This window comes from Ensifer sp. ENS09, assembly GCF_014852425.1.
Taxonomy (GTDB): domain Bacteria; phylum Pseudomonadota; class Alphaproteobacteria; order Rhizobiales; family Rhizobiaceae; genus Ensifer.
In genome coordinates, this window is sequence record NZ_JACVBP010000004.1 from 630,838 (window position 1) to 684,946 (window position 54,109).

Below are 54,109 nucleotides of genomic sequence, written 5' to 3' on the forward strand. Positions count from 1 at the left end.
TATCGCAAGAGATTTCAACATGGAGGCCACGATAGCGAGAGGGATCGGTCGGGCCGCACTATGGCATGCCGTTATATCTCATGGAATATATTGATTGCGCGAATTGCGATGATCGGGGACGACCCTGATGCATTGAGATACAAATCCGCTCCTGCCAGAAACATCCGCGATACGTCGCGATGGTCCTCTGCCGCACGTGATAAGCGATCTGTGCCTCGGGCATCGATCCCATGCGGAGAGACGATGATGATCCTCTTTGTTGTAGCCTATCTTGCCGGCGTGCTGACGATCGTCAGCCCCTGCATCCTGCCGGTGCTGCCATTCGTGTTTGCCCGCGCTGGCCAACCCTTTTCCACCAGCATTCTTCCGATGCTGCTCGCCAAGATCGTGACCTTTGCGGGTATCGCTTCGCTTGCAGCCCTTGGTGGCAACTGGGCTGTGCAGGCAAACGCCTACGGCCGCTACGCAGCGATCGCGATGCTCGCCGTCTTCGGCGTGACACTGCTCTCGACGCGGGCTGCCGCCTTTGTGACCGGTCCGTTCGTGGAACTCGGCAACCGACTGTCGCGGAAGGCTGCGACCGGGGAGAAGGGCAGCGTCGGCGGCTCGATCCTCCTTGGCGTTGCGACCGGATTGCTCTGGGCGCCGTGTGCCGGGCCGGTGCTTGGCCTGGTGCTGACCGGGGCAGCGCTGAACGGCGCGAATGCGCAGACGACGCTGCTGCTTGTCGCCTATGCGGCCGGTGCTGCGACCTCGCTGGCGCTCGCCGTTCTGGCCGGCGCCCGAGTATTCGCGGCGATGAAGCGCTTTCTCGGCCTTGGCGACCGCATCCGCCAGAGTCTCGGCGTCGCAGTGCTTGCCGGCGTTGGCGCGATCGCGCTGGGGCTCGACACCGGTCTTTTGGCGCAACTTTCCTATGCGAGCACGGCGGGCGTCGAACAGTCGATCCTCGATCGCCTGCGCAGTGGTGCATCGCCCGTAGGCGTCGCAAGCACGCGCATGACCCTTGCCGCAAAGGATACGCGACAGGCGGTCTATCGCAGCGACCTTCCGGTCGAAGGACAGTTTCCGTCGCTCGACGGTGCTGTTCAATGGCTGAATTCCAAGCCTCTGACGTCGGCAGAACTCCGCGGCAAGGTCGTGCTCGTCGATTTCTGGACCTATTCCTGCATCAACTGCATCCGCACCATCCCCTATGTCCGGGCCTGGGCTGAGAAGTATCGGGACCAGGGTCTCGTCGTCATCGGCGTGCACGCTCCGGAATTCGCCTTCGAAAAACAGATCGGCAATGTCGAAAAGGCCGTGCGCGATTTCAAGATCACCTATCCGGTGGCGATCGACAACGATTTCACCATCTGGCGCGCCTTCTCCAACAGCTACTGGCCGGCCCACTATTTCATCGATGCCGAAGGGCAGGTCCGCTACACCCATTTCGGCGAAGGCGACTACGAGGGCTCCGAGCGGGTGATCCAGGAGCTGCTGGCGGAAGCCGCCGGCAAGAAGAAGGCCGAAGGAGATCTGGTGAAGCCGGATGTGAAGGGCGCTGAGGCCTCGCCGGACCTGGCACGCCTCGGCTCCGGCGAGACCTATATCGGCTATGCGCGCGCCGCAAACTTCGTCTCGCCTCAGGGCGTTTCGGCCAACACGTCCGCGCGGTACACGGTCGGCAAACCGGGGCTCAATGAATGGGGGCTGACCGGCAACTGGACGGTCGGCGCCGAAGAGGCGCGCCTCAACGAGGCTGGCGGGGGTATCACCTACCGGTTTCGCGCACGGGACCTGCACCTGGTGCTCGGCGCTGGCGCCGGCGGCAAGCCGGTCCCGTTTCAGATAACCATCGATGGGGTGGCGCCCGGCGCGGACCATGGCGCGGATATCGATGCGGCCGGCAAAGGTACCGTTACGGGGACCCGTCTTTACCAGCTCGTGCGCCAATCGGGCGAAGCCCGGGAGCGGACCTTCGAGATCCGCTTCCTCGCGCCCGGCGCAGAAGCCTTCGTCTTCACCTTTGGATGAGAGCGCGCCGTGGGCGGTAGAGACGAACTGCCAGTGCGCAACTGGTTACGCCCACGATACGTCCAAGAAAATCTCTGGCCGCGAGCACGAGCCCTTGGTGACGAAACGCCGCTGCCGACATCAATAACGGAAGGAGCCACCATGCGTATCTTCGCAACAATTTTTGCCATCGCCGCGCTCGCAACGGCACCGTGCGCCTGGGATAGCGACCCGAGAGAGCCCTCGCTTCTTGCCGCGCTCGTTTCCGGTTCCGGATCCGCAACGGGGGCCGAGCAGGGGGCAGGATTGCCGCAACAGGCGCCGCACGAGGAGCTTGCCGATCCCTTCTTCAACTGATGATAGTATCGCCGTGACGAGCGGCCTGAACCTTTGACACCAATCAACCTGGAGGAAAGTGACATGCTGGAGAAAACGAGAGAGCGCCAGACCACCGGGGCTCGGACGGTATTCGTCAACGAATTGACCAACGGGATCCTCGATCCGGCCGAGCCGATGCTGGGGCCGGTTGCGGATGGCGGTGTCATTATCGCGAACACAGCGCCGGGATGTTGGGGGCCGATGATCACGCCGGAGATCCGCGGCGGACATGAGGTGACGCGCCCTGTTGCGGTCGCGGGCGCGGAGATCGGCGATGCGATTGCCATTCGGATCCGTTCGCTGATCGTCACGTCCGCGGCGACGGCCTCGGGCAACGACGAGGTGGTGGCCGGCCGCTTCAACGGTGATCCCTTCTGCGCGGCCGTTTGCCCGGGCTGCGGCACGGAATGGCCGCGCACGCGCGTGGAAGGCATCGGCCAGACGGCGATCCGCTGCGAGAACTGCGGCGCGGATGCGACGCCCTTCATTTTCACCAACGGCTACACGATCGCTTTCGACGATGAGCGCCAGGTGGGGCTGACCGTCGGCAAGGCGACTGCCGAGACCTTCGCCACGGAGGCGGAACGGCTGCTGGCCCTGCCGGACGGTTCGATCCAGCATCCGATCCTGACCTTCGCGCCGGCGGACCTCGTCGGTGTCGCCACAAGGCTTCGGCCATTCCTCGGCCAATTGGGCACGACGCCTTCGACGGCGATGCCGGACTCGCACAATGCCGGCGACTTCGGCCAGTTTCTGACAGGCGCACCACATGCCTATTCCCTGACCGCGGACGAGCTCGTCCGGCATAAGACCGACGGCCACATGGACGTGAACACCGTTCGGGAGGGCGCGATCCTGATCTGCCCGGTCAAGGTCCCGGGGGGCGGTATCTATATGGGGGACATGCATGCCCTGCAGGGCGACGGCGAAATTGCCGGCCATACCTGCGACGTCGCCGGCACGGTGACGCTGGAGGTCCATGTCATCAAGGGGCTCAAGATCGACGGGCCGATCCTCCTGCCGGTGCTGGATGATGTACCGTTCCTTGCGCGTCCGCTTAACGAGGCGGAACGCACGCGCGTGGCGGCACTTGCTCGCAAGCACGGTGTTCGCGAGGTCGAGGCCGACGCTCCGGTCACCTTCATCGGCACGGGCGCGAACCTCAATGATGCGACCACGAACGGGCTGGAACGGGCGGCGGACCTGCTCGGCCTCAGCGTTCCCGAAGTGATGAACCGGGCGACGATCGCAGGTGCAATCGAGATCGGCCGCCATCCGGGCGTCGCGCGGGTGACGTTCCGCGCGCCGCTCAGCCTGCTCGACGCAAAGGGCATCGGCGCGTTTGTGCGCAGCCTCTACAATCTCTGAGCTACCTGTACTTTCAGGGAGTTGATTTCAGAAGAATGCGGGGCCGGCGTCATGTCGGCCCCGTTTTCGTTTTCTGCAGCTATGGCGCAGCGGCAGAGGCCCCCAGGGCATTTCGTATCGGTTTGCCGCCGTCCGCGGCCGTTCAAACATTGCGATACACAGACGCCGCTTCCGAACACATCGCGGATACACCGCACACGCATGGTCACCGTGAAGTCGGGCTCGAGTCCGCCCAGGGCGGTCAATCGGGTATGGCATAAAAAGACGGAATTACGACATTTGAGACGCTGTCTTTCAGCCGTACCATCGAGGCTCCAACCCAAGGATAGGAGCTTGAAATGAGCAACTCAAAAGGCACTGCACTGATCACCGGTGCTTCATCCGGTATCGGCGCGATCTACGCCGACCGCCTGGCGCATCGCGGATACGACCTCATTCTCGTCGCGCGCAATCGCGGGCGCCTTGACGAACTCGCCCGCCGGCTGGCGGACGAAACCGGTCGCGCCATCGAAGTCGTCGCCGCGGACCTCGGCAAAAAGGATGATGTCAGGCGGGTCGAGAAGGTCCTTCAGGACGATGCGAGCATCACGGTGCTGATCAACAATGCCGGGGTCGGCGCGACCGCGCCGCTGCTTGCCTCCGATGTCGACAAGATGGACGAGATGATTGCGCTCAACGTCAGCGCGCTGACGCGGCTGACCTATGCGGCGGCGCCCGGATTTGCCGCGCGCGGTGCCGGCACGATCATCAACATCGCCTCGATCGTCGGCGTGGCGCCGGAAGTTCTGAACGGCGTCTATGGCGGCACCAAAGCCTTCGTGCTGGCCTTCACCATGTCGCTGCAAAAGGAACTTACCGACAGGAATATCCGCATCCAGGCCGTGTTGCCGGGTGCAACCGCCACCGATTTCTGGGGCATCGCCGGCACGCCGATCGAACACGTGCCGAGCGAGATCGTGATGCGCGCCGAAGACATGGTGGACGCTGCACTTGCCGGCCTCGACCAGGGCGAAGTGATCACTATCCCGGCGCTGCCGGACGCCGCTGACTGGGCAGCCTATGAGGCTGCACGCCAGAAGCTGATGCCGAACCTTTCCAGGAATATGCCGGCCGCTCGCTACCGTATCGGAAGCTAGCGCCCGCTCACCTTCCGGGGACCTCCCAACCCGGACTTTCGAGGCGCTTCCTCGCCTCGCCAATCGAACTAGGAGAATGATGATGTTCAGACGTTCTATGCCCATTGTCCAAAACCGCCAACTGGCCGCATTGGCACTGTCGGGTGCGATCGCGATCCTGCTTCCTCCGCTCGCCGCTCAGGCGGCGGGTGTGTCTGCCGGCGGCGGCGTCCAAATCGCCTCGGCTGCCAAACCGGCCACGGACGAATCCATCCGGCCCTTCCAGTTTCATGCCACTGATGCCGCACTTGCCGACCTCAAGCAGCGCATCGCGGCGACCAAGTGGCCGGACCGGGAGCTTGTGCCCGACGGCGCCCAGGGCGTTCAACTCGCCACCATGCAGAAGCTCGCCGACTATTGGGCGACGAGATACGATTGGCGCCGGGTGGAGAAGACACTCAACGACCTGCCGCAATTCGTGACCAACATCGACGGCGTCGACATCCACTTCATTCACGTGCGCTCCAAGCATAAGAACGCGATGCCGCTCGTCGTCACCCACGGCTGGCCGGGCTCGATCATCGAGCAGTTGAAGATTATCGATCCGCTGACCAATCCGACCGCCCACGGTGGCACGGAAGCCGATGCCTTCGACGTCGTCATCCCCTCGCTCCCCGGCTACGGCTTTTCCGGCAAGCCGACAGAGCGCGGATGGGATCCGGTCCGGATCGCGCGCGCCTGGGCGGTGCTGATGCAGCGCCTCGGATATACCCATTACGTCGCGCAGGGTGGCGACTGGGGTGATGCGGTTACAGAGCAGATGGCTCTGCAGCAGCCGGCGGGCTTGCTCGGGATCCACACCAACATGCCGGCGACCGTGCCTGACGAGATCCAGAAGGGCCTCGACGCCGGCCAGCCGGCGCCGGCGAACCTTTCGGCCGACGAGCGCCGTGCGTATGAGCAGCTCGCCTTCTTCTACGGCAACGGGCTTTCCTATGCGCAGGAGATGAGCAAACGGCCGCAAACACTTTACGGGATTGAGGATTCGCCGATCGGGCTCGCGAGTTGGATGCTCGACCATGACGCCCGCAGCTACGAGCTGATCGCCCGCGTCTTCGATGGCAAGCCGGGAGGGCTGACGCGCGATGACGTGCTCGACAATGTCACGCTCTACTGGCTGACCAACACGGCCGTGTCGTCGGCGCGGCTCTATTGGGAAAACAAGCTTGCCTTCTTCCAGCCGAAGGGCATCCAGATTCCGGTGGCCGTCAGCGCCTTCCCCGACGAGCTTTATCAGGCGCCGAAGTCCTGGGCGGAGAAGGCATTCCCCAAGCTCGTCCATTATAATCGCCTGGCCAAGGGCGGACACTTTGCAGCCTGGGAACAACCGGCGGCCCTGGTCGACGAGTTGAGGGCTTCGTTCAAGTCACTGCGTCAACCGAGCTGACAGGAAGAGGCCTGCGAAAGCGCGCCCCACCGTCGCAACAAAGGAGAAGTGTCATGACAGATGCAGATAGCAACAACAGAGCACCATCGGTCGATCTGAAGTTCGAGGTCGCTGTCATTCCGGTCGCGGATGTCGATCGCGCCAAAAATTTCTACGGTCGCCTCGGTTGGCGGCTCGATGCCGACTTTCCCGTTGGCGATGCGTTTCGCGTCGTGCAGTTCACGCCCCCGGGTTCGCCGGCATCGATCCACTTCGGCACCGAGCTGACTTCGGCCACGCCCGGTTCGGCGAGCGGCCTCTATCTGGTCGTTACGGATATCGAAGCCGCCCGTGCGGAACTCGTCGAACGGGGCGCCAAGGTCAGCGAAATCTTCCATCGCGAAGGCCCCGGCAAGCCGCCGATCAGCGGGCCCGATCCCGCGCGCCGCAGCTACCGCTCCTATGCCACCTTCAGCGACCCCGACGGCAACGGCTGGCTGTTGCAGGAGGTGACCGAACGTCTGCCCGGGCGCGTGGATGGCGACGTTACGGACTTTGCCTCCGTCGGTGACCTCGTGGCGGCCCTGCGCCGCGCGGCTGCCGCCCATGGCGAACACGAGAAGCGCAATGGCGGCGAGCACGACCATAACTGGCCGGATTGGTATGCGGCCTACATGGTGGCCGAACATGCGGGCAAGCCGCTTCCCGAATGAGCCCCGGCCATGACCGTCGCGTTCCCTCTATGGCGCAAATCTGCTATGAGCGGGCATTCCGGACAGGATCGGCAGAGGTGGTGTAAGATGCACAGGATCGGCTACGTGGTCTTTCCGGGATTTCAGCTGATGGGTTTCGCGGCGGTCACCGCCTTCGAGATCGCCAACCTGACGCTTGGCGAACCCGCCTATGCGATCGAGTTGCTGTCGGAGGCGGGCGGCGAGGTCAAGGCGTCCGCCGGCTTCGGCGTGCTCACGAAAGCCTTCGACGATGCGGTCTATGACACCGTCATGTTCGGCGCGGGCACCGTGATCGAGCCGGTAACGCCGGGGCTTGCCGCCTTCGCGCGCCATGCCCTGGAGGTCTCGCGACGGGTGGCCGCCCCTTGCACAGGCGCCTTCATCCTCGCCGAGTCCGGACTGCTCGACGGCCGCCGCGCCACCACCCATTGGGTGTTCGCCCGCCAGCTGCGCGAGCGCTTTCCCGAGGTCAAGGTCGAGGAGGATCGCATCTTCATCGTCGATGGCAGCGTGTGGACCTCGGCCGGCATGACGGCCAGCATCGATCTGGCGCTGGCGATGATCGAAAAGGACCATGGCGAGGATGTCGCCCGTCAGGTGGCGCGCAAGCTCGTCGTCTATCACCGGCGTGCCGGCGGCCAGTCGCAGTTTTCCGCCCTGCTGGAGCTCGATCCGAAGTCGGACCGCATTCAGAAGTCGGTCAATTACGCCAAGGCCAATCTGCGCAACGTCCTTTCAGTCGACGAACTCGCGGACGCCGCGGGCTTGAGTGCGCGCCAGTTCAGTCGTGCCTTCCGTTCCGAGACCGGCCAGTCGCCGGCAAAGGCCGTCGAGCATCTGCGGGTGGAAGCCGCGCGCCTGTTGATGGAGCAGGGGCGCCACTCCATGGATGTGATCGCCGAGCAGACCGGTTTTGCCGATAGCGACCGCATGCGCCGGGCCTTCCTGCGCACGCTCGGGCAACCGCCCCAGACGATCCGCCGCAATGCCCGCGAGGGCGTTGCCTGACGGCAGTGACCTGCCTCGAAAAGCGATTGTATCGCCGTGTATCCGTTCCCTGCCATTTCTACACGTGCTTTCAATAGGGCGCCGCCAGGCACACGCCCCGGATACGTCAGCACTTCATTGCTGATGCCAGTTCAGTTCGCCGGAGGGTAGTCAATGTCGGACGAAATCAACCACCCGCGCCGCCGTTTCATCGGCGCAATCGCACTCTCGCTGGCGGCAACGCAGTTCGCTTCGGCCGGCGCGGTCAGAGCGCAAACGGGAGCCGGCGAAGCGCTGCGCCTGCCGGCCGTCGCGCGGGGCACGAACAAGTCCTTCCCGGTCCTCAAGCAGATCGATGCCGGCGTGCTCAATGTCGGCTATGCCGAACTTGGCGCGAGCGACGCTCCGGTCGTCATTCTACTGCACGGCTGGCCCTATGACATCCATACCTATGTGGACGTGGCGCCGGTGCTCGCCAATGCTGGCTATCGGGTCATCGTTCCCTATCTGCGCGGCTACGGTACGACCCGGTTCCTCTCTGCCGACACTCCGAGGAACGGCCAGCAGGCTGTGATCGCGACGGATATCATTGCCCTGATGGACGCGCTCAAGATCGAAAAGGCGGTCATCGGCGGCTGTGACTGGGGCGCTCGAACCGCCAACATCATCGCGGCCCTGTGGCCCGAGCGCTGCAAGGCGCTGGTCTCCGTCAGCGGCTATCTCATCGGTAGCCAGGAGGTGAACAGGAGGCCACTCTCGCCGCAGGGCGAGCTTGCCTGGTGGTACCAGTTCTACTTCGCCACCGAGCGGGGCTATGAGGGCTACAAGCAGAACCGCAAGGAGTTCGCCCGGCTGATCTGGAAGCTTGCCTCGCCCAAGTGGAACTTCGACGACGCGACTTTCGACAGAAGCGCCGAGGCGCTCGAAAACCCCGATCATGTCGACATCTCGATCCACAATTACCGTTGGCGGCTAAGCCTGGCCGAGGGGGAGGCACAGTACGACGACCTCGAAAAGCGGCTGGCGCAGTTCCCCACCATTGCCGTCCCGACCATCACGCTCGAGGGCGACGCCAATGGCGCGCCGCATCCCGATCCCGCCGCCTACGCCAAGCGCTTCTCGGGCCGATACGAGCATCGGCTGATTACCGGCGGCATCGGCCATAACCTGCCGCAGGAGGCGCCGCTCGCTTTTGCCGAGGCAATTGTCGCCGTCGATCGTTACTAGTTTTTCTCCCGCGGATTGCGTGGAGGCGCGGGGTTCCGGTTCGCCGGCCCCGCGCTTTTTGTGCACGGTGATTAGGAGATGAGGCCTGCCGGATGCGGCGTCCCGCCATGCTGGCGAGACGCGATGGGGCGACAAGCCGCGTCCAGATCGGCTTAGCATCAGCGTGTATCTGCGCCGGCCGCTGGGCAGGTTTCCATACATTTGCGGGCCGCCGGTGAAACATCCGAGACACCTTGAAGGCGCCAGATGCGTCTCGACGGCCGCAGGGCAATCGGGCCCGGACGGCAAACCTGTCGGAAGGAAAAAGACCATGAGCGCAGCTGAAAAGGTACTCTACACCGGCAAGACCCACACGACCGGCGGCCGCGACGGCGCCACCCGCAGCGACGACGGACGCCTGGACATGAAGCTTTCCGGCCCCGGCAGTTCCCGCCCGGGGACGAACCCGGAGCAGCTTTTTGCCGCCGGGTGGTCTGCGTGTTTCATTGGTGCGATCGGTCTGGCGGCCGGCCAGTCTAAGATAGCACTTCCCGCCGACGTGGCCGTCGATGCCGAAGTGGATCTGCTGAACCGCGACGGCGGCTACTTCCTGAAGGCACGGCTGAATGTCAGCCTGCCGGGGATCGACGCCGACGTTGCGCGTCGTCTCGTCGATGCCGCTCACCAGACCTGCCCCTATTCCAAGGCGACGCGCGGGAACATCGACGTGACGATCAATCTCGTCTGACCCGCACTACCTCTCGTCACCTCCGGAGCGGTGACCATCAGCGTCGCCGCTCTTTTTCATCGGCCATCAGCATGCCGGGGCCCGGCAAGCCTGGTCTTGCGATCTCACTAACGACATTAGGAAAATTCGATATACAATTGTTTTATAGCGCATTATATGGCGAGAAACGAAGCTCCCCTTTACTGAGGTCGGATCACTAGCTCGCCCAAGAGGCCGCCGCCGTCGCGATTGCGCAAGGTCAGCGACGCGTTGATGGAGGCTGCCAACTGCTGGGCGATGGCGAGCCCAAGCCCAGTGCCGCCGGTTTCACGATTGCGGGAATCCTCCAACCGGACGAAGGGTTTCAGCACGGCGCCCAGTTGATCTTCCGGGATGCCCGGCCCGCGGTCGAGCACGCTGATGATCACTGTATCGTCGGCAAGCCGCCGCGCCTCGATTTCGGCGCTGCCTGCGAATTTGAGCGCGTTGTCGACGAGGTTGGTGAGAATGCGCCTGAGCGCCTGCGGCCGGGTCGTGATCGTGCCGCCATCGATGTCGCTCGCGCTGACGGACTTGCCGGTGTCCTGATAGTCGTAGACGAGGCTTTCAATGAACGAGGCGAGATCGACGCGCGTCGATTTCTCGACATTGCCGTGAGCGCTGCGAGCATAGGCGACGCCCTCCTTCACCAGGCTCTCGATCTGGCCGAGGTCCTGGATCAGTTTCTCGCGATCGGCGAAATCTTCGGCCATTTCCGCGCGCAGCTTCATGCGGGTGATCGGCGTCTGCAGGTCGTGGGAAATGGCGGCCAGGATCTGGACGCGCTCTTCGAGGTACTGGGCGATGCGGTCGCGCATGGCGTTGAATGCGGTTGCCGCATAGGCGACCTCCGTCGGGCCGGTTTCGCTGAGCCGCGGCGTGTTGCGGTTCGGGTCGAGCGTGTCGGCCGCTGCCGCAAGGTTGACAAGCGGGCGGACGGCCTGGCGCATGGCAAACCAGCTGCAGAAGAGCAGGAGCGCGAGCTGCGCCAGCAGCACGTAAGGCAGCCAGTCGGCAAGCGGCATGATCCCCTTGGGATAGACGTCGATCGTCAGTGGCGAGCCGTCGCTCAATGTCAGATGCGCCTGCACGTGGCGTCGATCGCCGGGGATCGTTTCGACGGTGACCGGATACTTCGGGCCGGTCGCGCGCTGGATGTTGGCGGAGAGTTCCGCGGTGGCCGGATCGACGGACGGGTTGCCGGGCAAGCCCGGTCCGAGAATGAAGCCGTAATTGTCGCGGCTGAGGCGATTGAGCCAGGAGGCACGCTCGTCTGCGGGCAGGCGGTCGAGGATCGCAATCGAGGTGGCAATGTCGTTTTCGAGCGTGTTGAACATGACAGACTTGGCTGACACGTAGCGCTCGAAGAACAGAACTGTGAACGACATCACATGTGCGATGGCGAGGCCGGCCAGCAGAATAACAAAGAGCCGCGCCCTGAGCGTGCGCGGCCATAGTCGAAAGCCTCTTTCAGCAGCGTTCGCGGTCATTCGCGCGCCTCCACGATCTCGATCGGCACCGAGAAGACATAGCCTTCGCTACGCACCGTCTTGATGTAGGCCGGCTCGCGGGCGTCGTCGCCGAGTCGCTGGCGGACCCGGCTGACGAGCAGGTCGATCGAGCGATCGAAGAGATCGGCCTCGCGGCCTTGCGTGAGATTGAGCAGTTGGTCGCGGTTGAGCACGCGCTGGGGGTGGTCGATGAACACCTTCAGCAGCCGATACTCCGCTCCGCTCAGCGCGATCACGGTGCCATCGGCATCGATCAGGTGCCGCGCCGTCGTGTCGAGCTTCCATCGGCCGAAGCGCAGCAACTGGCCGGCCTCCGAAATCTGCAGGTTGGGCGGCAGCATGCGCGCGCGCCGAAGAACGGCCTTGATGCGGGCCAGCAGTTCGCGCGCGGAGAATGGCTTGGAGAGATAATCGTCGGCACCCATTTCGAGCCCGAGAATGCGATCCATCTCGTCCGAGCGGGCGGTCAGCATGATGATCGGGATCGCTTTATGCTTGCCGGCGCGCAGCTCGCGGCTGAGCACCAACCCGTCGTCGCCCGGCATCATCACGTCGAGGACGATCAGATCGACGGTATCGCCTTCGAGGAAGCTGCGCATCTGTCGCCCGTCGGCGACCGCGGTCGCGCGCAGGCCGTTTTTCTTCAGGTAGCTCGACACGAGTTCCCGGATCTCGCGGTCGTCGTCGACAATCAGCACATGGTCGATATGCTCCATCGAGCAAACTCCTCAAGTCGGTTTGGTCTTCGCATGGTGCCGCCGCTTCTGGGTGAGGGGGCTGTGCCACTTGCTCTGTCTGGTTGACGCTCCGGATATGTCGTCGGTGTGTTCGCAACATCCAGACTTGCAAGCAAATGTAATGCAAGCGCCTGCCGATACATTTCGACACAATTTCACAAAGGAAACCCGCCGCTTGGTGTTAAGCGGCGGGTGGCGGGAACTGTGGCTGGCGGCGTCAGGCTTTCGTTTTTGCAGCAAGCCGTGCGCGATACTGGGCGGTGGGCAGGCCGCCCCAGCCCCAATTGTCGAGGTCGACTTCCTCGATGACCACATAGGTGGATTCCAACGGCTTGTTGAGCACGTCGAGCAGCACCTGGCTGACGCCCTTCATGATCTCCGCCTTTTCTTCCGCCGTCACCGCTTGACGCTCCCGCGTGGTGCCCTCGCGGGTCACCTGAACTGTTACGATCGGCATTGCCGTCTCCTTTCTGGAGCTTGATGGCACCCAAGGTGCCGCGTTTGTTGGGAGAGTTGCGGGCCTACCAGCGTCCGGCGTTCTGGCCGCCGTCCACATGCAGGATCTCGCCGGTCACGAAGCCGGCACCCTCCAGGTATAGAACGGCGTCGACGATATCGCGGATCTCGCCCATGCGGCCGACGGGGTGAAGCGTCGAGAGCGCCGCATGCGTTTCCGGCGCGTGCATCGGCGTCTTGATGATGCCGGGCGAAACCGCGTTGACGCGAACGCCCGAAGTCGCGAATTCGATCGCGAGCGCCTGGGTTACCGAATTCAGGCCGCCCTTGGTGATGGAGGCGAGCGCGGCGGGCACGCCGGCGATCGGCTGGTTGACAAGGCTGGTGGTGATGCTGACGATGTGGCCGGAGCCCTGCTTCAGCATCTCGCGGGCGGCGTGCTGGGTAATATGGAAGAAGCCGGCGACATTGACGCTCATGTTCAGGTCGTAGTCTTCCTGGGTGAAGTCCGTGAACGGCTTGGCGGTGAAGACGCCGGCATTGTTGATCAGGGTGTCGATGCGGCCGAACCGTTCGAGGCCCTGGCGCACGACGCGCTCGGCGGTCTCGGGATTTCCGATATCGCCTGCAACGGCGAGGATGCCCGCATCCGCGCTGGCCCTAATCGAGCGCGACGTGGCGATGACACGGTAGTTGCGATCGCGGTAGGCCTGCACCAGGGCGGCGCCGATACCCTGCGATGCACCGGTGATGATGACGACCTTCTGTTCGTTGCTCATGGATGTGATCCTTCTTCGATTGCAACGGGCGCTTCGTTCGGCCCGTCCTCCGCCCTCGGCGTTGGTACAATCAGATTTAGACCCATCCGATATGAGGGAGAATTGACGCCAATTGGCAGTCAATCAACCGAAATTCGGCATAATCAGCGAAGCGTGCCAGCTTCCTTCGCCATGCGTGCGAACTCGGTCCTGAGACGCGGCAAGGCGAAATCCGCGAAGGCTCGGACCTTCGGAACCGCCATGCGGCCCTGCGGCGCCAGAAGATGAACCGGCATCGGCGGATGCTCGGCATCGGCCAGTACGATCTTCAGCTGCCCGTCATGGACATGGCGCGCCACATGGTAGGAATAGAGCCGGGTAAGGCCCGTGCCCGCAACGGCGGAATCGACCGCTGCGCGCACGCTGTTGACGATGTAGCGCGGCGTAAACTGCACCGTGCGCGGGATCAGCGAACCCTCGACCGGCGTAAAGGCCCAGGAATCAAGGCCGAAATTGGTGAAGGCGACGATCTGGTGCTTGGCGAGGTCGGCCGGCTCGTCGATGCGGGGATGACTGGCGAGATAGCGTGGGGAAGCGACGACGACGCGCCTGATATCGCCGCCGATGCGTGTCGAGATCAGCGAAGAATCCGCGAGGTGCCCTATGCGCAGCGCGATATCGACGCCTTCGTCAACAAGGTTCACGAAGCGGTCGAGCAGCAGCAACCTGGCCGAAACCGCCGGGTAGAGATTGAGGAAGTCGTCGAGGATCGGGCGCAGCATCTCTTCACCGAGGATCGGCGGCGAAGAGATCGTGACCGTGCCGCGGGGAGCCGCGCGCTCGCCGCCTGCGAGCATATCGGCCTCTTCGAGATCGACCAGCACCCGCCGGCAGGCGGCTGCATAGCGCTGGCCCGCTTCACTGAGTTTCAGCGAGCGGGTCGTCCGGTGCAGCAGTTCGACACCGACATGGGCTTCGAGCAGGTTCAGCGCGCGGCTGACGGCCGTTGGCGATCGCTTCAGCCGACGGGCCGCACCCGCAAGGCTGCCTTCGTCAATCGCCGTGACGAAGACCTTCATCGCATCGATACGATCCATTGTGCCGACTTTCGCAAGGATGGCTGCCGATGAGCAAGAATTCACCGGCAAAACGGCGGAAGTAAAGAGGAGACGACACTGCGTAGGAGAGGCTCTCGCTTATGGGGTCGCCGGAAAAAGGCGGGCGATCAGATCGGACGCGGAGCCTTGCCAAAGCTCGCCCTTGCCGGTGCCTGACCATAGCGACAGAAAATCCGGCGACCCCTTCGCCGTGGACGCCGCCCTGATGTCGCGCGTGAACTTGTTCTGCGCCGGAAAGGGCATGACGGCGGCGGCGTCCACCTCGTTCATGAAACGGTTTTCGACGCCACGCGCAAAGCGGCCGGAGAAGGCCCGCGTCGTTCGCGTCTTCCGCTCCGAACCCTCCAGCGCTGCGCGATAGGGCGCCGATGTCCCAGCTTCGGCGGTCGCGAGGAAGCCCGTACCCATCTGCACGGCGCTAGCGCCTTTCGCGAGAACGGCTTGGATATCGGAACCCGTCATGATCCCGCCCGCGGCGATGAGTGGTACCTTGATCCTTCCGAGGCTCCGGGCGAGCAGGTCTTCAAGGCCGGTTTCGCTGTCTTCGGCGGACGGATCGAAGATGCCACGATGCCCACCGGCCTCATATCCCTGCAGCGTAATGGCATCGACGCCGCTCTCTTCGAGCGCCAGGGCTTCCTCGGGCGTCGTTGCCGTGCCGATGATCAACATTCCGGCGTCACGAGCGGCGCGCATGTGCTCAGCAGGCAGGACGCCGAAGACGAAACTCAGGACAGCAGGCTTTGCCCGCAGCACCGCCTCGAACTGCCCGTCGAACTCCTCTTCGTAGGGCGCTGCAAGGTCAGGTGTCGGCAGGCCGAGTTCGGCGCGGTATCCCGCCGTCGCACGCACGGCGCGCTCGAGCGCCGCGGCGTCGACCTTCGGCTGCGGATGCTGGATGAAGAGGTTGATGGCGAAGGGACGATCCGTGCGGGCGCGCACGGTCTGGACGAACTCTGCGATCGCCGCCGGGCTCGAATAGGCCGCACCGACGGAGCCCAGCGCGCCGGCGGCCGAAGAGGCTGCCACCAGCGCAGGCGACGAAGGGCCTCCGGCCATCGGCGCGACGATCAGGGGATGTCTCAGGCCGAGTTTCGAAAGGGTGCCCTGCATAGTGATGTCCTCGCTGCATATTGCCTGCCATCCGGCAGCGCTGCAGAGGTAGGGTGAGTGGCTAGAGACGCAAGGGGAGGATCGACACTTCACCCTAATATCTCGTGGGGTCACACGATGCGGGTGGGGCCGGTTGGTTCAGCGGCTGTGTCGCCGGCGTACCGTGGCGACGGTTGCGGTGCGTGCGATTGACTGGCACTCTGCCTGGGTGGAGACGTTCCAGGGGGCTCAGATGTCGCAACGGACGGATAAGCAAGAGATACTTCCGAGCCTTGTCGAGCACTACCGGCCGGTCCAGCTGAGGGCCGTTCTTGCGGTTCGCGCGATAAAGCACCGCGAGCCGCCGCCACCGGAGGAGGAGCGCCACTACGGATCGCAATTGCCGGAGGGGTTTCACCTGCCGCAATCCGTCTACGACGATTGAGCGCCGGCTCCGTCCTCAGTTCGTTGCCAGCGTCCAGGCCATGCCGGCGAGCGCGCAGGCAAGCAGCGTCGTTATCACCGACACATTGAAGCGAAAGATAGCCACGCCTGCCGCGAGCGTGAGCAGCAGCGACGGCAGCACCAGCGACCTTAGAACCGGAATATCGAGCGCCAATGGCCCGAGCGTCCAGGGGGCGACTTCGGCAAACAGCGTGTGCAGGCCGAACCAGACCGCAAGGTTGAGGATGACCCCGACGACGGCGGCGGTGATCGCCGACATGGCGCCGGTCAGCGCGACGTTGTTGCGCAGCCGCTCGATGAAGGGCGCGCCCAGGAAGATCCAGAGAAAACAGGGAACGAAGGTGACCCAGGTCGTTAGAATGGCGCCGAGTGTCGCGGCCGTCATGGGCGAAAGCGTGCCGGGATCGCGATAGGCGCCCATGAAGCCGACGAATTGCACCACCATGATCAGCGGGCCGGGTGTGGTCTCGGCCATGCCGAGCCCGTCGAGCATCTCGCCCGGCTTCAACCAGCCATAGTGCTGCACCGCTTCCTGCGCGACATAGGCGAGTACCGCATAGGCGCCGCCGAAGGTCACCACCGCCATCTGGCTGAAGAAGAGGCCAATCTGGCTGAAGACGTTGCTCGTGCCGAGGACCGCGACCAGCAGCGCCAGCGGCACCAGCCACAGGGCAAGCAGGATGGCGGAGATCCGCAGCGACCAGGCGAAGTTCGGGCGCGCATGCGCGGGAATTTCGTCGCCGAGCGCGGAGTCTTCGTCCTTGAGGACGGGACCCGTGCCGGCCTTGTGGCCGCCACCAATGCGGAAGAACTGTGAGCCGGAACGCGCACCGATATAGCCGAGCACACCGGCCGCAAGAATGATGATCGGGAAGGGGACGCGGAAAAAGAAGATGGCGATGAAGGCGGCTGCGGCAATGCCGATCATCACCTTGTTCTTCAGCGCCCGGCCGCCGATGCGGAAGACGGCCTGAACGACGACCGCGAGCACGGCCGCCTTCAGCCCGAAGAAGAGGCCCTCGACGACGGTGACACTGCCGAAGGCGGCGTAGATGTAGCTCAAGCCGAGGATCGCGAGAAATCCCGGGAGCACGAAAAGGATGCCGGCTACGAGGCCGCCGGCGGTACGGTGCAGGAGCCAGCCGATATAGACGGCAAGCTGTTGCGCCTCGGGTCCCGGCAGAAGCATGCAGTAGTTGAGCGCGTGCAGGAAACGGTGTTCGCCGATCCAGCGCTTTTCATCGACGAGGATGCGGTGCATGACGGCGATCTGTCCGGCCGGCCCGCCGAAGCTCAGTGCGGCAATGCGCGCCCAAACCCGCACCGCTTCGCCAAAGGAGATGCCGTGGCTTTCCCGTTGCCGCGCCGGTCCCGTCGCGGCTTTGTCTGCGATGTCGGTCATCTCAGGCGTCCTTCTTGGCCGAAGGCCAGTTGTGGGTCTCGTTGGTAGCATCGCGGCACCAGCGATAGAAGGCGTCGTAGAGCAACATACCGGCGTCCAGCTGTTCCAGATCGTCCGCATACATGCGCGAGAGCCCGAGCGAGGCTGCAAGTAGACCCGAAGCCTCCGGCGCGAGTTCGAGGCGCGCGGTATCGGCCGCACGCACGATCGTGGCGAGCCGCAACAGCGGGGCGGTGGCAAGCCCGAATTCCTCGATCATGACGTCGAAGGTGCAGCGTTCGCCGCGATGGCTCCAGCGCACGGGCGCGTCGATGTCGAACGGTGTCGCCCCGAAGCGCTCGCCGACCATCTCCACTTCCGACGGCGCCACATAAAGGAAAACGGCATGCGGATCGACGAAGCGTCGGATCAGCCAGGGGCAGGCGATGCGGTCGATCTTTGGCCGCGCCCGGGTGACCCAGACCGTCTGCCCTTGGGCATTCCGTTCCGGTATTGCCGAAGATGGCACGGCGGGGTTGCCGCCTGCGACCCAGGCCTCGAACCCTCCTTCGAGCACATCGGCGGAGATGCTGGCATTGCGGAGCCAGGCGGCAACGCCGTGGCTGAGCTTCTTGCCCTGCTGGCAGATGATAATCGCCGATGCTTTGTCGACATCGTCCGCCCAGTCCCGCACGCTGCGATAGTCGCGCCGGACGGATCCGGGGACGAGACGTGGATCGGCGTCGAAGTCCTCGTCGACGCGAACGTCGAACAGTGCGGGACAGTTCGGCGTTCCGATAAGGCGAGCGAATTTTTCCGATGAGATTTCGAGATATGACGACATGACGCGTCCTCCGGATGAGCGGTTCTGTGGACGCGATGCTTCGGCTGGCGCCTCATGGGGTGATCGCAACCCCATGAGCGAAGTTTGCAGCCGTTGGCCGCAAGCTGTCAAGCCACGCTTCGGCGGCGAGTTTACGGGACATGGCGAGAGCGCTTCGCGCTGAGGCGTGATCCCAGGCAAACTACCGAAGGATTGTTACAGGTCTTTGGCGCCAGATGTAGGTTACCGTCAAGGGAAGCGACCTGAGTGCCGAAGGTTACATTCAGGTCGCGGAGGACGGGATTCGGGCTACTTGCCGGCCTCCCTGGCTGCGGCCTCGATGATGCCCGCAACCTTCTCCGGTTGCGAGGCAAAGACAGAGTGGCTCGCCTTGATTTCGGTCACCTCACTGCCGGCGCGCCTGGCCATGCTTCTCTCCAGGTCCGGGTTGATGGCGCGGTCATCGGTCGCGACGATCGACCAGCTTTTCTTGGTGCGCCAGGCGGGGTCGCCGACCTTGGCGGCGAAGACCTCCTTGGCGACAAGGACCTGCGATTTTGCCGCAAAGGCCGCCTCCGCCGCAGGCAAATCGGCGGCGAAGTCGGCCGGAAACGCCTTTGGGTCGAGATAGAGATACTTGCCGTCCGGGGTTTCGCGCACGCTCATGGCGGCCGCAGGTTTCGATCCGGCGAGCGTTGCAAGGTTTTCGCCCTTGTCGGGCTGAAAGGCGGCCACATAGACCAGGCCTTCGACCTTGCTACGGTGTCCGGCCTCGGTGATGACCATGCCGCCATAGCTGTGGCCGACGAGCAGGGTCGGGCCGTCCTGCAGATCGAGGATGCGGTTCGTCGCCTCGATGTCGGCGGCGAGCGACGTCAGCGGCTCCTGGACAACGGTCACGTTGAAGCCGCGGCGCCCGAGGATTTCGGAGGCCTGTCGCCAGCCGGAACCGTCGGCGAAGGCGCCGTGAACGATGACGATGTTCTTGATCTCGGCTGCTTGCGCTGCGAAGGCGACGACGCTTGTCGCCAAGGCAAACGCGATGGTCGGGAGGATGCGGTGGCTCATGCGATCGTTCCTTCTTCTGTTCGTGAGGCAACGATCGCAATCTGTTCAGGCGAGGTATCCCGGGTGTGTCGGTCTTCGCCGCAATATGTACCGCATTGTAGCGGCTCAATCTCGACGCCATGGCGAGAGGCCGAAGCGCGGTCTTTCACCCTACATGGCAAGGTACGGAGGCACGCCGCGCGAAGGGGCGCTACGATTCGACCAGGATCACAAGCGACGACGGTACAACTCCGTCATGGGCCATGGCGTCCGCCGCGGCCTGGCTTTGCATCGCCTGTGAGAGGGCGCCGATATCGGGAACATCCATCATGACGGCCACACGCGTCGGATCCTTCGGGTCGACGAAGGTCCGGATGTTGGTGATGCCGAGCGCGCCGAAGAGTTCCTTGCGTCTCGGCGATTTCAGCCAGTGATCGGCGCCTTTGGTAATGTTGTGATGGGCGATGATGGTCGGCATCGGATCCTCCCTTTTATGACGCGAGCCCCGACGTTGTTGCAACTTTCCCGGCGCATCCGCGTTCTCTCAACGGAACGGCCTGAAGGACCGGCTGTCAATTAGCCCGTCAGAGCTAGGCGCGTTTCTTCTCTGGCGACTTGAAGGAAGAGGCTCATGCCGAAATTCATCACCATCGGATACGGCGATCGCGCCGGCTACGATCGCACGGCGGCAGTGGTGCGCGATGCGGCGCACGCGCATGACGCGCGGCTTCAGGCCGATGGCGTATTGATGGGAATTGCCGGCGCGCCGGTGCAGGTGCGCAATGCGGATGCGGCGCGGGTCGAAACCAAGGATGGGCCGTTCCTGTCATCCCCCTTGCCGGTGGCCGGTTTCGCGGTGATCGAAGCGGCCGATCTCGACGAAGCCATCGCCCTGGTGTCGCAGACGCCCTGCGCCGTTGCCCACGGCGTGGTCGAAGTCTGGCCGCTTGAACTACCTTAAGGGGCCGCCCAGGAGACCTGCGCGGCGAGCATGGATTCCGCCTCGTCTGCCGTCTGGCGCTGGGGTTCCGTGGCGCCGGCAGGTGCGACCTTCGCTTCCGGTCGGCCTTCCCTGAACAGCTTCCACTTTGTCGGTCGGAAAGCGATGCGGGTGTGGTCGCCGGCGGCGGCGCGTTCGGGGGAGAGTTCGATCTCGACATGCGGATGGTTGCGGCCAAGGTCGAGTTCGAGATGGCGGGTGCCGGCAACGCGGCGGCTGGCGGCAACCAGACCGGCAAGGCAGCCGCCACAGCCGTCGATCAGCTCGATGTCGTGCGGGCGGAAGTGCAGTTTTCCCGGGCCGTCGGCTTCGGACGGCGCGCGCAAGCCGATCGGCCGGTCCTCGAACCAGATCTCGCCGTTCTGGAGTGTCACCGACAGGCAGTTCGACTGGCCGATGAAGCCGTAGACGAAGGGCGAGACCGGATGGTCGTAGATCTCGTCGGGCGTGCCGACCTGTTCAATCACGCCCTTGCTCATGACGACGACGCGGTCGGCCAGCTCCAGCGCCTCGTCCTGGTCGTGGGTGACGAAGATGGTGGTGTGGCCGGTGCGGTCATGGATGTCTCTGAGCCACTTGCGTAGCTCTTTTCTCACCTGCGCATCGAGCGCGCCAAAGGGTTCGTCGAGCAGAAGCACGTTGGGTTCCACCGCCATGGCGCGGGCAAGCGCCACGCGCTGGCGCTGGCCGCCCGACAGCTGCGCCGGATAGCGCTTGTCGAGACCGGAGAGCTGCACGAGGTCGAGCAGGTCGAGGGCGCGCTTGCGGATTTCGGCCGCCGGCGGACGGCGGTTGGCCGGACGCACCTTCAGGCCGAAGGCGACGTTGTCGAGCACGGTCATGTGGCGGAACAGGGCATAGTGCTGGAAGACGAAACCGATGTTGCGCTCCTGCACGGTCTTTTGCGAGGCATCCTCGTCGCCGAAGAAGATCGTGCCTTCGGTCGGGCTTTCGAGACCGGCGACGAGACGCAGAAGTGTCGTCTTGCCGGAGCCGGAGGGGCCGAGCAGCGCGATCAGCTCGCCGGAGCGGATATTAAGCGAGACGTCGTCGAGCGCCGGGAAGCGGCCGAATTCCTTGCGGATGTTGTGAACGCGCACGTCCATGGCGATACCTTTCGAATGCTGGTCAGTGTCTGCGGCTGGCGGCGATCTCGGCGCTGTAGCGGATCTCCAGCGCCGTCTTCAAAATCAGGGTGATCAGCGCCAGCAGCGCCAGCAACGCCGCCACCGCGAAGGCGGCGACGAAGTTGTATTCATTATAGAGGATTTCCACCTGCAACGGCATGGTGTTGGTCTCGCCGCGGATATGGCCCGACACGACCGAGACGGCGCCGAACTCGCCCATGGCGCGGGCGTTGCATAAGAGCACGCCGTAAAGCAGCCCCCATTTGATGTTGGGCAGCGTCACATGCCAGAAGGTCTGCCAGCCGGATGCTCCCAAGGAAAGCGCTGCTTCCTCGTCGCTCGATCCCTGTTCCTGCATCAGCGGGATCAGCTCGCGGGCGACGAAGGGGAAGGTGACGAAGACGGTGGCGAGCACCAGGCCGGGCACGGCAAACAGGATCTGGATGCCGTGGCTCTGCAGCCAGGGGCCAAGCAGGCTGTGCGAGCCGAACAGAAGCACGAAGACGAGGCCGGAGATCACCGGCGAGACCGAGAACGGCAGGTCGATCAGCGTCGTCAGGAACGCCTTGCCCTTGAACTCGAACTTGGCGATCGCCCAGGCGGCGGCGACGCCGAAGACGAGGTTGAGCGGCACGGCGATGGCGGCAACGATCAGCGTCAGGCGGATGGCGGAAAACGTCTCGGCATCGCCGAGCGCCAGCACGAATTCGGTCACGCCCTTGCGCAGCGCTTCGGTAAAGACGGCGGCGAGCGGCAGAAGCAGAAACAGCGCGACGAAGGCAAGGGCTGCGATCGTCAGCGTCAGCCTTGCAAATCGGCTTTCGGAGGTGGCGGCGGCCAGTTCCGGCAGCGCCGGCTTCGGACCGGAGGCCGGACTGAGACCGGGACTGGCGGTGAGGCCGGCTGCGGTCAGATCATGCGACATAGACATATCTCCGCCGGCTCCAGGCCTGGATCGAGTTGATGAGGAGCAGCATGGCGAACGAGATCGCCAGCATCACAGCGGCAATCGCAGTCGCGGCCGCATAGTTGAATTCTTCCAGCCTTATGACGATCAGGAGGGGCGCGATCTCGGAGACGTAAGGCAGGTTGCCGGCGATGAAGATCACCGAGCCGTATTCGCCAACGCCGCGGGCAAAGGCGAGCGCAAAGCCGGTGAGGCCCGCCGGTAGCAACCCCGGCAGAAGCACCCGGCTGATCGTCTGGAAGCGGCTGGCGCCAAGGGTGGCTGCCGCTTCCTCCACCTCCTTGTCGATCTCTTCCATGATCGGCTGCACGGTCCTGACGACGAAAGGCAGGCCGACGAAGATCAGCGCGATGACGATGCCGGCGGGGGTGAAGGCGATCTTCAGCCCAAGCGGTTCCAGGAACTGGCCGATCCAGCCGTTCGGGGCATAGAGCGTCGTCAGCGCAATGCCGGCAACCGCGGTCGGCAGGGCAAAGGGCAGGTCGACCATGGCGTCGATCACCCGCTTGCCGGGAAAGCGATAACGCACCAGCACCCAGGCGAGGATGACACCGAAGACGAGGTTGATGATCGCCGCGATGAAGGCCGTGCCGAAGGAGATCTTCAAGGCGTTCAGCGTGCGCGGATCGAGCGCCAGCTCGAAGAACTTGGACCAGCCGAGCCCGCTGGCGCGAAACACCAGGCCCGACAACGGGATCAACACGATCAGAACCAGCCAGATCAGCGTGATCCCGAGCGACAATCCAAATCCAGGCAAAACACTCGGCTGGCGAAATCGCCACCGGTTCCCATTGCGTCGCTCCGTCACCTCTCGGTCACCTCTTGGCCCCGCAGCCGCGAGCGGCTGCGCTATCCCCTCATCCAAACCGATCTTCAAACCGCCGGTTGGCCGGCTTGTTTGAGCGCCGGTATATTTCGGCGCCAAACTACCAATTTCATGGGCTCCAACAACGCAATTTTTTGACGCTTCGGCGGCCGTAAGAGAAACTGATTTCGCTTCTGACCGCGTCTGAAGAAACACTCTGCTCTCAAGATTGTTCCATGCCTGACATCTAAAATGATGGTGCGTGAACGATGCGGCTGAAAAGTTATGCTATAGAATTTATAGATATTGAATGTTCCTTGCTTACGCGCTGCATTTCGCTCTTCCATAATTGAGCCATGAACCGGGCGCGGCAGAATGCGCGGCCGTCACTTTGAAACATTCTCGTAAGCGGTTGATGTCATGGCAACAACGCTCATCATTCCCGGGTTGTTCGGATCAAACAGCGGCCATTGGCAGCGCCATTGGCTGAATGACAATCCGCACGCCGTCCTCGTCGAACAGGACGACTGGGACCGACCAAGGCTCGATCTCTGGCGCGACAGGCTCGAACACGAGATCTTCCGGCATGGTACCGTCGATCTGGTGGCCCACAGCCTCGGTTGCCTTCTGGCCGCCAATCTGGTGCGGCGTCCGCTCGCCCGGCAAGTGCGCAGCGCCTTGCTCGTCGCACCGTGCGATCTCGTTCCGACCGATCGGCTTCATCCGGGCGCCATCGACTTCGGGTCGATGCCGGATCTGCCTCTGCCTTTTTCGAGCCTTGTCGTCGGGAGCCTGAACGACCCCTATATGCCCTTCGACCGCCTGCGCCATTTTTCGACCCGCTGGGGCAGTCGCCTCATCGATCTCGGCCATGCCGGGCATATCAACATCGCCAGTGGCTATGGCCGCTGGTCGCATGGTTATGACCTGCTGAGGGTGTTGAACGGCATTTCGCGCCGGGAGACTGCACGTGGCCAGCCGGGGGAGTTTTCGGAGCGGTTGCCCTTGCCAAACGGCGTGGCCTGACCGCCCCAGAGTGCAACGCCGAAGACCGCTTCGGGCGGCCATTGCCACACGGCCCTTGATGTCGGCGCCGTTTCACGCTCTAATAGCGCATAAAGTTTATAGAGTATACCGTCTAGGGATGCGCATGCGCCAAGGTGCCAAGCCAGCCGGGATAGGACATACAGGCTCGACCGGCGATGCGGCGGACGATATCTTCACGCAACCCTGCGGGTGGTTGCCGATAGCCTTACAATTCGGTCGGTGTCTGCGTTGAGGACCGAAACAGCCATGCATTTCAAACTTTGCCGGCGAGGCCGGCCATAGGAGAGTGCACATGACTGTCCATGGATTGTTTGCCAAGATGTCTCCGACGGAAGGGGCCCCCAAGGGCAAGCCGCATATCGCCATCGTCGGCCGCGGTTTTTCCGGTGTAATGATGGCTATCGCCCTGATGAAGTCCGTGCGGGCCGCCTTTCACGTCCATCTCTTCGACCCGCAACCGACGATCAGCGGCGGCCAGGTGCTGGCCACCGCCCAGAGCGGCGAAATCCTCAACAGCCGCGTTCGTGATCTTTCAGTGGCCGCCGGTCAGCCCGAGGATTTCAATGATTGGCTCTCGGCCAATGCCGAGTTTCGCGCCGCCGTCCCGGCGGCCATTCCCGGCTTTCAGCAGATCTTCGTGCCGAAGAGCATCTTCAGCGACTATGTCTACCAGCGTTTCTCCGAGGCGCTGACGCGTCGTCCCGATATTTCGATGCAGCTCTCCTGTCAGGCGGTGCTTGGTCTACGCAAGCAGGCCAATGGGCGCTTTCTGGTGGTGCAGGAGAACGCGACGGTGGAATGCGACGCCGTTGTGCTGGCGACCGGATTTGGTTTGCGTCGCGGTGAGATGGAAGTTGCTGAAGAGGAAAAGCCGCTGGTGCGCGCGCGCCGTCTCGTCGTGCCGCGCCACACGGTGCTGCTCGGAAGTGGTGTTCGGGTGGTCGACCGCCTGCTGCAGCTTCGCGACAACGGCTTTGCCGGCGAGGTCACCATCCTCTCCCGTCACGGCTTCCTGCCGCAGCCGCATACGCGTCTTTCGGCAGCGCCGACCTTTCCGGTCGAGCCGATGCCGACACGGCTCGGCGAGATCGTTCGCTTCGTCCGGCAGGCCTGTGCCGAGGCTGAAGCGGCGGGGCTCGGCTGGCAGGCGGCCATGAACGGCCTGCGCCGCCGGGCGCGGTCGCTGTGGCAGGCGCTGCCCGAGGAAGAGAAACACCGCTTCAACAGGCACCTTCGCTCGATCTACGACAGCCACCGTAATCGCCTGCCGGCACCCCTCTACCTGCGTCTTCGGCAGGAGCTAGCGAGCGAGCGGACCGTGCTGCGTAAGGGCTGGGCCGGCCGGCGCCGTCCGGAAGGGTTGATGGTGCGCTTTGCGGGTGAAAGCGAGGAGACGCTGCTATCAGCCGATCAGGTGATCGATTGTCGCTGCTCGGCACCCGATCTTCAGGCGCCGTTGATGCAGAGCCTTTTTTCCGGCAGCCTTGCCGAGCCCGACGAACTCGATCTCGGCATTGCCGTCAGCCCGGCGGGCGAAGTGCTTGCTGGCGGAGATCCGACGCCCGATCTCTACGCCATCGGGCCGCTCGGCGTCGGCAGCCTGCCGGATATCGATCTGGTGCCGGAGATCGTCACGCAGACCTATGCCGCGGCGCGGCTGATCGCGACCCGCAACCGGGTCACTCTGAAAACTGGCTGACGCTTGCCGCTTACCGCCGCGTTGCCCAGGGTACCAGCCAGCGTTCGATCAGGCGTGCCGCCAGTTCGAACAGGAAGGCGACGGCGGCGATGACGACGATGCCGGCGATAACCACGTCGGTCACGAGGAACTGGGCTGCGGACTGGATCATGAAACCGAGGCCGCGGGTTGCGGCGACAAGTTCGGCCGCCACCAGCGTCGACCACCCGGCGCCGAGCGCGATGCGGGTTCCCGTGAGGATCGAGGGCAGGGCGCTGGGCACGATGACGTGGCGCAGCACCTGCAGCCGCGACGCGCCGAAGGAGCGCGCCGCGTTGACGTGATCGGCCGATGCGGAGCGGACGCCCGTTGCCGTCGAAAGGATGACCGGCGGTAACATCGCCAGTGCAATCACCGCAATCTTCGACGCCTCGCCGATGCCGAGCCAGATGATCACCAGGGGCAGATAGGCAAGCGGCGGCAGCGGCCGCAGGAACTCGACGATCGGATCGAGGATACCCTTGCCGACACGGCTCGCTCCGATGGCAAGGCCGGCGGGTACGCCGACGACGAGAGCGACGGCAAGCGCCCCGAAGATCCGCAGCAGGCTGGCGCCGACGTGCTCAGCGAGCGTCGCATCGACAAAGCCGGTGACGGCAAGGCTCCGCAGTGCCTGGTAGACGGCGACCGGTGACGGCAGGAACAGTGGCGAGACGAGGGTATAGCTGGAGGCAAGGCTCCAGAGGAAAAGCAGAGCCGTGATCGTCGCGAGCGAAATCCAGACAAGCGGCAACGGCGGTCGCTCGGCGCTCTGTTCCCGTTGCTCATCCACGTGGCGCGCCGCAGGCATGATCGGCGGCAGGCCTTCAGCCGAGATGCTCATGCGGCAATTCCTTCTTCTTCGGCATGGATGAGCACGGTCAATTCGTCCTGCAGGCGGCGAAAAGCGGCCGAACTGCGGATTTCCGAAAGCGGCGTCCCGGCGAGGTGATCACGGCCGAAGGTCGTGAAGATTTCGCTGGTGATCCGGCCGGGGTTGGGGGCAAGCACGATGACGCGCGTTGCGAGCAGCAGTGCCTCCTCGATGCTGTGGGTGATGAGGAGGGCGCCGACGCGGTTCTGTTGCCAGATGTCGAGAAGAAAGCCCTGCATGCGGCTTCGGGTCAGGGCGTCGAGCGCGCCAAGCGGCTCGTCCATCAACAGGAACTTCGGGCTGGAGGCGAGCGCGCGGGCAATGCCGACACGCTGTCGCATGCCGCCCGACAGTTCCCAGACATGCCGCTCGGCTGCATCGCTGAGCCCCACCTGGTCGAGAAGAGTTCGCGCCCGCTCGAGCCGATCCGCCCTGGACAAACCGCGCAGGCGCAGGGGAAAGGCGATATTGTCGAGCGCCGTCAGCCACGGATAAAGGGCATCGTCCTGAAACACGACGGCGCGCTCTACGCCGGGGCCGGTGACCGGCGCGCCATCGAGCCGAATACGCCCGCCGCTCGGTTTCACGAAGCCCGCCGCCAGATTGAGAAGGCTGGTCTTGCCGGAACCGGAGCGTCCGATGACGACGACGAATTCGTCGTGGCCGATCGACAGATCGATTGACGCAAGCACCGGCGTGTTACGGCCGGCATCGGCTCCATATCGCAATGTGACATTTTCAAGCGAGAGGACGGACATGCTGTTCTCCTGGCATGCTGCCGTGTGCCCGCCCGAAGATTTCACCCGGGCGGGCAGCAATTGGGTGACCGTCAGAACGAGAGCTTTGCCGCTTCCTGTGCCCAGCGGGCGGAAACATAAGGCGCGTAGTCGGGGAGGACTGCCGGGATTTTGCCCTGTTCGAGCAGGAAAGCAGAGGTCTGGGCGATCGCCTTGACTGTCGCGCCGCCGAGGAGATCGGCGCTCGCCTGTTCTTCGAGCGAGGGGAAGTAATAGCCCTTAAGCAGGTTCGGCACTTCTTCAGGCTTTGCGCCCGTGAGCCGTGCGATCTTCTCGGCCTGCGGCGATCCGGCGCTCCAGGCTTCCGGCTTGGCGCGGTAATCGGCATAGGCGTCGCCGGTCACCTTGACGAATCCGGTGACGATTTCAGGATGTTCTTCGGCAAACTTCTTGCTGACGATCCAGGCGTCGAAGGTCGGTCCGCCCCATTTCGCGACGTCGCTCGATGTCGCAAGCACGGTTGCAGTCTTCTTGATTTCGGAGAGAACCGGATCCCAGACATAGGCGCCGTCGATATCGCCGCGCTGCCAGGCGGCCGCGATCTCCGGCGGTCTGAGATTGAGGATCTCGACCGACTTCGGGTCGACATTCCAGTGTTTCAAGGCGGTGAGCAGACTGTAATGCGCCGTCGAGACGAAGGGCGTTGCAATCTTCTTGCCGGCAAGCTCTTCCGGCTTGTCGATCCCCTTGACGGCCAGCGCCTCGGCGTCACTGATCAGGCCGACGACGAAGATGGTTTCGAACGGGATCTGGCGGCTTGCGGCGGCGGCCAGCGGCGAGGATCCGACATAGCCGATATCGATCGACCCGGACGCAAGGGCCGCAATGACATCGGCCCCACCGTCGAACTTCTGCCAGGTGATCTTGGCGCCGGTCACCTTCTCATAGGTCCCGTCTGCCTGCGGCACGCGCGATGGCTCGACGATGGGCTGGTAGCCGATGGTCAGCGTGGTTTCGTCCGCATGGGCTGGAAGGGAGAGTTGGCTCGCCGCCAAGAATGCGGCACTTGCGGCAAGAAGGGTGCGTCTGCGGATCGTCATCGTATGCTCCTCAACGGGTTGCGGCTTCCTTGGGAAGTCCTAACGTTATGCTGATTAAAAGCATGGATTTTATATAGATAAATTATTCCGCTTTTTGCCGCTTTGCAGAGAGCACGTTCCAAAATTGAAATCCGTGGCGGCGCTCTGTGCCATGCAGGGAAAGCCGCGTCAGAACTGCACGCCGCCGTAGCGGCCGTTGTGGTAGACGATCGGTTCGCCTGTCCCGGCCGTAATCGCCACCACCCGGCCGAGGATGATCGCATGGCTATGGCGCTCGATGATCTCCTCGACCTCGCAATCGATCGCTGCAAGCGCGCCGGCAAGCGCCGATGCGCCGCTGGCAAGCCGGATCCATTCGGCGCCATCGTAGCGGGCCGCACCCTTGGCGCCGTCGATGCCGGAGAAGCGCTCGGCGACTCTCTGCTGCTCGCGCGACAGAAGGTTGACGCAGAAATGCCGGTAGCGCTCGATGACGGGCCAGGTGGAGGACGTGCGGTTGATGTTGACGATCATGGTCGGCGGATCGACGGCGAGTGCGGTCGCGGAGGTCACGGTGGCGCCGGTGCGCTCATCGCCTATCCCTGCGGTAATGACGGAGACGCCACCTGAGAAGTTGCGCATGGCCGCTTTCAGCGCCGGCGTGGTGATCGACCCGTAGGCATTGGCGGTCGGAACGATGGCATCGAATGCGGGAGAAGCGGCAAGCGCGATTGTCATGGCCAAATCCTCGAAAAATTTGAATCTAATTCCCGGTCGCTGACAGCTGCTCTGGGAAAAATTTTTCCTCTTACCAAGGATGATCGTACGAATTCTTATTGTCAATAAATTTTATAGAGTTTATGCTTTTTACAAAATGGGACGGCCGTGACCGTTGTCCAAACAGTCCGTGAGGAGGCTTGCGCGAATGGGAATTGTGCCCAACGAAATCCCCGAGAAGATCCCGGAAAAGATCAATGTGCTCTGGTTCCTGCCGACCCACGGCGACAGCCGCTACCTCGGAACCACGCGTGGCGGGCGAAACGTTGATCTCAACTATCTGAAGCAGGTCGCGCAGGCCGCCGATACGCTCGGCTATTATGGCGTGCTCATCCCGACGGGGCGGAGCTGCGAGGACAGCTGGGTGGTTGCCTCAGCGCTGGCACCGCTCACCGAAAAGCTGCGGTTCCTGATCGCGGTTCGGCCCGGCCTGCTCTCGCCGACGCTCGCGGCCCGCATGACGGCGACGCTGGACCGTCTCTCGGGCGGGCGGCTGCTGATCAACGTCGTAACCGGCGGCGATCCGATCGAAAACAAGGGCGACGGCATTCATCTGGCGCATGGTGAACGCTACGAGGTGACCGAGGAATTCCTCAACATCTACAAGGCGGTGCTTCGCGGAGAAGAAGTCGATTTCAAGGGAAATCACTTCGACATCGAAGGCGGCAAGCTCCTGTTCCCGTGCGCGCAACAGCCCCACCCGCCGCTTTATTTCGGCGGCTCCTCCGGCAAGGGGCAGGAGGTGGCAGCGCGCACGATCGACAAGTACCTGACCTGGGGCGAACCGGTCGAGGACGTCGCCAAGAAGATCGCCGAAGTTCGCGCCCTGGCCGATGCCGAGGGCAGGGAGGTCACCTTCGGTATCCGTCTTCATGTCGTCGTTCGCGAGACCGCAAAGGAGGCCTGGCAGGCGGCCGACGAACTGATACAATATGTGGACGACGACACGATTGCCGCCGCACAGAAGGTGTTCGAGCGCATGGATTCGGTTGGTCAGAGCCGCATGAGCCGCCTGCATGGCGGCCGGCGCGATAAGCTCGAAATCGCTCCCAATCTCTGGGCCGGCGTGGGTCTGGTGCGCGGAGGGGCAGGCACGGCACTCGTTGGCGATCCCGATCAAGTCAAAGCGCGCATGGAAGAATACCGACAAGTCGGCATCGACAGCTTCATCCTGTCCGGTTACCCGCATCTCGAAGAGGCCTATCGCTTCGGCGAACTGGTACTGCCGCATCTGCCGCTGGCCCACGCCATCCCCGCGCGCGCGACGTCGATCAACACCGGGCCGTTCGGCGAAACCATCGCCGGCGATCATCGTCCGAAGCTGAAGGTCTCCCAGTCGTGACAGCTGTGCGGCGAACGCTCATTGCCATCGTCGGCGGCGGTTTCACCGGCGCGGTGGTCGCGGCAAACCTTGCGCGCAATGCCGCCAGCGACGGCGCGGCCATCGTGGTCTTCGAGCCGCGAGACTGCCTGGGCGCCGGACTTGCCTACGACACCGGCAATCCCGCCCATCGCACCAATGTGCCCGCTGCCCGCATGAGCCTCGTTCCCGATGATCCCGACGACTTTCTGAACTGGCTGGAGGCCAATGGCGAGCCGCGCGGTGACCCGGAAGCACGGGCAGCCGACGGCCATCTCTATGTGCGGCGGGCGGTGTTCGGGCGGTATGTCGGCGCGTTCGTCGCGCCGTTCGTGCGGAGCGGCAAGGTCGTGCACCGGCGCGAGCGCATCGCTCGTATCGAGCGGCGTGGAACGCGCTGGAAGCTGACCTCCGATGCCGGAACGGACCTTTTGGCCGATATCGTCGTGATCGCCACGACGCATCCCTCGCCTTGTGCGCCGAAGAGCGTCGCGCATGCGCTCGAAGGCCACCCGCGTTTCGTTGCCGACACCACCGTTGCGGGCTCCCTTGCCTGTCTTCGTCCCGACGATCATGTTCTGGTGCTTGGAAACGGCCTAACGGCGGCGGATGTGATTACGTCGCTCAAGCTCGCCGACCACCGCGGCTCGATCGTCGCCCTGTCGCGCCGCGGCCTTCGCTCGCGCGGCCATGCGGGAAAGGCACAGGAACCCTTCGGTGATTTCGTCAGCAACCCGGCGCTAACCGCGCTCGAGCTGCTTCGACGCGTGCGTCTGGCGGTGCGGCAGGCCGCTTTGGCGGGGTTCAGCTGGCATGCGGTTTTCGATGCGCTGCGCAGCCAGGGTGGACAGGTCTGGCGCGCGCTGCCGGTGGCGGAGCGCCGTCTGCTGGTGAGGCGCCTGCGGCCCTTCTGGGACGCACACCGATTTCGCGTGGCGCCGCAGATCGACGACGCGATCCGGCAGGCAACCGAGACAGGGCAGTTGCGCATCCTCGGCGCTTCGATCGAAGGCGTCGAACGTTATGGTCAGGTCATCGCGGTCGACATCCGTCACCGGCAGACGCGTGCCCATGAACGCCTGTTGTTCGATGCCTGCGTCGTGACCACCGGCCCGGCGCACACGGGCATTCTTTCAAGCGAGGACTGGCTCGCGGATCTGGCATCGAAGGGCTGGCTGCGCCTAGACAATGTCGGACTGGGACTTGCGTGCGACGAGGCGAGCCGCGCGATCGGGGCGAGTGGCGTGGCCGAGAGATCGCTGATCGTTGCCGGCCCGCTGGCGCGCGGCACCTTCGGCGAACTCATGGGCCTGCCGCAGGTCAACGATCACGCGATCTTTGTTGCCGACGAGATCGCCGAGATGCTGGCGAGGGCGCACAGGGGCGCCACCCGCCGGAGGGCGGCGTCATCCGGTCGGCAGCGAGCGGTCACGGCCATCGACGGCGCCATCAGGCGTTGAAGCCGGAGCCTCGCCGTCGAGCCGGCGGGACCAATCTTCGACCGCCCGCGTCTGCAGGCGCTTGGCGGCATAACCCCGCCAATTTGGCGGCAGGATGGCGAGATCGGCGATAGCGGACAGGGCCTCGCGGTTGAGCGTATCGACGTAAAGATAGTGCCACAGCCTGGCGATCGTCCATTCGGGATGGCGCCGCTCGACGCGTTGCATCCGGTCGTCGGGCGAAACAATGCCCGTTTCGATGACCCGGTAGTACCATCCGGTGCGGCCGGTCTGCTGGACGCGGCGGGCCATGTCCGGCAGATCGAAACGGCGGTTCAGCTTCCAGCACGGCTGCCGGCCCTGGCTCACCTCGAGAAGGGCTTCGCCGAGGCGGAACCGGTCGCCGATCGCGACATCGCTTTCGGTCAGCCCCAAGGCCGAGATGTTCTCGCCGAACGCGCCCGGCTGCTGCAGCCGCGCAACGCTTCCGATCTCGTCAACCCATGTCTGATAATGGTCGCGTGGGTAATGGTGCACGGCCTTGTCCGGGCCGCCGTGCCTCTTCAGATCGCCCTGATGGTCGCCGGCAAAGCCGGTTGTGCCAAGATGCACCGGGCCGAGAGCCGGGTGTTTGTCGATGCCGCTTAGGGTTCCTCGTTCGTCGATCGGCGAGAGGCTGCCGATGAGCAGGGCGTCGAGCGCGATCGGGGCCGGCTCAACCATCGATGTTCTCCAGCCATTCGCCGATCACCGAAGAGGCCGCCGCCTCAAGACGAGGCCCGAGACGTCGGGCATCGGCGCGCAGGCCCGGAACGCTGAGCCCGGCCGCCGCCAGCTCGCAGGCGTGACCGACGAGCCAGCGTTCGAACGCCGCGCCGGCTTGCGCCTCCGGGTGAAACTGGAGGGCGAGCACGGTCTTGCCGCGCGCAAAGCCTTGTTGCGCGATCAGCGGTGTCGAAGCCAGAAGTGCCGTGCCGGCGGGCAGGTCGTAGGTATCGCCGTGCCAATGCAGGACGGAGACGTCGGCCAGATGGCGGAGGGAGGAGGCCTGGCCTGCGGCGGTCAGGCTCAAGGGCGAAAATCCGATCTCCTTCAGGCCGGACGGGTAGACGCGGGCACCGAGCGCACGGGCGATCAGCTGGGCGCCGAGGCAGATGCCGAGCGTCGGCCGGTCGCCGGCAAGACGTGCCTGAAGCATGGCGATTTCCCCGGCGACGAAGGGGTAGGCCTCGTCTTCATAGACGCCGATCGGGCCGCCGAGCACGATGACGAGATCGGGCTCCAAGGGATCGAAAGAGAGGTAGTTTTCGTCGCCGACATCGCGATACTCGATTTCGAAACCCGCCGCTCGCAGCGGTCCGGCAAAGCTGCCGAGATCTTCGAAGTGCACATGCCTGAGGGCGAGCGCCTTTCTAGTCGTCATCGTCTGTTCTCCATGCTCAGAGGTTCTAGCCGGCACGCGCGTCGGGGACGCAGCCTTCGCTGGTGCAGCCGGTGGAGGTGGTGGTCACCGCGGCAAAATCGGGGATCGGCGCGGAAAGGAGTGTGGCAAGACGCGCGCCGATGACCATGTCGTCTTCGATGCCGAAACGATGGTGTTCGATGTGACCGTCGCGTCCGATGATGATGGCCGTCGGCGTGCCGCGCATGCCGTAGAGTTCCATCGTTTTCGGTATCGCTCCCTGGTCGGAAGGCTGGTCGACGGCGATCGGGAAGGTCAGGCGATATTCATGAATGAAGGCCTTCAGCGCTTCCGGTGTCATGACCGCGTGATGCTCGAACACCGAATGCAGGCCGAGGACCTGAAGATCGGTGTCCCGAAAAATGCTCTGGACGCGCTGCGTTTGCGGCAGTCCGTGCGAAACGCAAGCCGGGCACAGTATCTGAAACGCGTGAAGGAAAACGACCCGGCCGCGAAGCTGCGCAAGGCTTGGACGTCCCTGTGTGTTGAACCAGGTCGAAACGGCGAGTTCCGGAGCCGTGATCCTGCGATTGCTGTTCATTGTTCTCATCTCCAAGAGGGCCGGGCGAAGGCTTGCCGCCCGGCCACTGCAGTGTGTGCGGGTCAGGCGGCTTCGCGAACGAGCTTCACGCCGGGGAAATCGACGGGAACGGCAAGCGCGACGTTGATGTAGTTGGTGAACAGGTTGAGCGCGACATGGGCGACGATCTCGACCACGTCCTCGTCATCGTAGCCGGCCTCGTGCAGGGAGCGCACATCGGCGTCGGATACCTGTCCGCGCGCATCGACGAGCTTCTGTGCGAAGGCGAGGGCCGCTGCCGTCTTCGGATCGGCAGACTTGCCGCGTTGCGCAGCCGTCATCTCCTCGGCAGTGGCGCCCGCCTTGCGGCCAAGAGCCGTGTGGGCCGCCAGGCAATAGTGGCAATCGTTGCGATCCGCGACGGCAACGGCGATCTGCTCGCCGAGCTTGGCGCCGAGGCGACCGTTGCCGAGTGCTCCGAAGGAGCCCCACATGCTGGCAAGGGCCGCCGGCGAATTGGCGACGGCGCGGAACATGTTGGGTGCGACCCCGAAGGCGGAGCGGATTTCGCCAAGCAGTTCGGCGCTGGCACCGGTTGCCGAAACGGGGTCGACTAGATTAATTCTGCTCATGGTTTTCTCTTTCTGTTTGCTGGAGGGAGAAAATTGCCGGTCCGCCGATGGCAGTCGTCGGACCGGCGCCGACATCATCGTCTGTCCGCTTGCGACGCAGGAAACAGCGCTCGCGAATTCCGATGGTGAAGCTTGTTGAAAAGGCGCCGGGGATGCTCGATGACGCCTTCAGGACCGCCGGCTTTGGCGCCGGCGGCTGGATCGTTTCGCATGATCAGACCGTCTCGCGATTGAAGAGGCGCCAGGCGGCCCGTTGCGCCTCGGGTTCTGCCGTTTCGTATTCGCCGCAATCGACGCGCAGTTCCGCCGGTCCGAACGCAGCATCGACGAATGCGCAGTGATGCGGCGCTTTCGGATCGTCGTAGACATGCGGCCGGAAGTATCGACAGTTGACACACATGCGCTGTTCCGGAATGGCGCCGGCCGTCTGCAGGCCGCGGATGATCTTGACGAGATGCATGAGCAGGTCCTGCTGCTCCAGCCTCGAAAGCGAAGCGATGGCATCCTCCGTTGCGGAGGCGAGCCGGCCCGCCTGTCGTACCGCGTCCTCGCCGGCCGGCGTGGTGGCAACCGAAAGCGCGCGTGCGTCGCTCGGATCTGCGCGCTTTTCGACCAGCCCCTTGCGCAGCAGTGCGTTGATGGAGTCCGTCGTCGTCGGCTGGCTGACGCCGAGATAACCGGCAATCTGTTTCACCCGCATTCCGCTGCGACCACGGGCGACGAGGAAGGTCAGGATCTGCAATTGCGTGGGATTGAGGCCGATCGCGTCGGCGCTCGACCAGGCCTCCGTGCGCATGGCCGTCGCCACGCGGGATAGCCCGTCGCCGATGCGGTCGACCAGGGCCGGTGTCGTATCAGGTTCCTTGCTCATGAGGCGACTAATATAGGAATCCTATGTATTGTCAACGCCGATAAAAAAGCGACGCGAATTTGACGCGCATCAAAGTGGAGGGGGCGTCTCAGGCTTAATCCTCCTCTCGAACAACCCGAACACGGGCTGGTCGCTCAAATGGAGAAGACGATGTTGAATGCAATCAAGAGCGGATTTGGTATCGCGATCGCGGCAATGCTGGTCGCCGCGCCGGCAGCCGCCGCGGACTTCGAAGTGCACATGCTGAACAAGGGCAAGGACGGCGCGATGGTTTTCGAGCCGGCGTCGCTGAAGGTTGCGCCCGGCGACACGGTCACCTTCATTCCGACCGACAAGGGACATAACGTCGAAACCATCAAGGGCATGATCCCCGATGGCGCCGAGGCCTTCAAAAGCAAGATCAATGAAAACTACAAGGTGACTTTCACCGCACCCGGCGTCTACGGCGTCAAGTGCACGCCGCACTACGGCATGGGCATGGTAGGCGTCGTCCAGGTCGGCGATGCGCCGGCCAACCTGGAAGCGGTCAAGGGAGCGAAGAACCCGAAGAAGGCCCAAGAACGCCTGGACGCGGCCCTCGCGGCGCTGGGCAACTAAGCGACTTCTAGCGCTTCGGAGCGGGGTGGGGACAGGCCGCTCCTGGCGTCTGCGCACTGGGTGAGGCGCGGGCGCCATCATGCGGAACCAATGCGAAGCATTCGCGTTGGTTCCGCATGGATCAGATCACCGCCGAATTGTTCCCACCGTCGCAGATCCCCTATACGGTCATTTTTGCGCGCATCCTCGGAGCGCTGCTGATGGGCGCGGTCATCGGCTTCGAGCGCGAAGTCAAGGCACGCCCGGCCGGCCTCAAGACCCATATGCTCGTCTGCCTCGCAGCCTGCACTTTCGGCATCATCTCGATCGAAAGCGTCCGCCTCGGCGGCTTCTTCGACGAACGCGTCCGCATCGACCCGCTGCGCGTGGTGGAGGCGGTAACCGCAGGCGTCGCCTTCCTTGCAGCCGGAACCATCGTCCTGTCTCGCGGCGAGGTCCAAGGCCTGACGACCGGCGCGAGCCTCTGGCTCGCAGGCGCGATCGGCATCTCCGTCGGCTTCGGCCATTGGATCGTCGCCGGCCTTGCGGTCGGCTCCGCCTTCGCCGTTCTTACCATCATCGGCCATTTCGAGGGCAAGGCCATGCGGCACGAAATGCCCGACGTGGAACCGGAGGGCGAAGGAACTGCTGCGTCCGACAAGAGACGTCCGAAGCGATAGGTCCGCTGACCCACCACACGCGTGCTTTCGCACAATTTTCGACGCCAGCCGCTTTCGTCCTCGATCGCGTTCGAGGTCGCCGGTTGGCCGTTTTCGCGGGATGGAGGCCAGGTTTTCAACCGAAGGGCTTCTCATGTTCAAACCATTCGTTTTCGTTGGCATCCTGTGGCTTGCTTCCGCAGTGCTCGGTCACGCCAAAGACGCGGTCGGCTTTCGGGAGGCCGACATTTTCAAGGACAGCGCTCGACCACTCCACGTTGCGCTCTGGTATTCCACTCAAGACCGCGCGGCGGCCTCTACCGTTGGCGACAACCGGGCCCTCGAGGGTATCCAGGCTATCAGAAATGCGGCGACCACCAAGGGAGCGCGCCCGTTGGTCGTGCTCTCCCACGGTTACGGCGGCAGCTGGCGCAATCTGAATTGGCTGGCGGGCAGGCTGGTCGAGCAAGGCTATGTCGTCGCTGCCCCGGATCACCCGGGCACGACCACGTTCGACAGGACCGCGAAGCAGGCGGCGGAGTTGTGGGAGCGCCCACGCGACCTCAGCCGGGTCATCGATGCCCTGATTGCCGATCCGGCGCTTGCCGGGGACATCGATGAAAGCCGCATTTCAGCCATTGGCCATTCGCTCGGGGGATGGACCGTAAGTGCACTGGCCGGGGCGGCATTCGACGGGGACCGCTTCAGGCGTGACTGCGAGACAAATGCCAGTCCGCGCGCCTGCAGCCTCAGCGCAGAGCTTGGCCTCGATCGGCCCGAGCTCGAAAAAGACCTGAGGGACCCTCGGCTCGATGCCTTCGTGTCGCTCGATCTAGGTCTGGCGCGGGGTTTTGATCCCGACAGTCTGGCGCGCGTTCGCCTTCCATCACTGATCATTGCCGCCGGCACCGATATCGGTGACATGCCGGCCAGGTTCGAGTCCGGCTATCTCGCCGAGCGCTTGCCGAAAAATGCGTCCACCTATGTCGGAATCCCCGATGCGATGCATTTCAGCTTCATGCAGACTTGCAAGCCGGGCGCTGCGGCGTTGATCGAGGCGCAGACGCCCGGGGACGGCATCGTCTGCAAGGACGGCGGGGTTCGTGGACGCGACGAGATCCATCGGGAACTCGCTTTTCTCATCATCGGTTTTCTGGCCGAGGCCCTTCCGGCCGGCCCGTGAGGCCTCCGACTGACCCTAAAGCGGAATTCTCCTGGCGGTATTCACGCGGCGTCATGCCGGCCACGCGCAGGAACTCGCGGTTGAAGTTGGACTTCGTCTGGAAGCCCGACTCCATCATCGCTGCCGTGATCGACAGGTCGGTTTCGTTCAACAGACGCATGGCTTCTCGAACACGGTACTCGTTGACGACCTGCGACACGTTTCGCGACGAGGTCCGGTTAATGGCAACGGAGATTTGCCGGGCGGGTATCGCCAATTTGCGTGACAACCGTCGCAGGGTCAGATCCGGGTCACGAAACAGCCTTCTTTCGCTCATTGCCGTGTCGAGTGCTTCGAGGATGCGGCGGTGGTCGTCTGTCGGCTGGCATTTTGCTTGCTTCATACGGAAGGCAGACGTCGTTGTCAGGCACGCTCCGGCCCATGACGGCGATCGCGAAGGCGACAAGCGGGAGCGTCAACATGTGAGCTGCGGCAACGATGGAGGCGGCGTGGCTTCCGCGATAGAACTCGAAGTCTGCAGCTATCACCAGATCGATTATCCCTGATGTCAGCAACAGACCGGCAACGGCAAACGCGGCGCTGCGAGCACCGCGGGCCGCCGCCAGCCGGGCGTTTTCGAAGTTGCCTTCGGACGCATTTGCTTGGTGAGCAAGCAACGCCGCGTAGGTGAAGTAGAGGAGGGCAAGGAGCAGGTCGATCGGAGACTGCCAATACTGCCACAGTGCCGAAAGGATCAATATCGCAGCGGGGGCGAGAAGGTGGGGCCAGTATCGTTGTCGATGGGAGCCTCTGAGTTCTGAAAAACAGAACCATGCAATGGGTGGAAGCAGAGCCGCGACCACGGGCTGAAGGAACCGCACCCATTGCAGATCCGCAGTCCAGCGCAAGCCGACCGTTACGACCAGAAAGATGCATGCGGCGATGAACACCGTGGCTGGCTGAAGAATTCGGTCACGTTGGAAGAGCGCACGCATGAGCAGAATGGTCAGCAGAAGCGCGACGACAAACGGCAGCGGGATCGAAGGTATCATGTAATCGTCGCATTCATGTTGGGCGCTGAAATGAAGGCTCGATATGGACACGTCCAAAACGGTGACGCAACGCCGTTCCGCACAGAAAGGTTGCATCCGGCTGGCGTCCGCGGCCTCGCGTCGCTATCGTGTCTTGAGGGGCGATGCCGTCCATTCCTGGTCCGGTGAACGCCGGGTGCGCAATCTCGCGTGGGGAGGAAATCTGTTCGGGAATCCCGATCGAAACGGCTAAGCTCGGAAGCGGCCTGTTTCCAAGGAAGGTTCGATGGACGCCACCGGTTCCCTTGCTGCCAAGTTGTTGTCGGAGACCCTCATGTTCGACCAGACGTCGCTGGCCGCGCTGGAAGCCTTGGCAGCCAATTCCGATCGCGGCATCGTGCGACGCGGTGAGGTTCTGGTCCGCCAGGGCGAGCCGTCGGACCGGTTTTTCGTGGTCCTCTCCGGCCGCTTCACCGTTCACCGGGATGACGTCTCCGAACCTGTTGCCGAAATAGGACAGGGCGAACTCGTTGGCGAGGTCGGCTTCTTCGCCGGCCTGCCGCGCATGGCCACGGTCGTTGCGGCGCGCGATTCCATTGTCCTTTCGATCTGCGACCACCAGTTCGAAAAGGCGGCGCGCGCCCTGCCGAGCTTGCGCCAGTCGGTCACCACGTTTCTGGCGCGACGGTTCGCCAAGCAAGCGCCGGTTTCGCCGCATGCCAAGGGTGCCTGCCGGATAAGGACGCTCGCAATTGTTGCGGCCGGAAGCAGCCGGGTTTCTCCTCGCTTTATCGACCTGTTGCGCAATGCTTTCGCCGGGTCCACGCGCACCGCCTTCCTGGCGAGGGCCGACATCGAGGATCGCTTTCCCGGCATTCCGGTCGATGATCAGCCGGTGCTGGACTGGCTCAACCAATTGGAGGCCAAGGTCGGAGGCATCGTCTACATCGCCGACGAAGAGCCGAGCGACTGGACACGGGTCTGCATCCGCCAAGCCGATGGCGTCCTGTTGGTCGGTGAGGCGTCCGGCTCTGAAAAACGCAACCCGTCGGAGCAACTCGTACTGTCGGTGCATTCGCCATCGAGCGTGCGGCTGGTTCTGGTTCACGACAAGCGCGCCGCAACGGTCACCGGCACCAGCGCCTGGCTGAACGAGCGCCCCGGCATCCGGCAGCATCACCATGTGGCGCTGGAAGACGGAGAGGATGGTCAGCGCCTGGTCCGCTTCATTTCCGGGGAGGCGAGGGGCTTCGTCGCCGCCGGCGGAGGCTCGCTCGGATGCGCGCATCTTGGCGTTCACAAGGCTTTCGTCGAGGCCGGCGCGTCCTTCGATTATCTGGGAGGCACCAGCTCGGGAGCGGCGATGATGGCGGGCTTTGCTCGCGGCATGAACGCCGACGAGATCAATCGTGGGACGCACGAGATCTTTGTCCGCAGTCGCGCGTTTCGTCGACTGACCGTGCCGCAATATGCGCTGCTGGATCACAAGGTGCTCGACCGCACGCTGCAGGCGGAATATGGCGACGTACTCATCGAGGATCTCTGGCTGCCCTTTTTCGCGCTGTCGACCAATCTCAGCACCGGGCAGGCGCATGTCCATCGGCGCGGAAAGCTGTGGCAGGCCGTCAGAGCGTCGGGCTCGATCCCCGGCATCCTGCCGCCCTTCTTCACGGCCGACGGAGACATGCTCGTCGACGGGGCGATCATGAACAATCTGCCGCTGGAGCAGATGAAGGAATTGAAGACGGGCCCCAACGTCGTCGTAAGCCTGGGCGGGGGCGGTCCTGGAAAACAGCACATCGACTATGACAGCATACCCGGCGCATCCGAACTGACCGTCCGGCTGCTGAACCCCTTCGGCCGCTCGGGCTTGCCGAAGATCCCCAACCTGATCCAGGTCATTGCCGCAAGCATGCTGGCGCATCGGCCGCAGGAGATTGCGCTTGGCGAAAGGGACATCCTGATTTCCCCACCGGTTTCGGCCGCGATCAGCTTTATGGATTGGAGCCGGCACTCCGAACTGTTCGCCGAAGCCTATCAATGGGCAAGGTCATGGATCGATGAGCGTATCGGGGAGAACGACCCGCGAATGGAGGCCATCTTTGGCCTGTCGGCCCACTCCGGCTCGCTGGAAACATATGGCGGGGCAACGGGGCGTTCCGCACTCTAGGATGCGCCACATATCTGCGGCGCGAACTTTTCAGTCGGCTTGGACGCGCGCGGATTTTCGACTGATATTGTCGCCCCTGTTGAGTTGTCACTGTCCTCTTGCGGTCGTAGTATTTTAGGATAGCCTTGTGTCGGGAGAGCCAGCGGCGGCTCCCTCGGTTTGCTGTGAAAAGACCAATAAATAGAGGGTCATCGGAGAAACAGCGGCTCGCATTCAAAAATGTTTCGTCCCCGAACTGCACTCCGTTCGGGTTCCCTTGGGTGTAACTGCGGGACGTTCCTGGTCATGCGATGTGCGGAAAGCGTGTACCGCCTGGTCACAGAGCGCCCAATAGCTTGAAGTGGATCGATGTGATGTCTGACAACAAGAATGCAGGCGCACCTCCGAGTGCACAGGACCTTAGAATGCAGATGCTCCAGCGTGAAATGGACGAGATGGACAAGGAGCGGCGGCTGAAGGCCATCGAAGAGCAAAAGCACGCTGACTTTGCAGCGGATTTTCTCAAGAAACAGGTAACGGAAGAGGAAATCGCCATCGTCCGCCGGCTGGTCGCGAACGCCGTGAAGGCCGGCAAGTTCGAAGCGATGGTCTACAGCTTCCCGTCCGAGCTTTGCACCGACAGCGGCCGCGCGATCAACAGTGGCGACCGAGATTGGCCGAACACACTGCAGGGAAAAGCAAAGGAGTTCTTTGACCGCTACCAGAGCTTCGGCAAGCCAAGTGGCTATAAGTTGAAGGCGATGATCATCAACTTCCCGGGCGGGGTACCCGGTGACGTCGGGTTCTTTCTGAACTGGGCTCCCGATAAAGCCTGAGGCCAGCCAACCCGGACGCGGATCGAGCAACAGCGCGCTCCCCGCCCCGGGCGGCCGATCGACAGCTGAGCGCCCGCACTTCCAGTTGCGGGCTTTGCCGAGCTAGAAAACGTCTGGCACATTCCTGCGCACATGATCGTCCTCCGCAAAACCATCCGGCCGCTTCTGGCGCTTGCCGAGGTCGGGCTCGGTGAATTTGACGCGCTCATATGGAATGGACGAGAGAATGTGCGAGATGCAATTGATGCGGGCTCGCTTCTTGTCATCCGACGGCACGATCCACCAGGGCGCAAATTCGGTGTCCGTCATGCGGATCATCTCGTTGTAGGCACGAGTATAGTCCCACCAGCGGCGATAGGATTCAACGTCCATCGGGCTGAGTTTCCATTGGCGCAGCGGATCGGCAATGCGCTGCCGAAAGCGCTTTTCCTGTTCCTTCTCGCTAACGTCGAGGAAGTATTTGAGCAGGATGATGCCGCTTTCGACCATGGCCGCTTCGAAACGTGGCGCGAGCTCGAGGAAGCGCCGGGCGCTGTCGTCCGAGCAGAAGCCCATGACGCGTTCGACGCCGGGACGGTTGTACCAGGAGCGGTCGAAGATCACGATTTCGCCGGCGGCCGGCAGGTGCTGGATATAGCGCTGCATGTAGATCTGCGACTTCTCGCGGTCGGTCGGCGCAGGCAGCGCGGTAACGCGGAAGACGCGGGGGCTGACACGCTCGGTCAGCCGCTTGATCACGCCGCCCTTGCCGGCCGCATCGCGGCCCTCGAAGACGATCACGATGCGCGCGCCGGTTTTCTTCACCCAGGCCTGCAGATGGGCGGTCTCCTGCTGCAGCCGGGCGAGCTCCTTGGCATATGCCTCGGACGACGATTCTTCCGAGGACGTTGCGTCCGCGGCTATTTCGCCTTCGTTCTTGTCTTTGCCCTTCTTCTTCTTGCCGTCATGCTTGCCCATTCTTCCCTCCCGTTTGGACATGGTCATCTGGCTTGATTTCGACGGAAGCGGCCGGCTGGTCGGCGTTCCGCCCGTATTTGGCCTCGTAGGCGTCGAGCGCATCTTCCATCCCCTCGAAGATCATGCCCGGGCCGATCTTCTCGACGACCCCGGACCGCTCGAGCAGGGCGCGCGCATCGGTGTGCAACTCGGCAAGGCCAAGCGTGATACCGCGGCTCGTCAGGTCGTCTTGCAACTCGCCAAGCATGTCCGCGGCGGTGCTGTCGATTTGCGGGATGGCGCTCGCATCGATCACCAGCCAGCGAGTAGGTTTCGGCAGGCTCTCGGCGATCACCTCGAGGCGCTCGCGGACGTAATCGGCGTTATAGAAAAGCAGACTATCTTGAACCATGCAGGCACCGAAGCCTGGAACCGGGCGTGCCTCGGTCATGCGATGCAGCTTGTAGAAGCCGTCGCGCCCGGGGATGCGGCCCAGCATGGCGTCGTGCGGATACATGGTCTGCAAGATGAGGTAGACCAGTGTTGCAGCGATGGCGATGACCACGCCGTTCAGCACGCCGAGGCCGATCGGTCCCCAAAGGGCAATCAGCGCGAAAATGAACTCGATGCGGTTGACGGTCCAGATCCGTCTGAGGCCGTCGATGTCGATCAGGCTGAGCGCCGTTGCCGCAAGGATCGCCCCGAGCGCGGCGACCGGCAGAATGCGAAGGACGTCACCAAGAAAGAGCAGCACCACCATCAGGGTCCCTGCCGCAACGAGGCTCGCGATCTGCGAACGCCCACCCACGGCGAAGTTCACGGCCGTGCGTGAATCCGAGGCGGTCACTGGAAACGTCCCGAACAGTCCTGCCGCAATGTTGGCGGCGCCGAAGCCGCTCAGTTCACGGTTCGGATCGACGCGGTAGCCGCCGAGCGCCGCAAAGCTGCGCGCTGCGATGACGCCGGAACCGAAACTGACGAGGAAGATTGCCGCGCCGCCGGTCAGCAATCCATCGATCGGCAGACCCTCCAGACGAGGCAGGACGAAGGTCGGCAAGCCGTCGGGAATGTTGCCGACGACCGTCATGCCGCGCCCTTCGAAGTCGAAGAGATATGACAACAACACCGCGACGAAGACGACGATAACAGGACCTGGAACGGGTGAGCGATAGAAGCGGGCGACCTGCAGCAGCGCAAAACACGCCAAGGCAAACACCAGAGTGGGCCAGTGGATGGAGCCGGCCTGCCTCAGAAGTTCGAGAATAGGGCTGATCAGCCCGTCCGACTCGATCTGGACGCCGGTGACGCGCTTGATCTGTCCAACCAGAATCGAGAGGGAAATTCCAGCAAAGAAGCCTGTGAGGATCGGGCGCGAAAGAAAGGTCGCGAGCACGCCGAGACGGACGAGGCGTGCAATCAGGCAGAGGATGCCGACGATGAGGGCCAGCAGGGCCGCCGCCGTTACGCGGTCAGCGCCACCGGCAGAGGAGGCGAATACCGTCGTTAGCACGGCCGCCAGCACCGTCATCGTCGCCGCATCCGGTCCGACGATGAGTTGCCGCGACGGACCGAAAAGGGCGTAGGCGACAAGCGGCGTGATGCTCGCATAAAGGCCCGTCTCGGGCGGCAGCCCGGCGATGGCGGGATAGGCGATGGCGCTCGGCAATCCGACCGCGGCAATGGCGACGCCTGCGGAAATGTCACTGCGCAACCAACTTCCCTGATACCCCTTAAGGTTGTCCAGAAGCGGCAGGCGAGGCAGGTTCAGCATGCTGACGGTCCCCGGGGGCACAGCCCTCTTAAAGTGCTCTAAACGCTACAAATCAGGCCGCGCGGGAAGCGCAAACAATGCACTCTACCATTGCGTACATTAGGGTTGCAAAACTTTCCTTTCATCGGCTTCGACAAAAAGAATAAAAGTTGCAGACAATTAGAGGTGGCCTGCCGCGTCGATCCGGCAAGCGCCGGACCGAGGGATCTGCACGAAGTCATGAATCCCGTGTCAGCCGGGCGTCAACGCTTCAGTAGTAGGGGGAGACACACGCCTGGCGCGGACCGTAATACGGCTGGAACGTGTCGTCATAGGCCCTGTAGGACCGGTAACGAGCGTAGCACCAGCGGGTGTGCGCGCTGCCTCCATAATAGGTTTGGCGATAGTAGCGCGGCGCATAGTAACGCGGGGCGGAATAGGTCGGGCCGTAATAGCCTTCGTCATAATAGCCCGGGCCATAATAGCGAGGCCGCGCGAGCAGCCCGCCGATGATCGCGCCGGTTGCCAATCCGCCGAGCGCCCACGCCCAGTCATCGCCACCGCCGTGGTGATGCCCGTGGTTGTAGCCGCCGTGATAGCCGCCGCCGTGGTGCCTGTACTGAACCGGTTGGGCTTGTGATGCCTCGATCTCCGCCGTAACGGCTGGAGGAAATGCCATGGCCGGCGGAACACTCGTCTCTACCGCCGCCAGTGACAAGGCAAAGATTGCTAGCCTCTTCATTGGCTTCACCTTCTTTCCACCCCGCGCCCGATTATAGCGCGGAACCGGTTCGATAGCACTTCGTTTTCCAGGTGCTTCCGCCGCCCGACTAAGCGGCTGTCTATTTGACGACAGTCACGCTCAATACGCCTTCTTCGATCTTTCCGGCTTCATAGGGGGAGCGAATGATGAGCCGGTCGCGGCCGGTATAGCCGGGGTTCGGCGTATAGTAGGCGACGACGCCGTTCACCTTGGTCGTAGCGCATTTCGACTGCTTGCCGTCCAGTTTTGGATAGACCGGTTCGTGGACGATTTCGAGGCGGCCATGCTTGGGCTTTTCAGCAATTGTCATCGCAGGATAGTCGATCTGGCTGCAATCGTCGTTGATGTGCCAGTTCTTGGCCACAGGCGTCTTCACCCCGCTGCGCACGGTGATCGACAGTGTCTGCTGCCGGGAACGCTCGGAGGCCGTCGTGCAGGCCGATAACGTGACAGCGGCCGCGGCCAATAGAAGATATCTAACGGTTTTCACTGGGATCCTGAGGTTTCTTTGAGGCCGGCTTTAAGTTTCGTGAGGCGAGAGCGGTCTTTTCTCATCGAGATGTGCCCCTCGGCCCCACGCGTTTTACGTGTGCGATCATGCATATCTTCGTGCCGCGACATAGAGGCGCGCCTAAGCCTTTAAAAGATGCCACCAGACTTTTCGTGAGAATCTAAGCGGCGTCGGCCATTGCGACGGGCTGGCGGAGGCGGTTCGTGCGCTTCTGGAAGCGGGTGCCGACATGACGCTCGTCGACCACTTCATGCGCGCCCACCCGGCGCACAAAGCGGCCTATATGGGCAGGTCCGATGTCATAACGGCGCTGGTGGCGCATCCGCGCTTCGCCGAGATCGCGGATATCCAGGGGCCGTTCAACGGTTACACCGCGCCGCACGATGCGGTGTGGATGGGGCATGCCGATACCGTTGCCATCCTGTTCGACGACGGCGTGTCTCTCGCGCCACGCGGCCATGACGGCCAGACCGCGGCCGAGATGGCGCGTGCCTTTGGTTTCGAGACGGTTCGCGCGATGCTGGACGAGGCTTCGCGACGCCGCACCGTGCCGGATCAGTTGGGGGCCGAGGTCATTTCACCCGCTCTTGCCTGATAGCGCGCCACGACGGCGATAAACGCCGTCGTGGTATTGTCTTGCCGCCTACCTTTCAAATCTGTCTGGCAAACCGGATGAGGGCCTCGCTCACGATATCGGGGCGTTCCTGCGGCAGCCAATGGCCACTGCCGGGCACGATGATGTTCTCCTTGAGCTGTGGGACGAGTTGCGGCATTGCATCGACGATAGCCCGCATCCCGGGGATGGCGAGGCCCGTATCGCGTTCGCCAGTCATGAACAGGGCGGGAATGCCGACCTTCACGCCGGCGAAGGCGGCCTGCAACTGCCAATTGCGATCGAGGTTTCGATAGTAGTTCAACCCGCCGCGAAAACCGGTCGTGGCAAAGGCGCTGATATAGGCGTTGAGATCAGCAGCGGTCAGCCAACGCGGCATGCTGTCGGGCAGGGCCCCAAGCAGTCCATGCCGGCGCGATACCATGCCGAACGGATTGGGCGTCTGGTCTCCGGGCTGTCGCGGGCCGGCGTCGCCGGAAGCGGCAAAGAGGATCTTTCGCAGCGTCTGGCCGACGTCACGCTCCAGTTCCGCCTCGGCGACGCCGGGCTCCTGAAAATAGAGCGTGTACAACTCGGCCTCGTCGGTCTGCGGGAAGATCCGGGTGGGCGGAACGGGCGGCTGGCCCATCATCGGCACGCTCAAGGCGACGACGCCATGGAAACGGTCGGGCCGCATCTGTGCGGCCTGCCAGGCAACGGTCGCGCCCCAGTCGTTGCCGACGAGGATGGCCACCGGCACATCAAGGGCGTCCAGCAGAGCGATCAGATCGCCGACGATGTGAAACAAGCTGTATTCGTCGACCGAGGACGGGCATTCCGTGAGGCCGTAGCCACGCAAGTCAGGCGCGATTGCGCGAAAGCCGGCCTCTGCAAGTGCCGCTACCTGGTGTCGCCAGGCATGCGAGGTCTCCGGGAAGCCGTGGCAGAGAAGAACGGCTGGCCCGTTTCCCTGTTCGATAAAGCCCATGCGGATGGTTCGGGTCTGGATTGTCCGGGCCTGCATCTTCGTTCCTTCTCGACACTCTTATACTGTAATTGTATAAGTTACGGAAACGGATGGCGTCAAGAGTGCGTAACTTACAATGTTACGCTATGGGGAATGGAATGAAGCAAGATAGCCGGTTGGCGCGGATGATCCATGTGCTCATACACATGGCATTGCTCGGGGGAAGGGAGACGTCGGAGACCATCGCCAAGATGCTGAACACCAACCCGGTGGTCGTCCGCCGGACGATGGGGGCGTTGAAGCGCAAGGGCGTCGTCGGTTCCGAAGGCGGTCGGGGAGGGGGCTGGGCGCTCCTGGTGCCGCTTGAGGCGTTGACGGTGCTGGATGTGCAGCGGGCGCTCGATGACGGGCAGGTTTTGGCGGCCGGCGTGTCGGAGGACCATCCGACCTGCCCGGTTGAGCGCGCAGCGAATGCGGCGCTGGTGGACGCCTTCGAACAGGCGGAGCGGACCCTGCTGCGGGAGTTTGCCGAACTCAAGCTTTCGACGATTGCGGAGCGGGCGATGCAGGATGCTGCGGGGTCTCAGCGGGCAACGCACCTGGATCATCAAGCCTGAAGGCTCCACGCATGTGGGCGATGAGCAGGCGAAGCGGCAGCATCGAGCGAGATTGTGGTCAGGCCCTTTCGCCAAAACTGAGCGGGCGGCTCTGCGTGATCGTCCGGTAGGACAAGCGGCTTGATCTTGGCCTTCGCAAAACGTTGGCTGCTCTCAAATCCCTATCGGCGCCAGAGCGGCCAATGAGCGAGCAGGACTAGGGGCGCGATGCCGACGACCGTCTCGTCAGTTGATGCTCGCGCCAGATCGTGAAGAGACCGGCGCCGACGACGATGAGCGCGCCGACGATCATGTTGTGGGTTATCGTCTCGCCGAAGAGCATGACGGCGAAGATCACGTTGAGGACCAGCTGGAAATAGGTAACGGGCTGGACTTCGGCCGCTGGCAGCAGTCCGTAGGCTTTGATGAGGAAAAAGTGGCTGAGGGTGCCGCAGACGCAAAGCGCGGCAAGCGCAAACCAATCGGACGGCACCACCTCTGTCCAGTAGAACGGGCCGATCAACGAAATCGCCACGGCGCCGACAACACCGGCATAAAACAGGCTCGTGACGGCCGAGTCCTCGTGACTGACGGCGCGGGTGGCGATGCTGTAGAGCGCGAAAAGCACGGATGCTGCGAGGGGCAGAAGCAGCGACATGTCGAAGTGTACGTTCACGGGATTGATGATCACCAGAACGCCGATCAGGCCGATCAGAATGGCCGCGCCGCGCCGCCATCCCACCGTCTCCCCGAGAAGCGGGATCGAGAGGATGGTGATGATCAGCGGCGTCGCCTGGAAGATCGACTGGCTCATGGCGAGCCCGGCGTGAACATAGGAAATGACGATGACGACGATTTCGGCGACGAGCAGCAGGCCTCGCACGACCTGCAGCCAGGGATGACGCGTCTGAGCGGTCTTGCGAAGTCCACCCGACGACGAGGCGGCGAAGGCGAAAACAAAGAGCGCGAACGCCCAGAACCGGATCATCGTGATGAACAATGCGGGGTAGCGGTCGCCAAGATACTTGGTGATGGCGTCCTGGCCAGCAAAGATGCAAATGGCAAGGAAGGCAAACAGATAACCGCGGGTCTTGGGGCTCATCGCATTACAAACTCAGAATCACTGTCCCCTTGATTAGCATAGTCTTGTCGCTGCGGATTGAACCAAACGTCATCGCGAGCCAAACGACTTCCGTTTTACGATCGGGGATCCGCGGCAGCAGTCGGTCAGGCGAGGGGCGCGCCGAGCCGGGGCTGCCCCTGCGAAGGGGCAGCCTGCCTCGCCTCAATGGTATTTTTCCTGCTCGCGCGTGAGGATCGCAGGGGCGTTCAGCCCGGCGATCGGCTGGTTGACATCCGTCGGAATGTCGCCAGACAGCTGCAGGTCGAGGTAGCGCGCGCAGCAGACCCTCAGGAACGACGTGAAGTTTCCGAGGTCATGCCCGGCATCGATGGACTCGTGGTGCAGCTTGGTGATCAGCTGCGTGACGTTCATGCGATCGCGCCGGGCGATTTCCTCAAGCTTCGACCAGAAGAAGTTCTCCAGCCGGACGCTCGTCACCATGCCATCGATGCGCAGCGACCGGGTGGTGCTTTCCCAGAGCCGCGCATCCGCCTTTATGAACAACTCGCACATCTCGCCCCTCCCGTGGCTGCCGCCTCAGGCGGCGTCTGTTTGTAGCAGGGCCGAGGCGTCGAGCACAGCCATGAACTGGCGCAGCCACGACGGGTGGGCGGGCCATGCCGGCGCGGTAACGAGGTTGCCGTCGGCGACCGCGTCGCTGATCGCGATATCCGCATAGATGCCGCCGGCAAGTTCGACCTCCGGGCGGCACGCAGGGTAGGCTGAGCAGGTGCGGCCCTTCAACACACCGGCCGCCGCCAGCAGCTGCGCGCCGTGGCAGATGGCCGCCACCGGTTTTCCCGCGGCGAAAAAGTGCTGGACGGCCTTGATGACGTCCGGGTTGAGACGCAGATATTCGGGCGCGCGGCCGCCCGGTATGACCAGCGCGTCGTAATCTTCGGCACGAATGGCGGAGAAGGTGGCGTTGAGTGCGAAATTATGGCCGCGCTTTTCGGAGTAGGTCTGGTCGCCTTCGAAATCATGGATCGCGGTCGCGACCGTCTCGCCGGCATTCTTGCCGGGGCAGACGGCATGCACCGTGTAGCCGCACGCAAGCAACGTCTGAAACGGGACCATCGTTTCATAGTCTTCGGTGAAATCACCGGTGATCATCAGAATTTTCGAGTTTGCCATTTGTTTCCTCCCAAAAACCAATGGGCGGAGCTTAGCAACGCGGGCAAAGCAACGGGTACTAGCGGAATACTACAAAGAAAAATTCTGCCGCCTGCAGATTACTTCACCGCCGTCGTTATCCTGGCGATACCTTCGAGCGTGCGATGGACCGGGCACTTGTCGGCAATCTCTTCGATCTTGCTGCGAAGCTCGTCCGCGACCTCGCCCTCAATCGATATGAGCCGCTCGAACCGGTCGATCTTCCCGCCGTCGGCACGCTCCGATGCGGCGCAGTCTTCGCAATCCCGCGCATGGATCTTGGAATGCGAGACCTCCACCTTGATGCGCCCGAGCGGCAGCTTCTTGTGGTCGGCGTAAAGGCGCAGCGTCATCGAGGTGCAGGCCGCGAGCCCGATCGACAGGTAATCGTAAGGCGATGGTCCGGAATCGAACCCGCCCACGCTTTGCGGCTCGTCGGCAAAGAGGCGATGCCTGCCGGCTTGAACCGAGTTCTGAAACTTCCCTTCGCCCGTTTCCGTCACCTGGACCTGTTCCACTGGCTTCGTGCCCTGCGGACTGTCGGCCACGAGATAGCGGCTCAGCCACTCTGCAATCACCCGGGCGGCGTATGCGGCATCGGCAGGATCGGTGAGCAGATGGTCGGCCTTGTCCAGTGAAACGAAGCTCTTGGGATGTTTGGCCGCATGGAAGAGGTCGCTGGCGTTTTCGATGCCGACCGTTTGATCCAGCGGCGCGTGGAGAATGAGAACGGGTTTCCTGAGCGTCGCCACAGCCTCGTGAAGGCGCTGGGCGCAGGCGTCATCGACGAACTGCTTTTTGATCAGGAACCTGCGACCGGCCAGATCGACCTCGGCGGCGCCGTTCTCTCGGATCGCCTCAAGGCTCGCTCCGAAGTTCTTCAGCACATGGCCGACGTCGGCGGGTGCGCCGATCGTGGCCACGGCGCGGATTTCGGGAATTTCCTTGGCAACCGCAAAGACGGCAGCCCCGCCAAGCGAATGGCCGATCAGGAGCGACGGCGCTTCGAAGTGTCGCCGCAGATAGTCGGCGGCCGAACGAAGGTCGGCGATGTTGGAGGAGAAATTCGTCGAGGCGAACTCGCCCTCACTTGATCCGAGGCCGGTGAAATCGAAGCGCAGGACGGCGATCCCTTCGCGCGCAAGCTCGGCCGAGATCTGACGCGCCGCCGCCAGATCCTTGGAGCAGGTGAAGCAGTGGGCGAAAATCGCATAGGCCCGTACCGGGCCGTTTGGAAGGTCGAGGCGGGCGCCGAGAGTTGCGCCGGAATGTCCGGTAAATTCAAGTCGCTGACTGTTGAAGTTCATGTGATGCTCCAGAAAGGAGAACAATCATCCCAAGGGCGCAACGACTGTCCTGAACGCGAATGATGCGGCCGGCGTCCATGTCCGCAGACCCTGGCGGTTTCATGCGGACATGGCTCTATCAGGTGCTCGACCGGCGTCGGTTACTCCGCTGCGGACCGTCGCGGCAGCACCCAGTTCGGGCGCGGGAAGTGGCAGGTGTAGCCGTTGGGATAACGCTCCAGGTAATCCTGGTGCTCCGGCTCCGCCTGCCAAAAATCGCCGACAGGTTCGAGCTCCGTCACCACCTGGCCCGGCCACAGGCCGGAGGCTTCCACATCGGCGATGGTGTCCTCGGCAATGCGCTTCTGTTCGTCATCGACATAGTAGATCGCCGAACGATAGGAGGTGCCGATGTCGTTGCCCTGGCGGTTTTTCGTCGTGGGGTCGTGGATCTGGAAGAACAGTTCCAGAATCCGCCGATAGGAGGTCTTCGCCGGATCGTAGAATATCTCGATGCCCTCGGCATGGGTTCCGTGGTTGCGATAGGTGGCATTGGGCACATCGCCGCCGGTGTAGCCCACGCGGGTGCCGGTGACGCCGGGAAGCCTGCGGATCAGATCCTGTATTCCCCAGAAGCAACCGCCGGCCAGAACAGCTCTCTCGGTCATTCAGATATCCTCCACCTGTTTCATGAGCGCTTCTTCGCTTTTGTCTCGCACTGGCCGCGGCCAGCGCCGGAGACGGAACCGTAATATAGGAACGCATGCCGCCAAGATCACGGGGTTGGTTCCAAATCTGCGTTTCGGCTCGGCACGTGTGGGGTTTCCGAAGCCACGGGTTCAACAGGCGATCGGTATCGCTTCCGGAAGCTGCAGCGCGCGATCGTCTCTCTCGTAGTCGAAATGCTCATTTGGATATGCGGCAAGCTGCGGCAGGCGCTCTTGCCAATTGTCGCTCCTGACATGCTCTACTAGCCATCGGATGGCGGGTTTGACCGATTGTTCGTAGGTGGCAGTCGGGTCTGCCGTGCCTGCAACTATCATGGGCGAGGGGATCGACCAGGGCGTCGCACCAAAAACAGGTGGATAAACGGGCGCCTCCGGCAAGCCGATAAGCTCTGCCCGCCGACCCAGAATGTTCATGATGGCGTGGCCGATTTCCGCAACGGTGGGGCTGTCGGCGTCGGAAACATTGGCGATCGGCGGCAACTGTCCATCGGCTGCCTGAAGCACGGCGTTGGCGATGGCGGCCACGGATGTCGTCTGGAACTGGCTCCGGCCACCATAGGCCAAGGGAATAGCGGTTCGGCCGTCCAGCAGCCTTTTGACGAACCACCATTCGCGGGCGTGTCTGCTTTCTGGGCCGTGAATGGCGCAGGGGCGCAGGATCGTGACCGGGCAGCCGGCGCGGCCCAGAAGTGTCTGTTCCATCGCCGCTTTTCGCGTCGAGTAGGTCTCCGGCCCGGGGGCAACAGTTGGGCTCTCTTCGGTCAACGGTCCGGCGAAAACCGGAAATCCGCAGTCCGCGGCTTCGTCCAGTGTTCGCCCTTCGAGGTCTCGATAAACACTTGCGCTTGAGATCGCGACGATGCGACCGGCGGATTTCCCCGCCTCTGCTAAACATTCGGCATCGGTCGCGTCGAAGGCGACGCAAGACAGCAGTGCATCGGTGTCCGAACCAACGACGGCGCGCAGTCGATCGACATCCCGAGCGTCGACTTCGACGTGGTGGCAGCCTTCCGGCAACGTCGTGGCGCGCCGGCTGGCGACTGTCACATCCCAGGCTTCGCCGACCAGCCGGCGGGCCGTCGCAAGGCCGATCTGTCCGGTTCCACCAACAATGACGGCTCTGGGCATCGCGAGGTCCTTTGCGCGTTTTCCACGTTTCACCACCCATTCGGCCAATGTCGGCGGCATCCGAGCCATAAGGAGATCGGGCAGCGCGCATTGAAATAGACCGTCCTGCCGACGGCAAGGCCTTTGATAAGCGGATTTGTTCCGACATGTGGCCGCAGATGTGCCGATCGGCGAACAGGGGCTTTGCGCGGCGACGCCACTTCTCGCTCAGCGGCTCGTCAAACCCCTAAAATTAACCTATGTTTAAGCATGCACTTTAAAATTGAGTTCTTCTGTAATAGTATTTGAGGATCGGAGGGCGGGGAGGTCATTCGAACCCGCGCGTACCGAATGAACGAGGATGCGCGAAGCTTTGTGCGGGGCGCCTTAATTTTCGTATGTATTGAT

At 63.3% G+C, this 54,109-nt stretch carries 58 protein-coding genes (1 of these 58 cut by a window edge); 22 read left to right on the forward strand and 36 right to left on the reverse strand.

Annotation, left to right across the window (positions count from 1 at the left end):
• On the reverse strand, nucleotides 1-21 hold the beginning of the coding sequence (locus IB267_RS23225) for an iron ABC transporter substrate-binding protein (protein ID WP_192449774.1). Its footprint begins 1,017 nt before the window's first position; 21 of the gene's 1,038 nt are visible here — the first part of the coding sequence; its start codon is at nucleotides 19-21; the stop codon falls past the left edge of the window.
• A gap of 225 nt (nucleotides 22-246) precedes the next feature.
• Between IB267_RS23225 and IB267_RS23230 the strand changes: the two genes are divergently transcribed.
• From IB267_RS23230 to IB267_RS23270, 9 genes are all read left to right on the forward strand, one after another.
• On the forward strand, nucleotides 247-2,016 hold the full coding sequence (locus IB267_RS23230; RefSeq protein WP_192450032.1) for a cytochrome c biogenesis protein DipZ: 1,770 nt from the start codon (nucleotides 247-249) through the stop codon (nucleotides 2,014-2,016).
• A gap of 141 nt (nucleotides 2,017-2,157) precedes the next feature.
• Nucleotides 2,158-2,352: a hypothetical protein gene (locus IB267_RS23235; RefSeq protein WP_192449775.1), complete on the forward strand. Its 195-nt coding sequence runs from the start codon at nucleotides 2,158-2,160 to the stop codon at nucleotides 2,350-2,352.
• Nucleotides 2,353-2,415: 63 nt separating this feature from the next.
• Entirely contained in the window at nucleotides 2,416-3,741 is a 1,326-nt protein-coding gene (locus IB267_RS23240) for an acetamidase/formamidase family protein (RefSeq protein WP_192449776.1), read from the forward strand.
• A gap of 338 nt (nucleotides 3,742-4,079) precedes the next feature.
• Nucleotides 4,080-4,877, forward strand: a complete 798-nt coding sequence (locus IB267_RS23245; protein WP_192449777.1) for an SDR family oxidoreductase — start codon at nucleotides 4,080-4,082, stop codon at nucleotides 4,875-4,877.
• Between the two features lie 82 nt (nucleotides 4,878-4,959).
• Complete coding sequence (locus IB267_RS23250; protein ID WP_246810793.1) at nucleotides 4,960-6,303, forward strand: epoxide hydrolase family protein; 1,344 nt, start codon at nucleotides 4,960-4,962, stop codon at nucleotides 6,301-6,303.
• Between the two features lie 53 nt (nucleotides 6,304-6,356).
• Entirely contained in the window at nucleotides 6,357-6,995 is a 639-nt protein-coding gene (locus IB267_RS23255; protein ID WP_192449778.1) for a VOC family protein, read from the forward strand.
• Between the two features lie 87 nt (nucleotides 6,996-7,082).
• On the forward strand, nucleotides 7,083-8,024 hold the full coding sequence (locus tag IB267_RS23260) for a GlxA family transcriptional regulator (RefSeq protein WP_112772191.1): 942 nt from the start codon (nucleotides 7,083-7,085) through the stop codon (nucleotides 8,022-8,024).
• Between the two features lie 153 nt (nucleotides 8,025-8,177).
• The gene (locus tag IB267_RS23265) at nucleotides 8,178-9,230 is read left to right on the forward strand and encodes an alpha/beta fold hydrolase (RefSeq protein WP_192449779.1); all 1,053 of its coding nucleotides are present in this window, start codon (nucleotides 8,178-8,180) and stop codon (nucleotides 9,228-9,230) included.
• A 310-nt stretch (nucleotides 9,231-9,540) separates the two neighbouring features.
• Entirely contained in the window at nucleotides 9,541-9,957 is a 417-nt protein-coding gene (locus IB267_RS23270) for an organic hydroperoxide resistance protein (RefSeq protein ID WP_192449780.1), read from the forward strand.
• Between the two features lie 179 nt (nucleotides 9,958-10,136).
• On the opposite strand, the gene IB267_RS23275 is transcribed toward IB267_RS23270, so the two are convergent.
• From IB267_RS23275 to IB267_RS23300, 6 genes are all read right to left on the reverse strand, one after another.
• Nucleotides 10,137-11,465, reverse strand: a complete 1,329-nt coding sequence (locus IB267_RS23275) for a HAMP domain-containing sensor histidine kinase (protein ID WP_192449781.1) — start codon at nucleotides 11,463-11,465, stop codon at nucleotides 10,137-10,139.
• Nucleotides 11,462-12,202, reverse strand: a complete 741-nt coding sequence (locus tag IB267_RS23280; RefSeq protein WP_034799675.1) for a response regulator — start codon at nucleotides 12,200-12,202, stop codon at nucleotides 11,462-11,464. The genes IB267_RS23275 and IB267_RS23280 overlap by 4 nt, the downstream gene beginning before the upstream one ends.
• Before the next feature lie 238 nt (nucleotides 12,203-12,440).
• Nucleotides 12,441-12,680 carry a 4-oxalocrotonate tautomerase family protein gene (locus tag IB267_RS23285; RefSeq protein WP_192449782.1) on the reverse strand — a complete coding sequence of 80 codons (240 nt, stop codon included), beginning with the start codon at nucleotides 12,678-12,680 and terminating at the stop codon, nucleotides 12,441-12,443.
• Nucleotides 12,681-12,744: 64 nt separating this feature from the next.
• Nucleotides 12,745-13,458: an SDR family NAD(P)-dependent oxidoreductase gene (locus IB267_RS23290; protein WP_192449783.1), complete on the reverse strand. Its 714-nt coding sequence runs from the start codon at nucleotides 13,456-13,458 to the stop codon at nucleotides 12,745-12,747.
• A gap of 143 nt (nucleotides 13,459-13,601) precedes the next feature.
• Complete coding sequence (locus IB267_RS23295; RefSeq protein WP_192449784.1) at nucleotides 13,602-14,534, reverse strand: LysR family transcriptional regulator; 933 nt, start codon at nucleotides 14,532-14,534, stop codon at nucleotides 13,602-13,604.
• A 99-nt stretch (nucleotides 14,535-14,633) separates the two neighbouring features.
• Complete coding sequence (locus IB267_RS23300) at nucleotides 14,634-15,668, reverse strand: nitronate monooxygenase family protein (RefSeq protein ID WP_192449785.1); 1,035 nt, start codon at nucleotides 15,666-15,668, stop codon at nucleotides 14,634-14,636.
• A gap of 232 nt (nucleotides 15,669-15,900) precedes the next feature.
• On the opposite strand from IB267_RS23300, the gene IB267_RS23305 reads away from it, so the two are divergent.
• A complete protein-coding gene (locus IB267_RS23305) occupies nucleotides 15,901-16,092 on the forward strand; it encodes a hypothetical protein (RefSeq protein WP_192449786.1) in 192 nt (63 codons plus the stop codon).
• Between the two features lie 15 nt (nucleotides 16,093-16,107).
• Here IB267_RS23305 and chrA read toward each other — a convergent pair whose 3' ends face one another.
• From chrA to IB267_RS23325, 4 genes are all read right to left on the reverse strand, one after another.
• Nucleotides 16,108-17,514 (reverse strand): chromate efflux transporter, encoded by a 1,407-nt coding sequence (gene chrA, locus IB267_RS23310; RefSeq protein WP_192449787.1) that lies wholly within the window; start codon nucleotides 17,512-17,514, stop codon nucleotides 16,108-16,110.
• A gap of 1 nt (nucleotide 17,515) precedes the next feature.
• Nucleotides 17,516-18,337 (reverse strand): sulfurtransferase/chromate resistance protein, encoded by an 822-nt coding sequence (locus IB267_RS23315; RefSeq protein WP_192449788.1) that lies wholly within the window; start codon nucleotides 18,335-18,337, stop codon nucleotides 17,516-17,518.
• Nucleotides 18,338-18,625: 288 nt separating this feature from the next.
• Nucleotides 18,626-19,384, reverse strand: coding sequence for an alpha/beta hydrolase (locus IB267_RS23320; RefSeq protein ID WP_192449789.1), 759 nt, complete (start codon nucleotides 19,382-19,384; stop codon nucleotides 18,626-18,628).
• A gap of 190 nt (nucleotides 19,385-19,574) precedes the next feature.
• On the reverse strand, nucleotides 19,575-19,841 hold the full coding sequence (locus tag IB267_RS23325; RefSeq protein WP_043626699.1) for a hypothetical protein: 267 nt from the start codon (nucleotides 19,839-19,841) through the stop codon (nucleotides 19,575-19,577).
• 153 nt (nucleotides 19,842-19,994) lie between these two features.
• On the opposite strand from IB267_RS23325, the gene IB267_RS23330 reads away from it, so the two are divergent.
• The gene (locus IB267_RS23330) at nucleotides 19,995-20,324 is read left to right on the forward strand and encodes a YciI family protein (RefSeq protein WP_192449790.1); all 330 of its coding nucleotides are present in this window, start codon (nucleotides 19,995-19,997) and stop codon (nucleotides 20,322-20,324) included.
• Here the strand turns inward: IB267_RS23330 and IB267_RS23335 are convergent.
• From IB267_RS23335 to cysT, 3 genes are read right to left on the reverse strand one after another with little or no spacing between them, the layout of a single operon-like run.
• Nucleotides 20,321-21,469 carry a sulfate/molybdate ABC transporter ATP-binding protein gene (locus IB267_RS23335; protein WP_246810794.1) on the reverse strand — a complete coding sequence of 383 codons (1,149 nt, stop codon included), beginning with the start codon at nucleotides 21,467-21,469 and terminating at the stop codon, nucleotides 20,321-20,323. The genes IB267_RS23330 and IB267_RS23335 overlap by 4 nt on opposite strands.
• A 22-nt stretch (nucleotides 21,470-21,491) precedes the next feature.
• On the reverse strand, nucleotides 21,492-22,415 hold the full coding sequence (gene cysW, locus IB267_RS23340; RefSeq protein WP_192449536.1) for a sulfate ABC transporter permease subunit CysW: 924 nt from the start codon (nucleotides 22,413-22,415) through the stop codon (nucleotides 21,492-21,494).
• Nucleotides 22,405-23,265 carry a sulfate ABC transporter permease subunit CysT gene (gene cysT, locus IB267_RS23345; RefSeq protein ID WP_192449791.1) on the reverse strand — a complete coding sequence of 287 codons (861 nt, stop codon included), beginning with the start codon at nucleotides 23,263-23,265 and terminating at the stop codon, nucleotides 22,405-22,407. The genes cysW and cysT overlap by 11 nt, the downstream gene beginning before the upstream one ends.
• Nucleotides 23,266-23,682: 417 nt before the next feature.
• Between cysT and IB267_RS23350 the strand changes: the two genes are divergently transcribed.
• A complete protein-coding gene (locus IB267_RS23350; RefSeq protein WP_192449792.1) occupies nucleotides 23,683-24,288 on the forward strand; it encodes an alpha/beta hydrolase in 606 nt (201 codons plus the stop codon).
• 313 nt (nucleotides 24,289-24,601) lie between these two features.
• Nucleotides 24,602-26,008, forward strand: coding sequence for an FAD/NAD(P)-binding protein (locus IB267_RS23355; protein ID WP_192449793.1), 1,407 nt, complete (start codon nucleotides 24,602-24,604; stop codon nucleotides 26,006-26,008).
• A gap of 10 nt (nucleotides 26,009-26,018) precedes the next feature.
• Here IB267_RS23355 and IB267_RS23360 read toward each other — a convergent pair whose 3' ends face one another.
• From IB267_RS23360 to IB267_RS23375, 4 genes are all read right to left on the reverse strand, one after another.
• Complete coding sequence (locus IB267_RS23360) at nucleotides 26,019-26,870, reverse strand: ABC transporter permease subunit (RefSeq protein ID WP_192449794.1); 852 nt, start codon at nucleotides 26,868-26,870, stop codon at nucleotides 26,019-26,021.
• Nucleotides 26,867-27,658 (reverse strand): taurine ABC transporter ATP-binding protein, encoded by a 792-nt coding sequence (locus IB267_RS23365; RefSeq protein WP_192449795.1) that lies wholly within the window; start codon nucleotides 27,656-27,658, stop codon nucleotides 26,867-26,869. The genes IB267_RS23360 and IB267_RS23365 overlap by 4 nt, the downstream gene beginning before the upstream one ends.
• Nucleotides 27,659-27,729: 71 nt before the next feature.
• Nucleotides 27,730-28,737: a taurine ABC transporter substrate-binding protein gene (tauA, locus tag IB267_RS23370; RefSeq protein ID WP_192449796.1), complete on the reverse strand. Its 1,008-nt coding sequence runs from the start codon at nucleotides 28,735-28,737 to the stop codon at nucleotides 27,730-27,732.
• A 168-nt stretch (nucleotides 28,738-28,905) separates the two neighbouring features.
• Nucleotides 28,906-29,454: a flavin reductase family protein gene (locus tag IB267_RS23375; RefSeq protein ID WP_192449797.1), complete on the reverse strand. Its 549-nt coding sequence runs from the start codon at nucleotides 29,452-29,454 to the stop codon at nucleotides 28,906-28,908.
• Between the two features lie 187 nt (nucleotides 29,455-29,641).
• On the opposite strand from IB267_RS23375, the gene ssuD reads away from it, so the two are divergent.
• Nucleotides 29,642-30,835 (forward strand): FMNH2-dependent alkanesulfonate monooxygenase, encoded by a 1,194-nt coding sequence (gene ssuD, locus IB267_RS23380; protein WP_210335971.1) that lies wholly within the window; start codon nucleotides 29,642-29,644, stop codon nucleotides 30,833-30,835.
• The gene (locus IB267_RS23385; RefSeq protein ID WP_192449798.1) at nucleotides 30,832-32,313 is read left to right on the forward strand and encodes an FAD/NAD(P)-binding protein; all 1,482 of its coding nucleotides are present in this window, start codon (nucleotides 30,832-30,834) and stop codon (nucleotides 32,311-32,313) included. Before ssuD ends, IB267_RS23385 begins: the two co-directional genes overlap by 4 nt.
• Here IB267_RS23385 and IB267_RS23390 read toward each other — a convergent pair.
• From IB267_RS23390 to IB267_RS23410, 5 genes are all read right to left on the reverse strand, one after another.
• Nucleotides 32,260-33,015 (reverse strand): MOSC domain-containing protein, encoded by a 756-nt coding sequence (locus IB267_RS23390; protein ID WP_192449799.1) that lies wholly within the window; start codon nucleotides 33,013-33,015, stop codon nucleotides 32,260-32,262. The genes IB267_RS23385 and IB267_RS23390 overlap by 54 nt on opposite strands.
• Nucleotides 33,008-33,715, reverse strand: a complete 708-nt coding sequence (locus IB267_RS23395; protein WP_192449800.1) for a glutamine amidotransferase — start codon at nucleotides 33,713-33,715, stop codon at nucleotides 33,008-33,010. Before IB267_RS23395 ends, IB267_RS23390 begins: the two co-directional genes overlap by 8 nt.
• Before the next feature lie 25 nt (nucleotides 33,716-33,740).
• Complete coding sequence (locus IB267_RS23400; RefSeq protein WP_192449801.1) at nucleotides 33,741-34,295, reverse strand: peroxiredoxin; 555 nt, start codon at nucleotides 34,293-34,295, stop codon at nucleotides 33,741-33,743.
• Between the two features lie 62 nt (nucleotides 34,296-34,357).
• Nucleotides 34,358-34,906, reverse strand: coding sequence for a carboxymuconolactone decarboxylase family protein (locus IB267_RS23405; RefSeq protein WP_192449802.1), 549 nt, complete (start codon nucleotides 34,904-34,906; stop codon nucleotides 34,358-34,360).
• A 214-nt stretch (nucleotides 34,907-35,120) separates the two neighbouring features.
• Nucleotides 35,121-35,777, reverse strand: coding sequence for a MarR family winged helix-turn-helix transcriptional regulator (locus IB267_RS23410; RefSeq protein ID WP_192449803.1), 657 nt, complete (start codon nucleotides 35,775-35,777; stop codon nucleotides 35,121-35,123).
• A gap of 150 nt (nucleotides 35,778-35,927) precedes the next feature.
• Between IB267_RS23410 and IB267_RS23415 the strand changes: the two genes are divergently transcribed.
• The 3 genes from IB267_RS23415 (at nucleotide 35,928) to IB267_RS23425 (ending at nucleotide 38,195) form a co-directional block, all read left to right on the forward strand.
• Complete coding sequence (locus IB267_RS23415; protein WP_082005895.1) at nucleotides 35,928-36,374, forward strand: pseudoazurin; 447 nt, start codon at nucleotides 35,928-35,930, stop codon at nucleotides 36,372-36,374.
• Nucleotides 36,375-36,490: 116 nt separating this feature from the next.
• The gene (locus IB267_RS23420) at nucleotides 36,491-37,033 is read left to right on the forward strand and encodes an MgtC/SapB family protein (RefSeq protein ID WP_192449804.1); all 543 of its coding nucleotides are present in this window, start codon (nucleotides 36,491-36,493) and stop codon (nucleotides 37,031-37,033) included.
• 133 nt (nucleotides 37,034-37,166) lie between these two features.
• Complete coding sequence (locus IB267_RS23425; RefSeq protein ID WP_192449805.1) at nucleotides 37,167-38,195, forward strand: alpha/beta fold hydrolase; 1,029 nt, start codon at nucleotides 37,167-37,169, stop codon at nucleotides 38,193-38,195.
• Here IB267_RS23425 and IB267_RS23430 read toward each other — a convergent pair.
• Together IB267_RS23430 and IB267_RS23435 are read right to left on the reverse strand one after the other, a co-directional pair.
• A complete protein-coding gene (locus IB267_RS23430) occupies nucleotides 38,155-38,511 on the reverse strand; it encodes an AraC family transcriptional regulator (RefSeq protein ID WP_192449806.1) in 357 nt (118 codons plus the stop codon). The genes IB267_RS23425 and IB267_RS23430 overlap by 41 nt on opposite strands.
• Complete coding sequence (locus tag IB267_RS23435) at nucleotides 38,486-39,226, reverse strand: hypothetical protein (RefSeq protein ID WP_192449807.1); 741 nt, start codon at nucleotides 39,224-39,226, stop codon at nucleotides 38,486-38,488. Before IB267_RS23435 ends, IB267_RS23430 begins: the two co-directional genes overlap by 26 nt.
• A gap of 313 nt (nucleotides 39,227-39,539) precedes the next feature.
• On the opposite strand from IB267_RS23435, the gene IB267_RS23440 reads away from it, so the two are divergent.
• Entirely contained in the window at nucleotides 39,540-41,375 is a 1,836-nt protein-coding gene (locus tag IB267_RS23440; protein ID WP_210335972.1) for a patatin-like phospholipase family protein, read from the forward strand.
• Between the two features lie 353 nt (nucleotides 41,376-41,728).
• A complete protein-coding gene (locus IB267_RS23445) occupies nucleotides 41,729-42,190 on the forward strand; it encodes a histidine kinase (RefSeq protein ID WP_192449809.1) in 462 nt (153 codons plus the stop codon).
• A gap of 102 nt (nucleotides 42,191-42,292) precedes the next feature.
• Here the strand turns inward: IB267_RS23445 and ppk2 are convergent, their stop codons facing one another.
• From ppk2 to IB267_RS23465, 4 genes are all read right to left on the reverse strand, one after another.
• On the reverse strand, nucleotides 42,293-43,147 hold the full coding sequence (ppk2, locus tag IB267_RS23450; RefSeq protein ID WP_192449810.1) for a polyphosphate kinase 2: 855 nt from the start codon (nucleotides 43,145-43,147) through the stop codon (nucleotides 42,293-42,295).
• Complete coding sequence (locus IB267_RS23455) at nucleotides 43,134-44,897, reverse strand: SulP family inorganic anion transporter (RefSeq protein WP_192449811.1); 1,764 nt, start codon at nucleotides 44,895-44,897, stop codon at nucleotides 43,134-43,136. Before IB267_RS23455 ends, ppk2 begins: the two co-directional genes overlap by 14 nt.
• 250 nt (nucleotides 44,898-45,147) lie before the next feature.
• On the reverse strand, nucleotides 45,148-45,618 hold the full coding sequence (locus IB267_RS23460) for a BA14K family protein (RefSeq protein WP_192449812.1): 471 nt from the start codon (nucleotides 45,616-45,618) through the stop codon (nucleotides 45,148-45,150).
• Between the two features lie 100 nt (nucleotides 45,619-45,718).
• Complete coding sequence (locus tag IB267_RS23465) at nucleotides 45,719-46,129, reverse strand: hypothetical protein (protein WP_192449813.1); 411 nt, start codon at nucleotides 46,127-46,129, stop codon at nucleotides 45,719-45,721.
• Between the two features lie 208 nt (nucleotides 46,130-46,337).
• Here IB267_RS23465 and IB267_RS23470 point away from each other — a divergent pair, with 208 nt between their 5' ends.
• On the forward strand, nucleotides 46,338-46,745 hold the full coding sequence (locus IB267_RS23470; protein WP_256436971.1) for an ankyrin repeat domain-containing protein: 408 nt from the start codon (nucleotides 46,338-46,340) through the stop codon (nucleotides 46,743-46,745).
• 55 nt (nucleotides 46,746-46,800) lie between these two features.
• Here IB267_RS23470 and IB267_RS23475 read toward each other — a convergent pair whose 3' ends face one another.
• Nucleotides 46,801-47,766, reverse strand: coding sequence for an alpha/beta fold hydrolase (locus IB267_RS23475; RefSeq protein ID WP_192449815.1), 966 nt, complete (start codon nucleotides 47,764-47,766; stop codon nucleotides 46,801-46,803).
• A gap of 101 nt (nucleotides 47,767-47,867) precedes the next feature.
• Between IB267_RS23475 and IB267_RS23480 the strand changes: the two genes are divergently transcribed.
• A complete protein-coding gene (locus IB267_RS23480) occupies nucleotides 47,868-48,326 on the forward strand; it encodes an Rrf2 family transcriptional regulator (RefSeq protein WP_192449816.1) in 459 nt (152 codons plus the stop codon).
• Nucleotides 48,327-48,522: 196 nt separating this feature from the next.
• Here IB267_RS23480 and IB267_RS23485 read toward each other — a convergent pair whose 3' ends face one another.
• The 6 genes from IB267_RS23485 to IB267_RS23510 all read right to left on the reverse strand — a co-directional run bounded on the left by IB267_RS23485 (nucleotide 48,523) and on the right by IB267_RS23510 (nucleotide 53,722).
• On the reverse strand, nucleotides 48,523-49,407 hold the full coding sequence (locus IB267_RS23485) for a DMT family transporter (protein WP_192449817.1): 885 nt from the start codon (nucleotides 49,405-49,407) through the stop codon (nucleotides 48,523-48,525).
• A gap of 183 nt (nucleotides 49,408-49,590) precedes the next feature.
• Nucleotides 49,591-49,941 carry a ribbon-helix-helix domain-containing protein gene (locus IB267_RS23490; RefSeq protein WP_060520550.1) on the reverse strand — a complete coding sequence of 117 codons (351 nt, stop codon included), beginning with the start codon at nucleotides 49,939-49,941 and terminating at the stop codon, nucleotides 49,591-49,593.
• Between the two features lie 24 nt (nucleotides 49,942-49,965).
• Nucleotides 49,966-50,562 carry a DJ-1/PfpI family protein gene (locus IB267_RS23495; RefSeq protein WP_192449818.1) on the reverse strand — a complete coding sequence of 199 codons (597 nt, stop codon included), beginning with the start codon at nucleotides 50,560-50,562 and terminating at the stop codon, nucleotides 49,966-49,968.
• Nucleotides 50,563-50,660: 98 nt separating this feature from the next.
• Complete coding sequence (locus IB267_RS23500) at nucleotides 50,661-51,887, reverse strand: bifunctional alpha/beta hydrolase/OsmC family protein (protein ID WP_192449819.1); 1,227 nt, start codon at nucleotides 51,885-51,887, stop codon at nucleotides 50,661-50,663.
• 140 nt (nucleotides 51,888-52,027) lie between these two features.
• Nucleotides 52,028-52,534, reverse strand: coding sequence for a peptide-methionine (S)-S-oxide reductase MsrA (gene msrA / locus IB267_RS23505; RefSeq protein WP_192449820.1), 507 nt, complete (start codon nucleotides 52,532-52,534; stop codon nucleotides 52,028-52,030).
• Between the two features lie 171 nt (nucleotides 52,535-52,705).
• Nucleotides 52,706-53,722, reverse strand: coding sequence for an NAD-dependent epimerase/dehydratase family protein (locus IB267_RS23510; RefSeq protein WP_192449821.1), 1,017 nt, complete (start codon nucleotides 53,720-53,722; stop codon nucleotides 52,706-52,708).
• Nucleotides 53,723-54,109: the final 387 nt, after the last annotated feature.

Excerpts from the sequence above, each read along its gene's own strand:
- IB267_RS23230 (WP_192450032.1), top strand. The coding sequence starts at position 247 with ATGATCCTCTTTGTTGTAGCCTATCTTGCCGGCGTGCTGACGATCGTC.
- IB267_RS23235 (WP_192449775.1), top strand. The coding sequence starts at position 2,158 with ATGCGTATCTTCGCAACAATTTTTGCCATCGCCGCGCTCGCAACGGCA.
- IB267_RS23240 (WP_192449776.1), top strand. The coding sequence starts at position 2,416 with ATGCTGGAGAAAACGAGAGAGCGCCAGACCACCGGGGCTCGGACGGTA.
- IB267_RS23245 (WP_192449777.1), top strand. The coding sequence starts at position 4,080 with ATGAGCAACTCAAAAGGCACTGCACTGATCACCGGTGCTTCATCCGGT.
- IB267_RS23250 (WP_246810793.1), top strand. The coding sequence starts at position 4,960 with ATGTTCAGACGTTCTATGCCCATTGTCCAAAACCGCCAACTGGCCGCA.
- IB267_RS23255 (WP_192449778.1), top strand. The coding sequence starts at position 6,357 with ATGACAGATGCAGATAGCAACAACAGAGCACCATCGGTCGATCTGAAG.
- IB267_RS23260 (WP_112772191.1), top strand. The coding sequence starts at position 7,083 with ATGCACAGGATCGGCTACGTGGTCTTTCCGGGATTTCAGCTGATGGGT.
- IB267_RS23265 (WP_192449779.1), top strand. The coding sequence starts at position 8,178 with ATGTCGGACGAAATCAACCACCCGCGCCGCCGTTTCATCGGCGCAATC.
- IB267_RS23270 (WP_192449780.1), top strand. The coding sequence starts at position 9,541 with ATGAGCGCAGCTGAAAAGGTACTCTACACCGGCAAGACCCACACGACC.
- IB267_RS23275 (WP_192449781.1), bottom strand. The coding sequence starts at position 11,465 with ATGACCGCGAACGCTGCTGAAAGAGGCTTTCGACTATGGCCGCGCACG.
- IB267_RS23280 (WP_034799675.1), bottom strand. The coding sequence starts at position 12,202 with ATGGAGCATATCGACCATGTGCTGATTGTCGACGACGACCGCGAGATC.
- IB267_RS23285 (WP_192449782.1), bottom strand. The coding sequence starts at position 12,680 with ATGCCGATCGTAACAGTTCAGGTGACCCGCGAGGGCACCACGCGGGAG.
- IB267_RS23290 (WP_192449783.1), bottom strand. The coding sequence starts at position 13,458 with ATGAGCAACGAACAGAAGGTCGTCATCATCACCGGTGCATCGCAGGGT.
- IB267_RS23295 (WP_192449784.1), bottom strand. The coding sequence starts at position 14,534 with ATGGATCGTATCGATGCGATGAAGGTCTTCGTCACGGCGATTGACGAA.
- IB267_RS23300 (WP_192449785.1), bottom strand. The coding sequence starts at position 15,668 with ATGCAGGGCACCCTTTCGAAACTCGGCCTGAGACATCCCCTGATCGTC.
- IB267_RS23305 (WP_192449786.1), top strand. The coding sequence starts at position 15,901 with ATGTCGCAACGGACGGATAAGCAAGAGATACTTCCGAGCCTTGTCGAG.
- chrA (WP_192449787.1), bottom strand. The coding sequence starts at position 17,514 with ATGACCGACATCGCAGACAAAGCCGCGACGGGACCGGCGCGGCAACGG.
- IB267_RS23315 (WP_192449788.1), bottom strand. The coding sequence starts at position 18,337 with ATGTCGTCATATCTCGAAATCTCATCGGAAAAATTCGCTCGCCTTATC.
- IB267_RS23320 (WP_192449789.1), bottom strand. The coding sequence starts at position 19,384 with ATGAGCCACCGCATCCTCCCGACCATCGCGTTTGCCTTGGCGACAAGC.
- IB267_RS23325 (WP_043626699.1), bottom strand. The coding sequence starts at position 19,841 with ATGCCGACCATCATCGCCCATCACAACATTACCAAAGGCGCCGATCAC.
- IB267_RS23330 (WP_192449790.1), top strand. The coding sequence starts at position 19,995 with ATGCCGAAATTCATCACCATCGGATACGGCGATCGCGCCGGCTACGAT.
- IB267_RS23335 (WP_246810794.1), bottom strand. The coding sequence starts at position 21,469 with ATGGACGTGCGCGTTCACAACATCCGCAAGGAATTCGGCCGCTTCCCG.
- cysW (WP_192449536.1), bottom strand. The coding sequence starts at position 22,415 with ATGTCGCATGATCTGACCGCAGCCGGCCTCACCGCCAGTCCCGGTCTC.
- IB267_RS23350 (WP_192449792.1), top strand. The coding sequence starts at position 23,683 with ATGGCAACAACGCTCATCATTCCCGGGTTGTTCGGATCAAACAGCGGC.
- IB267_RS23355 (WP_192449793.1), top strand. The coding sequence starts at position 24,602 with ATGACTGTCCATGGATTGTTTGCCAAGATGTCTCCGACGGAAGGGGCC.
- IB267_RS23360 (WP_192449794.1), bottom strand. The coding sequence starts at position 26,870 with ATGAGCATCTCGGCTGAAGGCCTGCCGCCGATCATGCCTGCGGCGCGC.
- IB267_RS23365 (WP_192449795.1), bottom strand. The coding sequence starts at position 27,658 with ATGTCCGTCCTCTCGCTTGAAAATGTCACATTGCGATATGGAGCCGAT.
- tauA (WP_192449796.1), bottom strand. The coding sequence starts at position 28,737 with ATGACGATCCGCAGACGCACCCTTCTTGCCGCAAGTGCCGCATTCTTG.
- IB267_RS23375 (WP_192449797.1), bottom strand. The coding sequence starts at position 29,454 with ATGACAATCGCGCTTGCCGCTTCTCCCGCATTCGATGCCATCGTTCCG.
- ssuD (WP_210335971.1), top strand. The coding sequence starts at position 29,642 with ATGGGAATTGTGCCCAACGAAATCCCCGAGAAGATCCCGGAAAAGATC.
- IB267_RS23390 (WP_192449799.1), bottom strand. The coding sequence starts at position 33,015 with ATGGTTGAGCCGGCCCCGATCGCGCTCGACGCCCTGCTCATCGGCAGC.
- IB267_RS23395 (WP_192449800.1), bottom strand. The coding sequence starts at position 33,715 with ATGACGACTAGAAAGGCGCTCGCCCTCAGGCATGTGCACTTCGAAGAT.
- IB267_RS23400 (WP_192449801.1), bottom strand. The coding sequence starts at position 34,295 with ATGAACAGCAATCGCAGGATCACGGCTCCGGAACTCGCCGTTTCGACC.
- IB267_RS23405 (WP_192449802.1), bottom strand. The coding sequence starts at position 34,906 with ATGAGCAGAATTAATCTAGTCGACCCCGTTTCGGCAACCGGTGCCAGC.
- IB267_RS23410 (WP_192449803.1), bottom strand. The coding sequence starts at position 35,777 with ATGAGCAAGGAACCTGATACGACACCGGCCCTGGTCGACCGCATCGGC.
- IB267_RS23415 (WP_082005895.1), top strand. The coding sequence starts at position 35,928 with ATGTTGAATGCAATCAAGAGCGGATTTGGTATCGCGATCGCGGCAATG.
- IB267_RS23420 (WP_192449804.1), top strand. The coding sequence starts at position 36,491 with ATGGATCAGATCACCGCCGAATTGTTCCCACCGTCGCAGATCCCCTAT.
- IB267_RS23425 (WP_192449805.1), top strand. The coding sequence starts at position 37,167 with ATGTTCAAACCATTCGTTTTCGTTGGCATCCTGTGGCTTGCTTCCGCA.
- IB267_RS23430 (WP_192449806.1), bottom strand. The coding sequence starts at position 38,511 with ATGAGCGAAAGAAGGCTGTTTCGTGACCCGGATCTGACCCTGCGACGG.
- IB267_RS23435 (WP_192449807.1), bottom strand. The coding sequence starts at position 39,226 with ATGATACCTTCGATCCCGCTGCCGTTTGTCGTCGCGCTTCTGCTGACC.
- IB267_RS23440 (WP_210335972.1), top strand. The coding sequence starts at position 39,540 with ATGTTCGACCAGACGTCGCTGGCCGCGCTGGAAGCCTTGGCAGCCAAT.
- IB267_RS23445 (WP_192449809.1), top strand. The coding sequence starts at position 41,729 with ATGTCTGACAACAAGAATGCAGGCGCACCTCCGAGTGCACAGGACCTT.
- ppk2 (WP_192449810.1), bottom strand. The coding sequence starts at position 43,147 with ATGGGCAAGCATGACGGCAAGAAGAAGAAGGGCAAAGACAAGAACGAA.
- IB267_RS23455 (WP_192449811.1), bottom strand. The coding sequence starts at position 44,897 with ATGCTGAACCTGCCTCGCCTGCCGCTTCTGGACAACCTTAAGGGGTAT.
- IB267_RS23460 (WP_192449812.1), bottom strand. The coding sequence starts at position 45,618 with ATGAAGAGGCTAGCAATCTTTGCCTTGTCACTGGCGGCGGTAGAGACG.
- IB267_RS23475 (WP_192449815.1), bottom strand. The coding sequence starts at position 47,766 with ATGCAGGCCCGGACAATCCAGACCCGAACCATCCGCATGGGCTTTATC.
- IB267_RS23480 (WP_192449816.1), top strand. The coding sequence starts at position 47,868 with ATGAAGCAAGATAGCCGGTTGGCGCGGATGATCCATGTGCTCATACAC.
- IB267_RS23485 (WP_192449817.1), bottom strand. The coding sequence starts at position 49,407 with ATGAGCCCCAAGACCCGCGGTTATCTGTTTGCCTTCCTTGCCATTTGC.
- IB267_RS23490 (WP_060520550.1), bottom strand. The coding sequence starts at position 49,941 with ATGTGCGAGTTGTTCATAAAGGCGGATGCGCGGCTCTGGGAAAGCACC.
- IB267_RS23495 (WP_192449818.1), bottom strand. The coding sequence starts at position 50,562 with ATGGCAAACTCGAAAATTCTGATGATCACCGGTGATTTCACCGAAGAC.
- IB267_RS23500 (WP_192449819.1), bottom strand. The coding sequence starts at position 51,887 with ATGAACTTCAACAGTCAGCGACTTGAATTTACCGGACATTCCGGCGCA.
- msrA (WP_192449820.1), bottom strand. The coding sequence starts at position 52,534 with ATGACCGAGAGAGCTGTTCTGGCCGGCGGTTGCTTCTGGGGAATACAG.
- IB267_RS23510 (WP_192449821.1), bottom strand. The coding sequence starts at position 53,722 with ATGCCCAGAGCCGTCATTGTTGGTGGAACCGGACAGATCGGCCTTGCG.